This is a genomic window from Oscillatoria salina IIICB1, from assembly GCF_020144665.1.
Lineage (GTDB): Bacteria > Cyanobacteriota > Cyanobacteriia > Cyanobacteriales > SIO1D9 > IIICB1.
Genome location: NZ_JAAHBQ010000029.1, coordinates 1 through 57,671 on the forward strand (window position 1 = coordinate 1; position 57,671 = coordinate 57,671).

A 57,671-nucleotide genomic window follows, 5' to 3' on the forward strand; every position below is an offset into this window, starting at 1 on the left:
TACTACCTCTAACTAAAGCCCTGGAAGTCATTTTATCAGTCCCTGATGATTGGGCTGACGAGGAATTAATCCTTCAAGGTGCAGGACAACTGCAATCGGCTTTAGACCGCCAAGAGGTGTATAAACGTCCCCTGATTAAAGATAAGTCAATTCCCTTTGAAAAACGTCAAGCTCAAGAATTACAAGCAATTCAGGGCTTTATGACCACCTGCGTAAAAGAATTATTTGGAGAAATGTGCAAGCGCGATCGCGCCCTCCTCCAAGAAAATCGCAACCGCATCAAATCCGGTGCAGAATTCGCCTACCGCCTCCTCGCCCTCGAAGAGAAAAATGATTCTAATTCAGAATCAACCGAATCCCAATAGGGGCAATGCCCCCGTGCTTGCTCCGTATCAATTTTCAAAACAACAAATCTCAACTTAAGGAATAAAACCATGACCATTCTCGAAACCATCAAGCCTAACTTTACTACCGCCTTTCCTCGTCTTGCTTCTGGTAAATACGTCCACTTCCTGATGCTGCGCCATAGTCAATCCTTCCCCGTCTTTCAAACCGATGGGATTCTTAACACTGCCCGCACCAAAGCCGGACTCAAAGAAGACGAAAAAAGTAAGGCAATGATTAGTCGCTTGGTAATGTTCAAACGTAAACAAACCACCCCAGAACGCTTAATTGGACGGGAAATTTTGCGTTCCCTTAACCTCACCAGTGCCGACGAAAACGCCGATAATTATTGCGAGTATAACGGGGACAAATCCTGTAAGCAATGCCCCGATTGTATTATCTACGGCTTCGCCATTGGGGATAGTGGTTCAGAACGTTCAAAAGTGTATTCCGACTCCGCTTTTTCCCTCAGTGCTTACGAACAATCCCACCGGAGTTTCACCTTTAATGCACCCTTTGAAGGGGGAACTATGAGCGAAAAAGGAGATATGCGAAGTGCGATTAACGAACAAGATCACATCTTACCTGAAGTCACTTTTCCCACTGTCGAAACCCTCCGCGACCCCACCTATGAAGGCTTCCTTTATGTGTTAGGAAATCTTCTGCGGACTCGTCGCTATGGCGCACAGGAATCCCGTACCGGAACGATGAAAAATTACCTGTTGGGAATCGTCCTCTGCGATGGCGAAATCTTTAGTAACCTCTATTTCACTCAAGCCCTTTATGATGCTCTAGATGGGGATTTAGCTCAACCAATTCATGAGTTAAAACAAGTTGCAACTCAAGCTGTTCAAGACCTATTAAACAAAGAACCAGTGCGAAAAACTCAAGCTATTTTTGAAACAGAATTAGATACCCTTCTTAACGAAGTGAGTGACATTTACCAAGACGATACCCAACTCACCGAAACCCTGTCCACCCTCTATCAACAAACCCAAGCCTACGCCGAGGAATATGGCGCGTATGCTGGTAAGAAAAAGAGAGGAAAAGGCAAAAAATAAGTTCGTAGTGAGGGCTTTAGCTCTTACACCTAGAAATGGGGCTAAAGCCCCTACTACAAAATGAAAACCGTAACCCGACATGACCTTATACGCCTGTTCTTTAACCCTACACGACAACGTTTTTTACGCAACCCGTGAAATGGGTATCTTGTATGAAACCGAGAAATATCTACACAACTGGGCGATTAGTTACGCCTTTTTTAAAGGAAGCTATATTCCCCATCCCTATCGTTTAAAAGGAGATACCGCCCAAAAACCCGATTATTTAGACCCAAACCGAGAACAAAACTTACTGCATCTTAATCACGCTGGACTTTATATCTTTCCGGCAAAACCCCTGTCTTGGTCATACCAAGTCAATACCTTTAAAGCAGCCCAGACTACTTACTATGGCAAATCCAAACAGTTTGGAGATAAAGGAGCAGACCGTAATTACCCAATTAACTACGGTCGCGCTAAAGAGTTAGCCGTTGGGAGTCATTATCAAACTTTTCTCATCGCTCCCGATTATCTAGAAACTCCTTTTCCGCGCTGGATTCGCTTAGGGAAGTGGGCAGCGAAAGTTAAAGTTAATCTGCAAGCCATCCCTCCAGCAGCTATTCAAAGAAAGTCAGGGAAATATGTCTGCGATCATCCCCTCAATCCCCTTGATTTACCGTTAGAGCAGGATTTAGAACTTTATAACCGGATTGTGATGCCTCCTGTTAGTTTAGTGAGTCAAGCGCAGCTACAGGGCGAATATTGGGAGTTAAGCGGGAATGAGTGGAACTCCTTGAGGCAACAACTTCCTAACCTACCTAGAACCCTTAGTTTACCCGTCGGAGTCTCCTATGGTGCGAAAACTTTTACATCAGCATCCTAAATGCTATACCTTACAATCTGTAGTGGTGGAACTTGGAGCAGCCCAACCAGGAAAGCCCCCCGCGACATTAGGACGGGCAATTCATGCTCAAGTTTTGGAATGGCTGAGTCTGGGGAATCCGGAAGTAGCAGAGGCGGTTCATACAGCGCAGATGCCTCCTCTGAGTTTATCTGGCTTGCTGGGTAATCGTCGTCGCCGAGGGACACAGCCAGGAGATAAGTTTTCGATTCGCATTAGCTTACTCAATGGGAATTTGTTAGAACCTCTTTTAACAGGCATTCAAGCAGCAGAGCATCAGCCTGTTGTGTTAGGGAAGTTCCCTTTTAAAATCCGTAACTACTTTGCTTTCCCTGGTACTCATCGTTTAGCAGGTTCAACAGATTATTCAAGTTTGGCTCAGAGTCCGCCATTATCTGATCTTCAGTTAAATTTTCTCTCTCCCACTAGCTTTAAACAAAAGCAAGATATTCAGCCTTTTCCGTTACCTGAATTAGTCTTTGGTAGTTTGCAAAGACGCTGGAACAGCTTTGCCCCCGAAGACCTAAAATTTCCTTCTTTTGAGTGGCAGGGTTTAGTATCTGCCTATGACTTAAAAACTCAGGCTTTGCGCTTAGAAGGCGGCGCAGAAATCGGCACACAGGGTTGGGTTCGCTATCGTTTTCGCAATCCCCAACAAGCACAAATTGCTTCGAGTTTGGCTTATTTTGCTTTCTTTTCTGGGGTGGGTCGGAAAACAACTATGGGTATGGGACAAACGCAACTGAAAATTCGCGAGTAGCTAACGATTATGAACGAACAAAACTATATTCCCCTAGCGTATTTGAATGCCTGGGAATACTGCCCCCGTCGTTTTTACTGGGAGTATGTCTTGGGGGAAATGACCGATAACGAACACATTATTCGAGGTCGCCATTTACACCGCAATATTAATGAAGAGGGGAAAACTTGGGAGGGAAATACCCTCATCCACCGTCAGCAATGGGTTTGGAGCGATCGCCTGGGGATTAAGGGCATTATTGATGCAGTGGAGGAAGAAAATGGGCAACTCATTCCTATTGAGTATAAAAAAGGACGAATGGCACAACACCTCAACGATCATTTTCAGCTTTGTGCTGCTGCCTTGTGCTTAGAAGAAAAGACAGGACGAGATATTCCCTACGGTGAAATATTTTACTACGGCAATCGTCGTCGTCAACGAGTGGAATTTACCCCAGAGTTACGGGGAAAAACCGAGAGCGCGATCGCGATCGCCCACACTACCGCCACCAATTCTACCATACCACCCCCCATTGATAATCCCAAGAAATGCCGAGATTGCAGTCTCAAAGAAATTTGTTTACCCAAAGAGATTAAAAAATTACGCACCCTTAAATAATGGAGCAAAAATCATGTCCGCCGTCTACATTACCCAACCTGATGCCACATTAACCAAAGCCCAAGAAGCCTTTAAAGTTGCTTTAAAGCAAGAAGATGGCTCTTGGAAAAAACATAACGTTCCCGCCCAAACCATTGAGCAAATTGTCCTCATGGGGCATCCTAGTATTACTGGAGAGGCTCTTTGCTATGCCCTCGAACTCGGTATCCCCGTCCATTACCTCTCCATTTTTGGCAAACACTTAGGGGCTGCCCTGCCAAGTTATTCCCGTAATGGTCAACTGCGATTAGCCCAATACGCCACCCATATCAATACCGAAAAACGATTAGCCCTAGTCAAAGCGATCGTTACTCACAAAATTCATAACCAGTATCAAATTTTGTACCGCCACGATCAAAAAGATAATCCCCTCAAACAACATAAAAAGTTAGTTGGTCAACAAACCACCCTTAATGCAGTACGAGGGGTCGAAGGACTCGCAGCCAAGGACTACTTTGCCTGTTGGCGTAATTTATTTAAAGATACTTGGTCATTTAACGGCAGAAATCGCCAGCCTCCCACTGACCCTATCAATTCTTTACTCAGTTTTGCTTATGGACTGTTGCGTGTCCAAGTCACCAGTGCTGTTCATGTCGCTGGGTTAGACCCCTATATTGGCTATCTCCATGAAACCACCAGAGGACAACCTGCGATTGTTCTCGACTTAATGGAGGAGTTTCGCCCTTTGGTGGCAGATAATCTGGTGCTATCAGTCATTAGTCGCAAACAGATTAAACCCGATGACTTTAGTGAAAGTTTGGGGGCTTATCGCCTCTCGGATAAAGGACGCAAAACCTTTCTCGAAGCCTTTGAGCAGAAAATCACCTCCGAGTTGAAACATCCTGTCTTTGGCTACCGTTGTACCTACCGCCGTGCAATTGAACTCCAAGCCCGTTTGCTGGCTCGGCATTTACAAGAAGATGTCCCCTATCAACCTTTGACTGTACGATGAATAAACTGTTCTATCTCATTATCTACGATTTACCGGCTACAAAAGCTGGCAATAAGCGGCGCAAACGACTTTATGACCTTCTATCAGGTTTTGGTCACTGGGCACAGTATAGTGTTTTCGAGTGTTTTTTGACCGCGATGCAGTTTGCCAAGTTACAACAACGTTTAGAGACGCTGGTGAAACCCTCTGAGGATTCAGTTAAAATCTATATCCTTGATGCTAGTTCAGTGAAACGAACTATTACCTATGGGGCGGAGTTACCCAGCCAGGAACAGACAATTATTTTATAGGAGTATGGCGCGGGAAAACCCCGTTCTTCAGGACACTGGATGTACCTTGCGCCTTAAGTTCCACTCAGATAAAAAAGTGTTATGATTGAGTCAGAATTTCGTTCTTGACCAACCGAAGCGGGGGCAAAATCCCTAGGAAGTTCGTCAAAAATCCCAGAACCTTGAAAAATCAATAGTTTAGGGTTTTTGTTTTAGTAAGAGTGTCAGTTGCTAATGTATTTGAGGAGTCAATTTTGAAGAAAAATTTGACATCCGTCAAAAGTAGGCAACAATATCTCTGCTAGACTAGGTTTCAGATGGCGCGGTTTCCTATTAATGAATCCCGGCTACGGGATTGAAACAAATAAAATCCTCTTTCAAAAGTAGAGTCGCCGAAGTTTCCTATTAATGAATCCCGGCTACGGGATTGAAACTCTTAATATGTTTAGATTCATGAAAAATTTCCCACGTTTCCTATTAATGAATCCCGGCTACGGGATTGAAACCTCCAGAGTCCAAGCAGAGAGTAATAAAAGTATGGGTTTCCTATTAATGAATCCCGGCTACGGGATTGAAACATCAAAAACATGGTCGATATTATCGACGGCAAAAGGTTTCCTATTAATGAATCCCGGCTACGGGATTGAAACTTCAGTCTACCAATGACTCTATAAGCTAAGGGAAAGTTTCCTATTAATGAATCCCGGCTACGGGATTGAAACAATCATAAGCTAAGAATAGAACGAACGATAAACTGAAGGTTTCCTATTAATGAATCCCGGCTACGGGATTGAAACATTCAGGCGATCGCGCAACCACAAGATGAAACGAGTTGTTTCCTATTAATGAATCCCGGCTACGGGATTGAAACATTTTACACGGTTATACTGACGATAACCCATGCCATGTTTCCTATTAATGAATCCCGGCTACGGGATTGAAACCATTTGATTTCTTTGCGCGTAAATTTGGAATTGATTGTTTCCTATTAATGAATCCCGGCTACGGGATTGAAACAAACCATGAAAAGCAAAAAAGTTACACGCGATCGCCTGTTTCCTATTAATGAATCCCGGCTACGGGATTGAAACTTCGTACTGTTCCATCAAGGTCAAGAAATAAAATTGTTTCCTATTAATGAATCCCGGCTACGGGATTGAAACATGCAAAGCGATCGCTCAGATCGAGATATGGCAACTGTTTCCTATTAATGAATCCCGGCTACGGGATTGAAACTCGTTGATCACGTCGTTTAGTTTATTGTAAAAGTTTCCTATTAATGAATCCCGGCTACGGGATTGAAACACGCTACTGGTTCTTTGTAATTAATTAATTTGAGGTGTTTCCTATTAATGAATCCCGGCTACGGGATTGAAACATCTTTCGACGGTATCAATTTCGGCGGGAATTTGCGTTTCCTATTAATGAATCCCGGCTACGGGATTGAAACCAGCAACTAAAATGGCTAAAGTTTCTGGTGATTCGTTTCCTATTAATGAATCCCGGCTACGGGATTGAAACCCATAATCGTCAGCATTTAAATGATCACGGAAGATTTGTTTCCTATTAATGAATCCCGGCTACGGGATTGAAACTCACAGCAAATATGCCGAGAAGCTTGAATACTGGATGTTTCCTATTAATGAATCCCGGCTACGGGATTGAAACTTGCTTCTAATCCTGCAACTTTTAGGGAAGCTTTTGTTTCCTATTAATGAATCCCGGCTACGGGATTGAAACCTTTAATAGGCGCAAAAACAGGATCGAAAATATTTAGTTTCCTATTAATGAATCCCGGCTACGGGATTGAAACAATTATCAACACCTTTTCTTAATTGATCGAATACTTGTTTCCTATTAATGAATCCCGGCTACGGGATTGAAACATGAAACTTATGCTTACGGATGGTCAAAAAAAGGAGAGTTTCCTATTAATGAATCCCGGCTACGGGATTGAAACATATTCTTTAAAAGTTAAACAACACTATCTAAGTTTAGTTTCCTATTAATGAATCCCGGCTACGGGATTGAAACTACAAAAAAATTAAATCCTGGTATCCTGACGCAGAGTTTCCTATTAATGAATCCCGGCTACGGGATTGAAACAAGCCTTCATCGACTGAAGCGATCGCCCTTCTTTGTTTCCTATTAATGAATCCCGGCTACGGGATTGAAACATATTTATTGACAGTTTCTTCTAATTCCTCAGAAGTGTTTCCTATTAATGAATCCCGGCTACGGGATTGAAACAGAAAAACGGCTAGACGCAACTAGCCGACCTACAAGCAAAGTTTCCTATTAATGAATCCCGGCTACGGGATTGAAACGGGCAGGCAGTTTGGCTTGGATTTCGGGAGCTAATTCGACGTTTCCTATTAATGAATCCCGGCTACGGGATTGAAACATTTGTTCGGTTGCCGTGATTATGCCAAAGTCGCGAGTTTCCTATTAATGAATCCCGGCTACGGGATTGAAACCTAAAATCTCCATCGCTGTTGGTGCTCCTTCTTGTTTCCTATTAATGAATCCCGGCTACGGGATTGAAACTCCAAACCTTCAAAATCACTATTTACCCGTGCTGTTGTTTCCTATTAATGAATCCCGGCTACGGGATTGAAACAATTCACGACTTCCTATAATGGCGATCGTCATTGTTTCCTATTAATGAATCCCGGCTACGGGATTGAAACCAATGATATTGCTGACTGGAAATACAGGACGGAAGGTTTCCTATTAATGAATCCCGGCTACGGGATTGAAACCAGCAGTTAAATCTATTTCCTGGGGTTTCTCAGGTTGTTTCCTATTAATGAATCCCGGCTACGGGATTGAAACGAATTATTTGAGATCGACGAAGCGCAGTTCCTACGTTTCCTATTAATGAATCCCGGCTACGGGATTGAAACTTTATCTTTGTTGCTTAATATTTGTTTGGCTACAGCTGTTTCCTATTAATGAATCCCGGCTACGGGATTGAAACATATTTCGGCTAAACCGCGTTGCGAACTTTTCTAATAGTTTCCTATTAATGAATCCCGGCTACGGGATTGAAACAAGAGACAATCGAAGTCGAAGCAATTAACCCTGAAGTTTCCTATTAATGAATCCCGGCTACGGGATTGAAACTTATTCCCCCACTTCTTAGGGATGGGAGAATGATAGTTTCCTATTAATGAATCCCGGCTACGGGATTGAAACCCGAATCATAGCACCCAATTAAGGGGTGCATTGTCCAAGTTTCCTATTAATGAATCCCGGCTACGGGATTGAAACTTATAAAGTCTTTCAATCTCACTAAGAATCAAATTGTTTCCTATTAATGAATCCCGGCTACGGGATTGAAACTTTTCTGCGGTCTCATCAATTTGGGTTTTGGCAGAGTTTCCTATTAATGAATCCCGGCTACGGGATTGAAACTCTCATTCGCTTTTTGTAAGGAAATTATTCCCGAAGTTTCCTATTAATGAATCCCGGCTACGGGATTGAAACCAACATTAGATCGCTTTCCTAATCAAAATACCGATTGTTTCCTATTAATGAATCCCGGCTACGGGATTGAAACTTACGCACAGAAGATGTAAGTTCCACATCAAGTTGTTTCCTATTAATGAATCCCGGCTACGGGATTGAAACACTAAAATCGGTTGTGGATTAGCAGGATATTCGGAGTTGTTTCCTATTAATGAATCCCGGCTACGGGATTGAAACACAAATCGCGATCCATTTCTGAGAATAGTCGCTGTTGTTTCCTATTAATGAATCCCGGCTACGGGATTGAAACCCTCAGATTACTTTGCACTTTTTCCCTGCTTATGAGTTTGAAGGGGTTTCCTATTAATGAATCCCGGCTACGGGATTGAAACTCCAAGGAAGTTTGTATGCCTTCGACCCTGGCGAGTTTCCTATTAATGAATCCCGGCTACGGGATTGAAACTAGTTGATAATGGTATTGGAGTTGATGTTACTTTATGTTTCCTATTAATGAATCCCGGCTACGGGATTGAAACTTAAGGAAACTATTAATCAAATCAAATCAAGATTAAGTTTCCTATTAATGAATCCCGGCTACGGGATTGAAACGAAAATCCATCAACGAACAACTCGATAAACCTTGATGTTTCCTATTAATGAATCCCGGCTACGGGATTGAAACTAAATATTTATGAACATGGAGAAAAGGTATTAGTAGTGTTTCCTATTAATGAATCCCGGCTACGGGATTGAAACAAATCCATTCATCCGGTTGAGGAGAACTAATTTTGTGTTTCCTATTAATGAATCCCGGCTACGGGATTGAAACAGCTATGTTCAGAGCTTTGAATGTAGTTATGAACGGTTTCCTATTAATGAATCCCGGCTACGGGATTGAAACCTCCAGGCATCTCTATCTCTCGGTGGAACGAATGAGTTTCCTATTAATGAATCCCGGCTACGGGATTGAAACGAATCTAAATCTGTAATTTCAGTATAGGCGATCGGTGTTTCCTATTAATGAATCCCGGCTACGGGATTGAAACCCAGGATCGAAATAATCTTGAACGTAAGTTGAAGTGTTTCCTATTAATGAATCCCGGCTACGGGATTGAAACTTGACCTTTTCTTGTTTTACGCCATTTATCCCAAAGAGTTTCCTATTAATGAATCCCGGCTACGGGATTGAAACTCAATAACAATAGATGACTGTTCCATTAATGGATGTTTCCTATTAATGAATCCCGGCTACGGGATTGAAACATATTTTTGCAGAGATAGCAAAAAATATTGCTAACAGTTTCCTATTAATGAATCCCGGCTACGGGATTGAAACCAAACTTTCATCCGGTTACGTTTGATACAATGGCAGTTTCCTATTAATGAATCCCGGCTACGGGATTGAAACAAAAAATTGGCGCGTTTGCTACTTACGGATTAAAAGTTTCCTATTAATGAATCCCGGCTACGGGATTGAAACACAGACAAGTGTTTAGCCGAAAGATGTGCAATTCTAAGTTTCCTATTAATGAATCCCGGCTACGGGATTGAAACCAAAACCTTTATCAGATTGTGTAAAAGTTGGGGTTTCCTATTAATGAATCCCGGCTACGGGATTGAAACTAGCAATATTTTTTTTGGGGTCAAAACCTTCAATGTTTCCTATTAATGAATCCCGGCTACGGGATTGAAACACTTCAATTGGGTTAACTTCACCTCTTACCTATTTGTTTCCTATTAATGAATCCCGGCTACGGGATTGAAACCTGTAGGATTGGCTAAAATTGCATTAAGATGGTAAAAGTTTCCTATTAATGAATCCCGGCTACGGGATTGAAACAAATTCAACAATTTTAATGAGTATTAGTTACATTTGTTTCCTATTAATGAATCCCGGCTACGGGATTGAAACTGTATTGAATTGCGGCGGTTTGCGCCTCTGAAATGAGTGTTTACTATTAATGAATCCCGGCTACGGGATTGAAACATAGAATACATTGATAAAGAACCATAAAGAGGAGTTTCCTATTAATGAATCCCGGCTACGGGATTGAAACCCTTCTCTAATTACACAATCTGGCGTAGTTCCAATGTTTCCTATTAATGAATCCCGGCTACGGGATTGAAACCAGATACCGTGCATTATTATCTAGTAGATATGGGTTTCCTATTAATGAATCCCGGCTACGGGATTGAAACGACCAGCCAAAGCCAAAAATTTTCCTCAGTCGCCACTTGTTTCCTATTAATGAATCCCGGCTACGGGATTGAAACTTATAATAAATATCTTGAGGAAACCGAAAAGGAAATGACTGGTTTCCTATTAATGAATCCCGGCTACGGGATTGAAACAAAGTGCTAGGCTTGCCAGATCGCAAAGTTAAGGCAGTTTCCTATTAATGAATCCCGGCTACGGGATTGAAACTTCCATTAGTTTCACATTGCCTACAATCGGTAATTGGTTTCCTATTAATGAATCCCGGCTACGGGATTGAAACATAAATTGTCTTGTATTCTTAGCCAAATATGATTGGTTTCCTATTAATGAATCCCGGCTACGGGATTGAAACATGAAAGCCTCGCTTATATTGATGTTGGACGCAAGCGTTTCCTATTAATGAATCCCGGCTACGGGATTGAAACAATTTAAGTCCCTCACTGGTGGGGATAAGTTACGGTTTCCTATTAATGAATCCCGGCTACGGGATTGAAACAACCGATTCTAGCCGATGGAGACAAAATTGTCTAGTTTCCTATTAATGAATCCCGGCTACGGGATTGAAACACAGGAAATCTGCAAAAACTGTCGAGTGAAAAGTTAGGTTTCCTATTAATGAATCCCGGCTACGGGATTGAAACGAATATTTTTTGACCTCAGACCAACCTAAAACTGAGGTTTCCTATTAATGAATCCCGGCTACGGGATTGAAACATTTATTGTGTAAACAATCTCAGACCAAGCAAAAAGTTTCCTATTAATGAATCCCGGCTACGGGATTGAAACTTAATTTATATTAATTTATTTGATTGTTTGGCGATCGCTGTTTCCTATTAATGAATCCCGGCTACGGGATTGAAACGACAAGCCCTCCAATGGATTATCACCACTTTTATACGTTTCCTATTAATGAATCCCGGCTACGGGATTGAAACTTTCCGGAAATATCGACTTCCTCAACAAAAACTTCTCCGGTTTCCTATTAATGAATCCCGGCTACGGGATTGAAACAATCTTAATCGGCACAGTATGCAGTAATTCCTTTGGTTGTTTCCTATTAATGAATCCCGGCTACGGGATTGAAACGATTGAATGATTGTGATTGTGAAATAAATAATGTAGAAGTTTCCTATTAATGAATCCCGGCTACGGGATTGAAACATGCAAACACTCGCGATCGCTACAAAAATCATTCGTTTCCTATTAATGAATCCCGGCTACGGGATTGAAACCTAAGACCGGGGTTAGTCGTGATTACCTCAACTTAGGGTTTGCTGAAAAAGTAACCTGAAAAATTAGCTCGATATAAGGATAAGATTTTTCTGAAAAACTAACGTTTCACATAAGCTCTAATCATCAAAAAGACCAAAATGAAGGCGAATTTGCAAAAAGGAGAAAAAATCCACAAAAAAAGCCAGTAAACCTGCCTAAGCAGGGTGGAAAGATTGATAACTAAAAAGCTAATTGCAATGGCTGTTTCTGAAATTTCTCGCTCGTTTTGCCATGATTCGAGCTAGACCATATCTTCTTTTTCCTTGACCAAATTTACCCTCAATCTCGTTACGAATTCTTTCGTCTAATTGGGCTTGCTTTTTAGTTTCTTTACTCACATTTTTCGGTGGTCTTCCCAGAGGCGGACCACTCAGCCTAATTCCTCTCTCTTTACACCAAGCTCGATTTTGACGAGTCCGATAAATTTTGTCCACATGAACCGATTCTGGATAATAACCTGTCAACTCTTTATAGTGTTCGATTTGAGGGAAGTAAATCGACTGATTCATTGAAGTTATCCCAGCTTAAACGGTCTAAAAAGACATAGCTCTCAAAACAGCTAACCGCCAGTTTTGCCCCAAATTCAACAGGGTTTCCGGCTTTTCTTCTTACGATGGGGCGAATGTGCGGTTGAGTTAGACTGACAATTCTCTGGTCAATTCTTGAGGTTTCGTTTGACCACATCCATTGTTGTTGACGGTAGATTTCGGCACAGGACTAAGAGGTTTTTATATTTCTTCTGACTTAGATTGGTTAAGGAAACTCCAGCGTTGACTAACTTTTCAATTGACGATAAATTTCTGTTTAGATACTGGAGTTGTTTCTCAATAGTAACTCGTCTTTCACTGCGCGTGGGGCGACGTTTACGGGCGACTTTTAAGTAATCTTTTCGGGCTTTTTTTCGATAGGTTCTCGGTTTTTTGCCCAGGCGATTTCTTCCACTTTGCCACAAACGGTCTAAGATTTTTTTGCTTTGTTGTCTGGCTTCATTTAATAAGCCTAAATCATTGGGATACCTGATGTCAGCCGGAGTGCAAGTGGCATCGGCTAAAAGTTATCCGAGGTTTTTCGTTTCAATGACTTCCTCTTCTTCTTTTTTTTTTGTGATTGCTCTTCGATTTCCTGGCTTTCCCTTGCCTTTTTTACCATTTTTTCATTGACTTGATTTACCAAGTCAATTCCAATTCTAGTACGAAAATGAACGAACATTGATGGTTCAAAGGGGGCTTGATTACTATAGGCTGGCATTCCGAGAAAATATTGTAGATAAGGGTTTTTCCGAATTTGTTCTACGGTTTCTCTGTCACTCGTTACTAGTTTTTCTTTAATAATTAATGCCCCTAATGCCATGCGAAATGGTTTGGCTGGTGCGCCCATATTTTGAGAAAAGTTTTTCTCATATTCGGCTTCAAATTCTGACCAAGGAATTAGGTCTGCCATGATTATCCAACGATTATCAGGGGATAGTTGTCCCGACAGAGGAAATTCAAACTTTTCTGGGGTAATTGAAGATGGCTCGGCTTGACGATACATTTGTTCTAATGGGTCAAGTGCAAGGGGTTGTTACCAATTTTAGCGGTTTTGGGCTTCTAGGGGTTGAGTTTTTGAGAAATTGGCTTTGGCTCTCATCCTCTTGGTATCAGTGTTTGACAGTTCTTCAGCAAACCCTATATAGCTCACTTAAAAGAACCCAAAAGGAAGGAGCGACGACATAGTAGTTTTTGGGTAGGACTTTATGGGGATATGTGGTTAAGTGCTTGGGAATTTTGTCAAGATTTTGTTCAGGTTATTATTGACGCTAATCCCCACAAAAGAGGTAATTATCTAAGAGGTTTTCTCGCTATGTCGAAAATTGAATCTTCTTTTTAATGTCCTTTTTTGCCGCTAATTACCATTAAGAAAGTTGCACAAATATCAAAGTAACTTTTCCCTTTGCTGTTGAGTAGAAAATCAATCAAGCAACCAACGCTCCTTACCCACTCCCCCAAATAGTGATTATCATTCTCAACGCCAAAATGGATCTAAAAAAGAGCGCTCCTTGTTGATTATTTTCTCAACTTAAATGAGCAAACTCTCTACCTGTCTTGGTTTCAACCCGCTTGTCACCCCGTAAGGTGGTAAACCTTGTCTACGTCGCTCGGCGTTGGTAAGCTCTAAGAGTTCGCGATCGTATTGACTTTGAGCTAGGATTAGTTCTTCTGTAAGTGGTGGTGATGAGATTGAAGATGTCTCTCGGTGGAAGACTGTAGCAGAGACGGGTAGAGAAATTAAAGTGGTAGTTAGTGCGATCGCGGTTAGTTTCGGTTTGGCTAATTTGACTCGTAGCATTTTCTGTCTCTCAACTAATTTGGGTCTTTATGTCAGTCTTTTGCTTCGCAAGTCAAGATTTATGCGATCGCACTCAAAGTTTTGACAATAGTTTACAAAAAGCGGCGATCGCATCGGTCGAACAAACAGCGATCGCCTGTCTGATACATTATTTTAAGAATGCTTGTTGACAAGAGGTTGACTAGGTAAAACATTAACTCCCAAATTGCACAATAAACACCTCATGTCTAGCGATATTTACGAATATTTAAAACCTTTAACAATTCGCGCTGAATTTTCTGATAAAGAGGGATTTTCGGAGCATTAATTTTCGCATGAACTTCAGCACCGGGACGCAATTCTTCCCCCGGATTTTCCATTTTAGCTCGCACGCGCAAAACACGCTTTTGTCCAGATTGATCGGCAATCATTTCTTGGTCAATTTTCTCAACTTCAGTTATAATTGGTTCCAGTCCTGGCTCTTTAAATCTTACAGTTACTTTCGCCCCCATTTGAATAATATCTGAGTCGGCTTGGGGTGCATTAATAACTACTTGCAAAGTTTCAATATCGGCAATATCCATTACTACCTCATTTTCTTGCATCTTCCGACCTTTATTTTTCACTAATTCTTCATTTGAGCTAATTACTATTCCCGCTTGATTAGCCCGAAGAATTTTATTTTCATTTCTTTTTGTTTCTAATTTATTTAAATTGATTGTCAAAGTATCAACAACTTTCTGAAGATGTATTACTTCCTCTTGGGTAGCAGATAATTGATTTCGTGCAGTTTCCGCAGCCGCTTGTTTTTCTCCTAACTCATCTGTTAAAGTAGCTAATTTTTCTTGCTGAGTTTTCTCGAAAGTTTCAATTTCGGCTTTTTTCGCCGATATTTGTGCTTCTAACTCCTCAACTTCTGCTAATTTGCGTTCGATTTCACCACGAAAACTTTCTTGTTTATCGAGTAAATCATGAAAATGTTTTTTACTTAAATGATGTCCCGCTTCATTAGAAGCATCTTCATAATTGCTAATATCTTCGCCAACTACTTCTACGCGCTTTTCCAGAGATTCTACTTCACTTCTTATTCCCGCGATTTTCTTATCAATTGCGGCGATTTCTTGTGCTAATTTTTTTACTTCTGGAGGTGGATTTACGGAACTAAATGTTTCTACTTCATCTTGAATACTTGTCAAACGATTTCTCACACTTTCTACAGCTAATTCCGCTTGTTCAACTTGGTTTTCCCGAATAGGAATTTGTTCTTTAGCATTTTCTAAGGCTGAGTGTTTTTCTTGTAATTGAACTTGTTTTTCGTCAATTTCTTTGTCTAAATCAGGAGTAGAAACTAAAGCGAGAATATCTCCCGTTTTGACAATTTCTCCAGGTTCAATTTGAAATTCAGTAATACTCCCTGGTACTTTCATATATATTAATTGACGAGAGTTACGAGTTGGTTCTAATGTTCCCGAACTTCTGACGGAATTAGATACAGGTATTTGACTGATAACTCCTAAACTAATTAAGATTCCTCCTGCGATTAAGATACCTCGATAAGGAAATGATTTTTTCTCAGTGACAATTGCCGTTTCTGGTGGTTTATCAGTAGCTTTTACTGCTGAATTGCTTCCCGGTTTAACTAATTTTAAGGGTGAGGAATTGCTAGGGTTAGCTGCTTGAGTTTTGGGTGTAAGGTTAGTAGTCATTAGGGTAGATATCCTGGTGTAATTAAACTTGATTAAATAAAGGTTATGTTAGCGACGAGGGAAAAAGTAATAAATCAGCCAAATTGCTAAAATTACTAAAGCTGTATAAGGAATATTAACTAATGTCCAGTCGGTAATTCGCCAGAAAAGGAAGCCAAACACCATCCAAATGTAAGCTAAACTAAAAGGAGCATAAATTGCTAAAATTAGTTTATTTTGATTGGTTTCCTTAAGAGGTTTTCCTTGCAATAAGTTACTGTAAAAACCAAAAGCGCGACGACGTAAATTGTTGATTCCAGTTACCGCAACTGCGAGATAGTAACTATCAAATTTAGCTAAAGGATTGAGATTTAAAGCTACAGTAAATAAAGCGGCTGTCATCAAGACTAAACTACCAATATGTAGCCAACTTCCTTTGCTAGAATAAAACCAGCACCAAAAGGCGATCGCTGCGAGCGCAATTTGGACGATAATTCCGGCTCCGATGACTAAAATGCGCTTGTGTCTTGATAAACTGTAGGAATCTGTAGTATTTGTATAAGCGGCGGGTACTAACATCATAAATAAGAGTCCCATTTCTGGAACAATGCCACCAAAATGCTTTAAAGTAAAGGCATGACCAAACTCATGTAGGGTGATAACTAATGCCATGAGTAAGACAAATGCAAAGAAAAAACTACTGGTTCCATAGGTTTGAATTAGTTTAACAATCTCGAAAGTAATTTCCGGACGATAGTGGATAGCAAAAACTGTGGAAATAGCGAGGAAAGTCACGAAAATTAAGGTGAAAGATTTTGACCACAACCAACGCAATTTGTCAATATTTTGGCTTAAGAAATTATCGGGATTAAAGAGTTTGACTTTGAAAAAAAGTAGTTGGAGAGGATTGAATTTGTTTCGGGGGGGTTTTGCAGGCTGAGTACCAACTAACATTCCCGTCGCTGCAAGCATTTGCAACAATAGTTTAAGTTGGTCGCGATCGATACAGAATTCCTCAGCGATCGCCTGAATCGATCCTTGTTGAAGTCGAGAGATGACGTTTTTTTCGCGATCGCTAACTTGCATAAAGGTAAAATCTTCTTGGTTGCGTAAAATCCAATAACCGTCAGGATTAGCAATCCATTCCACAGTAGATTTTAGCTGATATTTAGATGATGGCGGCTTTTGGTCATCTAAAGTTAAAACTCCTAATTTAATCAGCTTTTCGAGCAGTTCTAAGGTAAAATTCGAGTTAGTATCGGGAAACTTGCGTTGCACCGCCACTTGAATTTGATTAAGAGTATATTGACCGCTAAAGTGTTGCAAAGCATAGCCTTCTGTCTCAGAAAAGGTAAACTGTTCTAGAGAGGCGATCGCGCGGAGAACAACTTCTCCTGAGTTAGGAATTCGTCCCAGTCGCCAATAGATGCGAAGATCCGGACAAATCCAACTGTGGTAGTTTGTGGTTGAGTGGTCGTTTTCAAGGAACATAGATGATGCAACCTGTATCTATTTGGGTTTCAGATTTGAGCGAGGCTTTTTCGGCAACTGGGCGTGATTTGTGAGCAAATTTGGGATTTAGAGACACAAATATTTTTTTCCCTTTTAATAGTTAGTTAACGTCCTACAATGGCTAAAGGTGGTTTAGCTAATTGTTCGATAGTTAGCGATCGCACTAAAGCTTCAATTTTGTTATCACCACCAATCTCAAAAAACAAATGAATCCACTCAGAAGCAGTTAAAGAAAGCTCTTCCAACCAAGGAGAGGGGTTAACCTGACCCCATCCTACGATCGTACCCAGATTAGTCAGAGTTTGACTAGCCATAATTGGGTTAGGATTAAGTCGTACCTCAAGGCGAATACAGGATTGGAGAATCAGTTTTAGAGGTTGGTCAACAGTTGCCACCTCAGAAGAATTATTGCTTGAGTTAAGTTCCCAATAGTAGTTCAAATTGAGGACATAATCATTAGGAAACTGCCAACCCATAGAGAGTAATTCCGCTTCGGTAAAATCGTATTCTTGCCAAACTTCTTCAAATTGCATTTTGTTTAAGGGATTTAGGCTTTGCTATGAGTTAAAAAACCAGGAGTATCTTTTTGATTAATCGGCGATTGTCTTTACCAATATTGTTAATACACTTCATTTATTTAGCTGTGCGATCGCTTCATTAACTGTACCTCGAAAAACATTTCCTTTGTTGTACTCATGTTTTCCTTGAGCAATATTAGCGGCAATTTCAGCGCGACGGCGATATTTAATTCTTCGTTGTATAATTCCAACCAGGGCGGTTTGTTCCTCTAGAGACAAGGTTTCGACCTCATCTAAAATACTGTCAAAAGTTGAAGTTTGCATGATGGTTAATTAGGTAGGAAAGCGATGATAGCTATCTTTTTATTTCAGTAGAGGGGGATGGTATTTTTCTAAATGATCCAATTCATATTCCCAGACAAACGGATTATTGTAGATATAATCACGAATCTCCGCTAAAGACTTTTGATTACGGATGATATGTTCATAATAATTGCGTTGCCAAAATCGTTTCAGAAAAGGTTGCCATTGTCGTTCATAAACACCATGACGATACTTAGTCGTAGTCAAAGACTTGAACCGATGCACCACATCCCCCAAATTCAACCCATCCCACGTCGGGGCAATCCCCCCGCGATCGCCCCGATTCGATGCCGGCGTAGGGGCAATCCCCCCGTGGTTGCCCCGATTCGATTGATTACCCCGAACCGTAGGGGCAATCCCCCCGTGGTTGCCCCGATTCGATTGATTGCCCAAATTGGCGATCGCCTCATCACCCCGATTCAATTGATTGCCCCAATTCGATGCCGGGGTAGGCACGGGGGCGCTACCCCTACAGGCGTGGTTTCCCGTTAAAATAATAATCCCGTGAATGTGGTCGGGCATAACCACAAACGCATCAAGCTCAACCCCTGGATAATGTTCAGGAATTTCATTCCATACAGTTTGTACCATTTCACCCGCTTCACTAGGGTAAAAAGTAGGGGCAATCCCCCCGCGATTGCCCCGATTCGATGCCGGGGTAGGGGCAATCCCCCCGCGATCGCCCCGATTCGATGCCGGGGTATTCTCAATTTTCCCCAATAATGGCAATCGTTGATTCACGCAAATAGTGACAAAGTATGCACCTGGTTGGGAATAATCGTATCCTTTTAAACGGATGGAACGGCGTTTGTGGAGATGGGGATCGTAATTCATAGCATTAGTTATGGCATTAGTTTAATCAATCATTGTCTCAATCGGGGGAAGGCGATCGCCTTCCCCTAGAAACCTAGCGCGTCATCTACCTAGAAATTAATGTAATTTCGTGGATTGCGGTTATCTGTTTTCCAACGAAATGGATAGACACGAGTCTCAAAATGTAAGTGAGGACCAGTTGAATATCCAGTGCTACCTACATTTCCAATTTTCTGACCACCAGAGACGGTCTGACCCTTATGAACATCAATACTAGAAAGGTGAGCGTAAATAGTTTGAAAATCATTTCCATGATTGATTCGCACAAAATTTCCCCATCCGTTAGGGTGATACCCAACTTCAACAACCTTACCTGGTTTTGCCGCTTTGACTGGTGTTCCTTTCGGTGCGCCAATATCAATTCCATAGTGAAACTTACCCCAACGAGGACCATATTCACTGGTAACTCGATAGCCTGGAAGTGGGTGTTGCCATGCACTGTTACCTCCATCATCATTGTCATCATTGTCTTTAATCGAAATAGTACCAGCAACTTGCCAACCACTGNACTTGGTGGCACTACATCCAGGAATGCTGATTTTCTTCGTGTCATCGTTGCTGGGTCAATATCCCAGATATGGGTGGCTCCATCCTGTAGATTTCGCCAGAGAATATCAGAAACATTGTCTCCATTAAAACTATTGACTGGTTTGGGAGGACTTTGCGGTGCTTTGGAACTTATAACTTGATCGGGATTATTGTAGAACTTCTCAAACATCTCCTTGAGGAAGTTCAACCAAGAAGGACTCTCTAAAGTGCCAAAAACCTTCAAGAAATTATTCAGCGAGGCTTGTTTAACTTGATCGGGACTTGGTTGAGGTTCAGGTTGAGGATTAGGATCGTTCCTTGGTATATAAACCACTTGACCTACAGGCAATTCTGGTGCTTCTGCACTGGTAAAAGGTGTTGTTCCGGCTGGGTCTTTAGTGATTTCCGTCCAACGATCGCCATCACCTAATTCCCGTTGAGCAATTCCCCAAAGACTATCCCCAGCTTTCATTTCATAACGGTAACGAACCGCACGTTCCATCGGAGTAACTTTTCCTTCGCCACTCCAAGTAGTCGGAACAACTTGCAACTCAGGGTTATATTCCTCTGGTTTAGTCGCCTTAGCCAGAAGCACTGCCGCTACCATATTTAGTAATCCCAATCCAGTTTCGAGATCCGCATTAGCTGTTTTCAAATCGGTCGCAGTCGATTTGAGAAGGTCAATCACTTGACGATAACTTAACTCAGGATTTGCCGCCCAAACTTGCGAGACAGCCCCCGTTACTTTCGCCGTCGCAACAGAAGTACCATCCATCGCACCGACACCATCTCCCACAGTGGACATCACCGGATTCTCTAATGTGCCACCATCGGCAACAATATCTAAGCCATTGCCATAACTTGAATAGGCAGCGCGGTCAAACCCTTTCCAAGCAGAAGTTTCACCATCAATTTGTTCAGCAGCACCAACGGTAATAATGTTATCAAACTGTTGGGAAGCTTGACCTAAAGCAGACATCACTCCACCATCATTACCCGCAGCCGTCACAACTAAAACATTATTTTGGCGAGCATATTCTAAAGCAGCCATTTCTAAAGGTGTAAACTCATAACGAGTAGTAACACTACCATCAGGATTAATTTGCGTTAAATCCAAACTTAAATTAATCACCGCATTCGGCTGTCCCGAATCTCTGGCTGCATCCACAAATTCCACCAAAGATTCTGCCCATTTCCCAGAACCTATTGCTCGTCCCACCCAAAGAGGTGCATCATCATTAATACCGTCGATACCAATGCCATTATCTTGTTCCGCAGCAATAATTCCTAGGACGTGAGTACCATGTTCGTTACCTTCACCTGGTTCTAGTAAAGGATTATCATCACCATCAACTCGGTCTTTTCCTAAAACAATCCGACTGTAGTCAAGATCCGGATTATTACCACTAAAACCAGTATCAATCACACCAACCAAAGGCTGCTGTTCTCGTGCAAACTCAAAACGTACAGGAGGACGAGTCGGAGTTGACTTAACAGTAGGTTGAGTGACTGGCGGTTTAGAGATAGGATTTTGAGCAGGTTCCTCTGTTACTGGTGGCGTAGTTATAGCTTCTTTGCTAACCACGGTTTCATCCTCCACAACCGAAGAAGCGACTTCTTCAACAACTACCTCACCATTGTTGATCTCAGTAATTTCCTCAGTTGTATGAAGTTCGTTTAATGGTTCAGAATTTACCTCAGTAATTTCCTCAACAGGTTCACTTACTGGTGGAGAATCGTGAACATTAATTGATTCTTCAAAAATTACAGGTTCATCCTCTGCAATTGGTTGTTCAACCACAGCTTCAGAGACTACAACAGGTTCAGTCTCTTCAGTTGTCTCACTTTCCTCAGCTACAGGTTCAACAACCTCAGTTTCCGTTTCGCTGACAGTTTCTTCAGCTACAACTTCGGGAGTTTCACTTTCCTCAGCTACAGGTTCAACAACCTCGCTTTCCGTCTCGCTAACCGTTTCAGAGACTACCGCGTCCGGGGTTTCAGTTTCTTCTGTAGGTGTTTCAACTACTTCAGTTTCCGTCTCGCTGACCGTTTCAGAGACTACTGCATCCGGAGTTTCAATTTCCTCAGCTACAGGTTCAACAACCTCAGTTTCCGTTTCGCTGACCGTTTCAGAGACTACTGCATCCGGAGTTTCGCTTTCTTCTGTAGGTGTTTCAACTACTTCAGTTTCTGTCTCGCTGACCGTTTCAGAGACTACAACTTCGGGAGTTTCAGTTTCTTCTGTAGGTGTTTCAACTACTTCAGTTTCCGTTTCGCTGACCGTTTCAGAGACTACCGCATCCGGAGTTTCGCTTTCCTCAGCTACAGGTTCAACGACCTCAGTTTCCGTTTCGCTGACCGTTTCAGAGACTACCGCATCCGGAGTTTCAGTTTCCTCAGCTACAGGTTCAACGACCTCAGTTTCCGTTTCAGAGACTACCGCATCCGGAGTTTCAATTTCTTCTGTAGGTGTTTCAACTACTTCAGTTTCCGTCTCAGTTACCGTTTCAGAGACTACCGCATCTGGGGTTTCAGTTTCTTCAGCTATAGGTTCAACAACCTCAGTTTCCGTTTCACTGACCGTTTCAGATGTAGGTGTTTCAACGACTTCAGTTTCCGTTTCGCTGACCGTTTCAGAGACTACCGCATCCGGAGTTTCAGTTTCTTCAGCTACAGGTTCAACGACTTCAGTTTCCGTTTCACTGACCGTTTTTTCGACTACAACTTCGGGAGTTTCACTTTCCTCAGCTATAGGTTCAACAACCTCAGTTTCCGTTTCACTGACCGTTTTTTCGACTACAACTTCGGGAGTTTCACTTTCCTCAGCTATAGGTTCAACAACCTCAGTTTCCGTTTCACTGACCGTTTCAGATGTAGGTGTTTCAACGACTTCAGTTTCCGTTTCGCTGACCGTTTCAGAGACTACCGCATCCGGAGTTTCAGTTTCTTCAGCTACAGGTTCAACGACTTCAGTTTCCGTTTCACTGACCGTTTTTTCGACTACAACTTCGGGAGTTTCACTTTCCTCAGCTATAGGTTCAACAACCTCAGTTTCCGTTTCACTGACCGTTTTTTCGACTACAACTTCGGGAGTTTCGCTTTCCTCAGCTACAGGTTCTTCAGTTACCTCATCAGTAGTTTCGGTTTCTTCAGCTACAGGTTCAACGACCTCAGTTTCCGTCTCAGTTACCGTTTCAGAGACTACTGCTTCGGGAGTTTCAGTTTCTTCAGCTACAGGTTCGACAACCTCAGTTTCCGTTTCGCTGACCGTTTCTTCAACTATAACTTCGGGAGTTTCAATTTCTTCTGTAGGTGTTTCAACTACTTCAGTTTCCGTTTCGCTGACCGTTTCAGAGACTACAACTTCGGGAGTTTCGCTTTCTTCAGCTACAGGTTCAACAACCTCAGTTTCCGTTTCGCTGACCGTTTCGGAGACTACCTCATCAGTGGTTTGAGTTTCTTCTGTCGGTGGTTCAACGACCTCAGTTTCCGTCTCAGTTACAGTTTCAGATGTAGGTGTTTCAACTACTTCAGTTTCCGTTTCGCTGACCGTTTCTTCAGCTACCTCATCAGGAGTTTGAGTTTCTTCAGCTACAGGTTCGACAACCTCGGTTTCTGTCTCAGTTACCGTTTCAGATGTAGGTGTTTCAACAACCTCGGTTTCTGTCTCAGTTACCGTTTCTTCAGTTACCTCATCAGTGGTTTCAGTGTCTTCTGTAGGTGGTTCAACAACCTCGGTTTCCGTTTCAGTTACAGGTTCTTCAATTACAGGTGGTTCTGGGGTTACAGGTTCAGAAACGACTTCATCGATAATTGGTTCTGGTTCTGGAGTGAGATATGCGTCAGTATAAGCAAGTAAAGCTTGACCTAAATCAGAATTACGCCATTCTCGTCCTGGATCAATAACTTCATCTAAGTGTACTGCTTTGGCTACAGCACCGCGTACTTGGAAGATAACGTCATTATAGTCTCGGTCGGTCCAGTGGTCTACCCGGAAGTCTTCTAGGACGAAGGTATTACCGTCACCAGTTACGTCTGCGATTTGTTCGATGTGGAAGCCGTCTAAGGGGTTAGCTGCGGATAAACTAAATAAAGGACGTTTGTTATAGTCGGTTGCACCATCGAAGACTTCTTGTACTGTCCCGTTAGGAACTAACATGACACCAAATTTGTCTCCGGGACGCATTTGGAAGGTTTTGACTCCTTGATATTCTCCTTGGTTCCAATCTTGTTCACCAAGTTGACCGGAAAATCTTGCTGCTTCGCTGAGGTCAGAAATAACGACGTGACCTGCTTCGGAGTCGGAAAGTGCGCGATTAGCTGCTTCGTGGATGAATTCAGAGGAACCTGGTGTAAATTCTTCCATTCCTTCCAGGTTAAAGATGGCTAATTCTCCTTCGTAACCACCACCGTCAAAGAGGAAATCGATTCCGACTAAACCTGTTTCTCCGACGGTGAAGACTCCATTTTCAAATAAGGAATTGGTGTCTGCTACTGCATCGGTGGATTCTATATGGTTATCTATTATTGAGGTGTTTTCTTCAGTTTGACTGGTTTGGGAGTTGTCGGTGGTAGACTCGGTGAGTGAATCTTCGCTGGTATTGTCTACGGGTGTTTCAACGATTTCGCTATCTTCAGGTTCGCTAATTTCGGAATTGTCAGTAGTAGACTCGACGAATGAATCTTCGCTGGTATTGTCTACGGGTGTTTCAACGATTTCGCTATCTTCAGGTTCGCTAATTTCGGAATTATCGGTGGTAGACTCGGTGAGTGAATCTTCTGTGGTATTGTCTACGGGTGTTTCAACGATTTCGCTAACTTCTGACTCTGAGGTTGCAACTACTTCCGTGTCTTCAGATTCACCAATTTCTGACTCTTGCGTAACCTCTGAGACTATATCCTCGTTCTCTACTATGTTATCTAACTCGCTTGGTTCTGAGTTGGCATTATCTTCAGTAACATCTAACCCCAGATTTTCTGTCTGTGCTGTTTCGTCAGTTACTAAATCTTCTGCGTCTGTGGAAGTTTCACTGGTAGCTTGGGAAACTTCGTCGTCTCCAGTTAACTCTGCTACTTCTTCAAGTTCGCTAGTAATTTCTGTCTGAGAAATAGGATCGTCTATTTCTGTTGTTTCTTCGCTATCAGGAATTTCTGATGATTCGGTGATAAAGGGAATTTCTTCGATTTCGCTATCGAACTCGCTGCTATTTAAGTTAGTGTCAACTATACTGTCATCTGCTTCATCGCTGACTATTTCTGAATCGATTGTATCTTCTCCATCCCAGTTGTCTGTTTCAGAAATGTCTATTTCGTCAATGTCTATTTCTGGGACAGATAAGGCTACGGGGTCTGGTGTATCATCTGTACCGTCTAAGATTCCTGAAGGTGTCAGGATTGGTTCGAGGATAAAGGTTTCTATTTGCTGTTTTGGGTGAGTTTTTGGGGATTGAAAACCTTTTGCACGAGTACGTTTTGAGGATTTTTTCTGCAAGAAAGAAAAGATAGACATGGTTTTTGACAAGTAGTAGTGTTAGATGCAGTAAACAAGATAGCTAAGAAAGAGTAGTTTCTAGTTTATTTTGTAGCTAGGTTGCTCTCTGGGAAATAGTTTCGCTGGTTAAGTCTCGTTTTTATACTTGAAGAGACTTGGGCGACAACTTTTGGTAATTTGCACAATTAAGCGCTATTTTGAGGCGCTTTGCTGGAATTAATTTAGTTTGATGTTATCCCGATTGACTTAAAAATTAGGCTTGGATTGGTAATTAATGACTTTGGAGTTAGCCAAGATAATAATTGGCAAGGTTTTCGGAAATAATGTAGTAGTTTCATCAATACACCCTGCTTGGTAAGTAAGCTGAATTTTGCAGTATTTAAATAAGCCTGCATCTTCTTTATTCCTTTTCGATAGTAAATTTATTTGACGAATATTACCTCAGTGAAGCTACGGAATTATCGACGGAAAAGTTATAACTTTTTCTTGAATTTATCCAGGCTAATTCCAATGAATTCATGAAAATTTTTCCTACTTTCAAGTAAGTCTAAATAAGTCAATTATTTTGGGGTAAACGAATCTGTAAACACGCTACGTCTCAAAAATTTGTAGCCTGTTTTATTGATTGGTGAAAGCAATTTTTGCTTTCGATTGGGAAGAAAGATGAGCGATTCTCAACTGTCTCCTTACTCTCTTCTCTTGGTGTTGACTGCTTTTTTTAGGCGTGAGTACACATTTCTTAACAAAATACAAAGTGAGCTAGAATAAAAGAAAGGGGCGATCGCGCGATCGCCCCCACAAAACAATGTTAAAATTAACCAAGTCTTAAATTAACCTGGTAACAGCTACGATTTTAGAACAAATGTACTAATACTCGCTCCTTTTATTCAGTTTCTTGATTACTACGACGCTGACGTTGCCATAACAGCATTGCACCTATAGCACCAAAACCAATCATAGCCAAATTATAACCAGATTCGGGAACAGAACGAGCATCTGCAATGTAATCCCCTCCTAGTGAATTATCTCCAGGATTAAACGAATCGTCGAGAAGATTACCTACATCCCCAAATACCTCTTCCACACAAGGAAACGAAAATCCCAGACGAAAACTTGCAGCATTTGTAGGTACTACACCTTCTCCAGTTAAGAGAACTACTGCACTAACCGTAGTACCCATAATTATACCTTTTGTCGCCAACAAAGCCAGGTTTTTCCCAATTGATTGAATCATCGTTATTTACTCCTTAGTTTTGGTGTTGAAAATGGTAAATAAAAATACAACGCCCAGACTACTAAAACCACTAAAGTTATTAACGTAGCCGTTAAATTGTCGCGCAATATCTTACTTAACCAGATTAATAAATTACTAAAAACCCAGATAGTATACAATAAACTCGCTGGTGCGTAAGCTAATAAAATAGTTTGGTCATCAGCTTTTTCATTAATTGGGCGATTCTTGAATAAATCTATATATAATTGAAACGAACGTTTCCGTAAATTATTAATTCCTGTTAGCGCTACTGCGAGATAATAACCATCAAATTTGTTGAGAGGATTCAAATTCATTACTACTGTTAATAAAGCAGCTATCATCAACAAATAACTACCCGTATTCCACCAACTATTTGGGGGAAATAAGTTCCATAATCCCCAAGCAATTGCACCTACAGAAAGTTGACAAATAACTCCTGCTGCTACAACTAACGCTCTTTGTCTTCGCCTCACTAAACAGTAAGCATCGGTAGTATTAGTATAAGCCCCCGGTAGTAAACAAATAAATAATAATCCGATTTCGGGAACGATGCCACCGTAATGCTTTAAAGTAAAAGCATGAGCCAATTCGTGCAAGGATACTACTACCATTAATAACATTGCTAAAGGTAAAAGTAAAATGATTCCTTGCTTCTCCCACAATTGTTGTCCTGTCTCGATTATCCGGGGTAATTGAGCTAAACTAATTATTAAGGTTAGTGTGAGAATTTGCAGCAAGAAATAAAAAAATGAGGTTGTAAAAATAAATCTGACTTTAGCTAGATGTTTGTTTAACCATTGGTCAGGATTGAATAAAGGAATTTGAAAAGATAACAACTGCAAAATGTGGAATTTTTTCCGGGGTGGTTTCGGCGGTTGTGTACCTTCTATCATTCCGGTAACTGTTAGCAATTTAAGCAGGTTTTGTAATTCCTCTGCTTCGATTTTAGTTAGTTCGATAATTTCGGCTAGTGGCTGTTTCCCAAATAAGGAAATAATCAATTTATCTCGATGTTCTACTTGCAGAAAAGTGACATTTTCGGGGTTGCGTAATAACCAATAGCCATCGGGATGTTGTATCCAGTGTACGATGGATTTTAGGATTGGAAAATGAAGTGCTGGTTGGGATTCAGATTCATCTACCAGTTGTGCTAGATTTTCTGTATCTGATGTAACATAATTCTCGGATTTATTGAGTTGTTTGTGCTTTTCGGGAGAGTTAGATAAGACTCCTAAAGTAAACAACTTTTCGATTAATTCTACGACGAGGTTTGGCGCGATCGCGTCATCGTTGAGGAAGTTACATAAATGTTGTACTTGTGCTACACTATACTGACCAGTAAAGTGTTTGAGTGCGTAACCTTCCAGACGACTAAATTCATACGCAACTTTACCACTTCGAGAGCGTAAAGTAACTGGTTTACTACGACGAAGACTATCTAATTTCCAATCTTTAGTTAAATCAGGACAAATCCAGTCCTGACAATTATTAGCATCAAACTTTTGTTGCTGCATTGCCCTGGTAAAAATTATTTAGTTGGGAAAAAAGTAGGGAGCAAATTTTAGTTGTAGTCAGGCAGAAAATTTGCTTGGGTGCTGTTTGTCGAAAACTAATAGAATTAACCTAGCACGTTTTCCGGAAATTTACTAGGAGGTTAATTTAAAGATTTGATGAAGTTAACCTGTAAATGTGGCGCTTTTTGTAAAGGTTTAGTGAAGTTAACTGATAAGCAATAATTTTTGTTGATTTTGGAGAGCAATAATAATCAACCTACTTAGGGGTAGATTGTTAATTGAGTTTTGTAAACAATTGTAAAAATATCGAGCAGCTTGCATAAAAGTCGAGCCGTTTTGACGAGAAGTAATTGTAGGGGCAGATTCGGTTATTTTAAAAACAAATGTTTGGAAATAAGGCAGGAATTGCTTGTGCGTGCAAGTCAAATTACTAGCAAAGGAAGATGATTTTCAACTTGCATAAAAATTGAGTCATTTTAACGAAGTTGTAGGGGCAAATTTAACTTAGTCGAAAATGTATCGAGATGAGGTAGAACTTGCTTGTGTGTTTACCTATGGGTGCGATCGCGTTCCAATTATAATTAAATCTTATCAAATTGATAAGCAAATTTAATCAAAATTGGCACAAAAACACCCCTAAAAAACCGAGAACTAGATAGAAGGACAAACTTCACAAAACCAGGAGAAGTGCAAATGAAGTGGTGGCAATTAGGGAGAAAAAAGCGTTCTCAAGCCAAAAAAACAAGAAAATCAAAGAAACTTGCAGCGAGACGACAAACCTTCATCCTCGAACAAATGATTACTCCTAGCTTGTTTTGGGATGGTGGCGATAATGATTTTGAGTTACCTTTCTTAGACATTCTCTCATCGAAACAACCCGAACTTGACTTATCCAAGTTGTTAGATATGACGCTTCCAGACGGTGATACGGTTGGAGAGGTCATTAAAATGAGTAGTAATTTGGAGAATTCTCCTTATTGTCCAGCAGATGGTTCTAATTTACCTTCTTTTAGTCACTTAGACGATGCGCCAATAGCCACTCAACCACCAACGAACATTTCTGACTTTCAACCTGTAGATTATCCTGTCGTTATTACTCCTGTCGATCCCCCTGCTACCAACTTTACCACCATAGCGATGCAGGGAGATCGCACATTTGTTGGGACAATTGAACCGAAAGCTTCTGTGGATGAAGAATTTTCTCAGCAATTAAGAGAATTTGTTGACGCAGCCAGATCTTCAGGACAAAAAAATGCCGTAGTTCACCTTAACTTAAATTTAACCGAAATCGGCGATGAGGGTGAAGTAATCCCTCGTTCTCTATTAACTCCAGCAGAAAGAGAAGCTTTAGCATACGCCCAAGATAACCAAATTATTGTCGTCGTTGCGGCAGGAGATAATCCAGAAACCATCTCTAGTTTAGGGCAAATGTCGAGAGAATACGACAATATTATTACCGTCGGTGCAGCGACCAAAATTTCACCAGAAACCTATCAAATTGCTGACTATTCAGGAAGAGGTGAAGAATTAGATATTTTAGCCGAAGGTATTTGCGAAGATGACGAAACCACGGCTGTAGCTGCTTCTTGGCTAAGTGGTGCAATCTCAAAAGTTTGGGCGACTAATCCTGAACTTAATTATACCCAAGTTATTGATTTAATTAAAGCAACTGCCACCAATTTAGCAACCCTTGATGTCGGGTTATTAAATGTTACCGCCGCCGTTGAAAAAGCGAAATTAACTACACCGGAACCTTATTTACCAAAAATCAGTTTAGTCGCCGAGTCAAACCGTACTCAAACTATTGTTCTTTCCCCCGAAAAACCGAATTTAACTCTTAACCTTAGCGAAATATTTATTGCTAGCAAAGGACAACCTTTGCAATATGAACTTATTACAGGGGATAGTTCTTCTTTAGCACTTCAGTTAGAAGACAATTTACTTCAACTTAACGCCTTACCGAAAAATGGTACTACGGCGGTTGCTATTCGCGCCAGTGACGAAGCTGGAAACTCACTTCTCTACAGCTTTGATGTTATCACAAATAATCTTTCTCAAGAAAAGTTAGCAGAACTTGAGCAAATTCTCAGTCAGTTAAAAGACGTTTTTATCGGCGACGATTTAGAAGCTATTTTTGCTCATCCCTCTGTTACTGAAGCAATAACTTTCTTCTCAGAATTAATAGCAGCAGATGAAACAATTGTCAAAATTTTAACTAATCCGGAATCTTTAGCTGAATTAGGATTAAGTGACACAGGTGTAGAAGTTTTACAAGACTTATTAAACCGTCCCGAAATTGGCGAGTTATTTGGCTTACCTGTCTCAATTAATGAAGCTTTAAATAACAACGACCAAGGTTTATGGGAACAAGCTCTAATTAACGCCCAAGAAGCTTATTCCTTACTAGCAGAAAACTTTAAAATGCCTTCAGTAGGCTTGTTAGATTTTGCTGGAGAACATGGCGAAAATGTCGCTCAAACCTTAGCATCAATTAATCCTCAACTCAACTATGAAACCTATACAATTAATGAAAGTAACTGGGCGGAAGAATTAACAAAATATGTAAATAACTTACAAGCAACCGGAGAAAAACAAGGAATAGTTAACTTAAGTTTTGACTTAACTCAAATAGATGACGAAGGAAAAACTACCACTCGCTACGAATTGACTCCAGCCGAACAAGAAGCAATTAAATATGCTCAAAAACATAATGTGTTGTTAGTTGTAGCCGCCGGAAATACTGGCGATATTATGTCGGCTTTAGGCAAAGCAGCCATCGATTATGATAATATTATCACCGTTGGTGCTGTTAATAAATGGGAAGAAGTTGCCGATTATTCAGCACAAGGAGAAGGATTAACTTTAGTAGCACCAGGAGGTCAATTTGCCAACGATCCTGATGCTTTTGTCGGGACATCTCGTGCTGCTGCTTATGTGACAGGTGCAGCTTCTTTAATTTGGGCTGTAAATCCCGATTTAAACTATCAACAAGTCAAAGAATTATTAGTAACTACAGCGAAAGATTTAGGTGCAGAAGGTTGGGATAATGAAACTGGTTCCGGGTTATTAGATGTAACTGAAGCAGTGTTAATGGCGTATTTAGTAACCCCAGAAGAACTAACAGCAACGGATGTTCCAGAGATAACTAATTTTAGTGGTACAGGACGAGTAATACCACTAGAAAGAGCAGCTTCACCAGCAACAGAAGCGGTTATTTCTACACTTAATGATACCCAAAGCAATTTATTCGCGCAATGGCAACTTTTAAACAATTTAGGTAATCCAGATTTAGATTTAGCAGAACTAGATTTAATAGTTGAACAGCAAATTACTGAAGGGTTAGAAAAATATCAGCAAGTTAGTACCGAAGCAGCTATTACCAAAGCTGAATGGGAACAATTAACAGAAGCTTTAATTTTAGCTAATAATCACGATAAAATCGAACGAGGGCGACTACAAGCTTTGTTAGCCCGTCAACAAGAATTAAGCGAATTGTTAGAACAGTTACAGCAACAGAAGACTGAGTTAAGCCAAGTTAACGAAGAGCAAATAGCTAGTTTAGAAAATGCGATCGCGCAAACTGAATTAGAGATTGTCGCTGCACAAAAGAAACTGATCTATCAACTGGTCGATCCAAAGACTTTATTTACCGATTATACCACTATTCAGGAAGAGGCGATCGCTCAATCAAAACTAGCGGAAACTTATCGTGGGAAAGCTACTAATTTAGCAGCTAAAAAGACTGAGCATTTAAATAATATTCAAACACAGCAAAATAAGCGACGCAAGCATCTAAACTTAGCCCAGCATTATCAAAATTTACTTCCTCGTCACCATTTCGGTTTTAAACGACCTAATCCTTATTTGTCGCTAAAAAATCATCATCAACGTTTAGCCCAGGTAGCAGGAAAAACTATCGAAAATTTACAGTATGAAGTCCAAATATTTAATCAAAACCAAGCTATTTTAGAACAATTAGCTACTCAACTAGAACAACAAGCAAATCGATTAAACAATTACGCTGATTTTCTTGACACTGAAAAAGAGCGGATTACGGAAAGTAAAGGAACTAATGAAGATGCCAGCGAACTGCTAGAATTTATTCAAGAACAAATAGTACAACAAGAAGAAATTGCCAAGCAATATTGGCGACAAGCGGAAGTAGCAGAAAAGCGACGTAAACAAAATCAAGACCTTGCTATTTGGCATAATTCTCAAGTTATACAAAAACACCTCAACCCTCTATATAATCCACACTTTAATAAATTATTCAAATCGGGTAAACAGGCTCAAGAGTATTATTACACTAGACATCCCGAACATATTGGTTTACGCAACCAAGCACAGCAACAAGCAAATTCAGCAGCACAAGAACGGGCAAAATTAGAAAGTTTTGCTAAACAAGCACAACAGCAAGCTGATGCACTGAAGCAGCAAGCAAAAGCTTTAGAAAAAAGGATTGGTAATTGGTCGGAAATCAAGCAAGCAATTAAATATGAAATTGTCGCCAACCAGCTACAACTACAAGCAGAAAAAGACTTATTAGCTTTACAAACTCCTCTTCAAGAACAACAGTTAGCACAGTTAAATTTACAAATTGAACAAGTAGAAAATGAACTGAATAAACTGCAAACTGAGTCATTACCTAACCAAGAAGAGAAAGCTGCGACTACGGAAGCACGTTTAAATCAGATTGAGGAGCAACTGAAAGCTATAGAAGAAGCTCGTTTAACTGCTAAGAAAAATCTCCAAAGCTTTTTAGAAATTGATGGTTTTCTTCTGCCAAACCAAGAACGTCGTGCTAGTTTCCAGAAACAAGTAGACGATTTAACTGAAGAGAAAATCAAACTTGAAGAATTGATTTTACAGTTATCCAACCAATTGATAACTAATCCTCAAGAAAAAGTAGCAGCGCAGTTAGAAAAGCTACAGCAATATTTGGCGGAAATTGAGCGAGATTTGTCCTGGGCGCAGCTTAAATTAGAACATTTAAACTTATCAGCACCGGATTCTCCTCAACGTTTAAAGATAGATTCGCTAATTGAAGATTTGTCAGCTTATTTAAACGTTGATTCAAATAGTCTACCTCTGCAACAGTATCTTGACTTTCTCCAAGAGGTAAAAAGCCGTAATGCCGATTTATTGACGGGTTTTGACGATCTAGAAAGTCGCTTTGCTACTGCTGAAAACGAAATAGTTGAAGCGGAAGAAACTTTATCTAATTTAAAGAAAGAATATCAGCGATTGGGTTTAGACAAAGCGGAGTTAGATAGGAACATTGAGACTCAAGAAAATCTCATTGAAGAGAAACATTTACAAATAGAAGAAATTAGCGAAATCGTCAACGAACTGCAAAATAAAGTTGATACTTTAACCAGTGAACTTGAGATAGCTAAAGAGGAACCCTTCGAGCATCTTACTAATTCAAAAGATGATTTTTCTTTATTAAATCAAGGTGAAAATAACTGGTATTATGGTTATTATCGCGATGGGCGTTTTGTACCGTTTACTAAAAAATCTAAAAATAGTTGGTTTGGGCGAGAAAAGACACATAGAATAGAGAAAGGAGGAGGTCATCCAAGTACCAATTCTAATGCAGTATCTCGATGGATTAGTGACAGAGAAGGAACGATTAATATTCAAGGAAATTTAGCTAAAGCCGATGTGGGAGGGGGAGATGGAATTGTTGGGAAAATTATTGTTGATGGACAAGTTGTTTGGAAACAGCGAATTGAGCCTAAAGATAGTGTTGGAGTTGACTACAATCTTAATTTTAAGGTTAAACCTGGCTCGAATGTAGATTTGGTAATTGGTCGTTATAGAAGTATTTTTTATGACGCTACAAAATTTACAGCAGATATTAAATTCGATAAGGTTGCGACTCTCGAAGAACGCCTTGAAGCTGAAACGAACCAACTTAATGATTCACAAACAGAACTGAATTTTCATCTGGAAAATGAATTAAAGAATTTATCTGAGTCTCTCGAACAACTGAAAGAACAAACTAATCAAATAGAAGATTCTCTCTCAGATAAATACCGCGAAATTGAACTTGTGGAGGAGTATCTCCAGCAAGTTTATAATGAAATCGATCGCTTAGAAAGTCGCTTAGATGTTCTTAATCAAACCAAAGTTTTAGAAGCAAATTATCAAAATCAATCTGAGGAATGGGAAAACGCGATCGCGTCCCAAATCTCAGCTACGGAAGCTTTATTAGCCACACGACAAGCAGGAACAAGCGATCGCGCTCAACTCCTCTCCCTAGAATCGCAGCTTAACGAACTGGAAAATAACCTCGCATCCAGCCAACAAGAACAACAACAATTCGAGCAAGAGATAGCCGACACTCAGGAAGCTTTAGAATTCCTTGAGTCAGTACAACTAGATAACCAAAAAATAAAGTTACAGAGTTTAATCGAGCAAGATAAAGACTTAAGAAATAACGAAGCTTATTACTATAGTCTTGCACAGCAGAAGCTACAACAAATTTGGTATTGGAATGGTCGTACTTATGCTTATAATCCCAACGCAGCTAAGGCTTATCGCGCTCATTTGCAAAGGGCATCTTTATTAGCTGACCAACGCAACAAACTTTCGCAACAACGTCAGGAAACTAAGAGTAAAATTGCCGAATTAGAAGAGCAATTAACGGCACTGAAAGCTCAACTTGCTGCACAAAACAACTCTTTAGAAAATACCACTCAAAAGGTGGAAGAATTAACTGCGGAAAAAACTGTGCTTGAAAACGCGATCGCGCCCATCGCAGCACGTCTCAAACCCCTACAAGATGAGGAAAACGCCCAAAGACAAGCCTTTCAGGACGCGATCGCCGAAAGTGAAAATGCTAACAATCAGCTAGCAGAAACTACCGCTAATCAAACTGTTGCTTTAGAACAATTAATTAGTTTCGGTGTACTAGCTTCCGAATCAGACTTGGACTTCTTTCCCACCCAAGTTGAACCCCAAGTTCGAGAGTTCATCGAGCAACTACAAAAACGCAGTCAAGAATTAACTAACCAAGCCGAACAATTCAATCAATTAATTAATAATTGGCAAGCAGAATTAGCGCTTACCACAGATGATTCAAGTCGTCAAGCTTTAACCGAATCAATTGAGCAAACAGTCGCCCAAAGAGATACTTTATTAACTCGTAAACAGGAAAACGATACTAACCTGAAAAACTTAACACAACGACTAGAAAGAGCGCTGGAAGTCTTGAAAGTTTTGCGTCAAAAACAAGAAGCAGAAATTCGCCAAGAAATCCTAACTAACGACGAACGCTTAATAGCTTTAGAGCGTTTATTACAAACTGAAAATCTCGCAGATGAAGCAATTGATAGCGACAGTATCTTGGGATATGCTCAACTTAACGATACTGTACGTCAAGATTTAGTAGAGGGAGTAGCGACTTGGACGCAGCAGTTATTAAATGGGAATCAACAAACAAAAGAATTAGGCGAAAATCAACAGAATTTATCTCAATCTGTCGATGACTTAATTGCCTATATCGAAGCTAACTTTGCCGACGCTCACGGTGAATATAATTCGACTCATGCTAACTTACGCGATGCTATTACTACCTACGGAGTTGTTGCACCTCGTCACGATGAAATTCTCCAAGGAAAAAATACCCTTGAGCAAGAGATTGAAAAAATCAAACATTGGCTAGAACAAGATGCAAAATTGTGGTCAGAAATTGCTCCCATAGCCGAACGTTATGGGATTGAGTCAGAAGAATTAGCAGAATATCAAAAGCACCTTCAGCTTTTAGCAGAAGCCGAGTCAATTCTCAAACCTTTCTTTGAACTCGAACAACAAAAAAAAGCACGATTAAAACTATCTGAAGACTACAAATATTTTGAAAATCCAGATAACGGGAATCGCTACTTCTTTACTAAAGCTAATACCACTTGGCACGCTGCCCAAACTGAAGCCAAAAAGCTAGAAGGAAATCTAGTCACTATTCGTAACGATGCCGAGCAACAATTCTTGCGGGAAAAAGTTGGTAAACGCAGCGTTTGGATAGGATTAACTGATGCTAAAAAAGAAAATGAGTGGCGTTGGGTTAGCGGCGAACCTGTTGACTATACTAACTTCTATCCAGGACAACCTGATAACGCTGGAGGAAAAGAGGATTGGACTGAATTTCACGGACAAGGTTCAGGTAAGTGGAATGATACCCAAAATCGGAATGGTTTATCCCAAAATAACAAGCGTGGTTTAGTTGAAGTTTCTGTTAAAGATTTAGAGGAAAAACAAAAATCAATTATTGCTGAATTGCGTCAGTGGGCTGAGGAAAATAATGCTTTTGAGAAAATACCACAAATTTCTCACCAAATTATTAGTGAGTCCCAGGAGAACCCGCTAGATCGAGAAAAACTGGAAACTCTAAATCAACATCTCGGAGGTTGGTATTACCAACAAGACCAAGCTTTAGCAGACTATTACGAAGAACAAAGAAAAAAATATCAGCAACAAGCTAAAATCTGGAATAGTCACGTTAATGATTTTAATAGCGAGCTTTATTTAAGGTATAATCCAGATGTTTATTATAATGTTGCTATCGGAAAAATTGGGAGTGCGCCAGAACATTACCTAAATCATGGTCTAAGTGAAGGACGTTTTGCTAATCCTGAAGCAGCACATAATCGCGATATTGCCAGAGCTAAAGCTGAGGAAGCTGCTAAACTACGCGATATTGCTTTGCAATTTCCTACTGCAAAAGCTTATCGTCGAGGCTTTTTGAATGACCCATTGAACGAGCATTACTTGTCTTTAATTGCTGAGGATCAAGAACTTGCCAAGAAGTACGAAGAGGAACGAAAGCAATATCAAAGCGAAGCCGACAATTTTTACGCTCGAACAAAAATATTTAATGAACGCGCATATTTAGAAAAGTATCCCGACGTTGCTAAAGCTGTTAGAAAAGGAGGTTTTAAAAGCGGCTTAGAACATTACGTTAAACATGGAATTTTTGAAAAGCGTTTAGCTAATCCAGCCGCCACAGCGAAGTACGAAGAAGCTCAAGCTAAAGCTAAGGAAGCTGCTAAATTACGCGATGCTGCTCTGAAATTTACTCAAGCAAAAAATTACTTGGAAAACCTAGAGATTTCCTTCGACAATGGCACAGCAATCAACGTACTTCAAGAAGAAACCTCCGAAGAACAAACTAAGTATCAAACTCGACTCAATCAACTACAAGGAAATCTAGCCCAGAATGAGGCTCAAAGTGCTGCCGTCCTTGCTCAAGCTAACTGGTATGAAAAACAAGCTGCTTACCATTGGCAACGTAGTCTCAAACTAGGTCCAACTTGGACTGAAGAACGTAAAACTTGGAAACGTGGCAGCTTTGGTAAGAAAAAAGACCATTGGGTAACAATTACCCATATTGACCACCACTGGATTCTTTGGGACACCTATACTAAGTATGCCCAACAGTTGCGATCGCAAGCACTCAAACAAATACGAATAGCTAACAACCAATCTGAACGAATAGAACAACTCGAACCCCTACTAGAAGCCTGGACAGATGCAGACAACGCCGCGAACAACGCCGAACCAGCGATCGATGCTAGTCGCAACTTACTCGAAGTTCTCGAAACCGCACGAGAGCAAATTCCCACAGTTCAAGAACAACTGCAAATTCTCGAAGATTTACTCCCGACACTCCAGGAAGAACTTACCACAGCCAAGCAAGAAACAGCCAATTATCAAGCTCAAATCGCCGCCAATAACCAAGCCTACGACTCCGCATCCCTCCAGTATCGTCAAGCCATTGCCGACATCCTCGCACGTCGCGGAGAACTAAACAATCAGTCCCAACAACTCCAGCATCAACTTGGAGATATCGAACAGTGGGTAGAACAACAAAGCGTCGGTTTAGCCACCGAATTAGCCCAAGTCCAAGCACTTCATACCCAACTGAGCGCCCAAACTCAACAACTAACGAATCAAATCTCCACAGCTACCGGAGACGAATTAGTTAACTTACAAACCAAACTAGCTCAATTACAACAAACTTTACCCCTACTAGAAAACAAAGCCGCCGTACTCACCAGCCAACAAACCGCCTTCACCCAAAAGCGTACCCTCCTAACTGCCCAAAACGAAGTCATCATCGCCGAACAACGGCTTTTGGACGCATATCTTCTCAGTCCCGATACCGACTTCGAGCAACTACAAGAACAATTACAAGCTGCGCGAGAAGCCTTAGCCGAAGCCCAACGTCTTGCAGAACAAGCAGAAGCCAGCAGTCAAGCTTTAAGCGAACCTCTACAAGAATTACAAGGGAACTTAATCGCCCAAAATGACGAACATCTCAAAACCGCCAAAGAACATCAAACCGTCCTCAAAGAGTTACTCGAAGCTACCGAACTTCAGGCTAACTATGCTTTACAAGCCGCCCAACAACAACAACGGGTTAATAACTTAGAATTTCAAATTCTCCAGCGCTTACAAGAAGCCACCAAAGCAGGTTCTCAAGAAGCCAAACACTTACTCCAAGTTGCCCAACATAACAATATTGCCACCGCCGCCGAAATTTATTATCGAGATTATAGCGACCTTGCCAGCGACAAAGGTAGCAGTAGTTCTGGCGGTATCGCAACCGAACAAGATCGAGAATTAGCCGATAGCTATTATCACGAAATGTTGGTACATCGGCAATTCCAACAGCGCGCCCAAGCCCAAGCCAACAAATTTAAGCAAATTCGAGAAACAGCACAAGCGCAGATGAAAGCTTTGCAAAAACAGCAAGATAAAGCGATCGCACTGCTCAACGAAATTAACGAAAAACTTGCTGTCACCGAAGCCGAAAAAGCCACCAAAGAACAAGAATTAGCTCTTGCTCAAGCCCGGTTAGATGGTATCACTCGCATCCGCCAACAAACCGAGCAAACCTTTATTCAACTTGTCAGCATCGAACAACTCAATCTCGCTCAAGCTCAATTAGAACAGCAAATAGCCGCCCAGCGACAAGCAGATATCGAACAAACAGTTCAAGCTCGTCTCGAAAGGGAACAATTAGAACTAGAACGGCAACGTCTAGAAACCCAAGCGAAGTTAGAACAACTGCGCCAACTTCAAGCCGAAGAAGACTTACGCACCACTTTGAATCAAATTCGTACCGATGTTGGTTTCGCTTCCCTCGAAGGTACTGACAACCCCATCGAGTTACAGACTCAAATGGCGACTCTGCTGACACAGTTAGAAGAGTTAGGAGGCGAACAGCTTGAGTTACCAGAAAACCTGCAAGCTTTATTAGCAGAAGTTAAAGGAGATATTCATCTCGCTTTGCAAGGGGAAGAAGCCGAAAATATTCAGGAAAACCTCTTGCGAGCTACAGAAGCATTAGTTGGACAGGTGGCACATTACCAAACGCAAATATTCCAACTAGAGTTAGAAGAACAATGGGATGCTGAGTTATTGCAGTTAGCGGAGGAGGACTTACAACAAGCCAGCCAGCAATTATTAAAGGAGTTAGAAAGGGCGCAAGAATTAGGAAAAGAACGGCAGGTTATTGAACCACGGTATCTAGAGACATTAACGAAAGTAGCTAATGCAAAGCAAGCAGTTGATATTTCCCAAAGTTTAGCCGCCGAGTCTCGGCAGATTTTAGCGCAAATCATCGACCAACGAGTGGCTGAACGCAAGGCGCGGAAAAAGTATTTCTGGAATGAGATGTTGGGGATGGTTTCGATTATTACCAGTCTCCTCGGCACTATCCTCAGTTTCACTCCCCTAGCACCTCTGGGTTATGGTTTGATGGCGGTTAGCGGTATCATTAGCGGCGTTCAAGCCGTGATGAACGGTGATTGGTTAGGTGGTATTTTCAACGTCGTCATGTCCGTAGTAAGCGGTCTTACGGGCGGTTTAGGCAGTGCTGGTTTAATTAGCAAGGCAATCATGAACACAATACAAGGCATCCAAGCTGCGGTAGGTGGCGTATTTGCCGGGGCGCGTTCTCTGATGTCTGGCGAGAGCATTTTGGGTGCATTACAAATTCTTGGTAGTTTTGCTAGTTTTGTCACCACTGGCTTGAGCAATGTCGTTAACAACCTGACTGGGCAATTACAGCAAGTTATGTACCAAGTTTTTAATAGCTTGCAAAAAGTTCCAGTAATGATTTATAAGGGCGTAAAAGCTATTGAAAGTGGCGATTGGTTTGGCGCAATTAGTAATATTTTCAATACCATTACCACTCTTGGGAAGAATTTCGGAAGTTTCTTTGGCGACACAGTTTCTACAGTTTTCGATTATTTGAGCAAAGCTGGTAACTCTGCTTTAACTATTACTGGTGCGGCAATGGGCGGTACTTTAGAATCTGTTTTGTCTGGGCTTGATGGTTTATTGAATATTTGGCGAGATGATATCAGTGGTTTGGTTGACAATATTTCTGGGAAAGATGAGTGTGTTTGTGTTTCCAAGGATGAAGATGATTTTGAGGAAGAGGAAAGTGAAGCTAACGAGGGCGAAAATGTAGAAGAAGGTGAAAGTTCAGAGCGAATAGATGAGATAGAAAGAGAGAAGTTGCGTAAAGAATTTGAGTCTTCTGAGATGCGAGAGCAATTTGCTTTCTATAAAGATCCAGAAACAGGGTTGACATGGGATCGGAGTTTATTAATTGCTGCAATTGATACATCTAATCAAGAAGGATTAGCACAATCTTCATCTTTCTCTCCAGAGCGGCTGGTTCAGGAAGCAGAATTAAAATATGGACGTAATTCAAAAAGTGGAGGTCTGTGTTTAAATGCGGTTCAAAATATCTTGGAGTCTGTAGGTGTGCATAGTAAACGTGTTCCTCATGCTTATCAATTTCCAGATGCTATAAAAGAAGGCAACTTTCATAACTATTTTAATGAAGTTGATAATTTTACTCCACTTAAAGATATCCCCAATGGAAGTATTATTGTTTTCGATAAAACAAAAAACCGTCTCAGTGGACATATCGAAATAAAAGCGGCAACTCCTAAATATCCCACTCGTTTTATTAGTGATTACCAGCAATTTACACGAACCAAATATGACGGAAATGGACCAGCACATATCTATGTTCCCAAAAAATAACTTGAAACATCTAACAACAAATCAAAAATACCTACTCGGTTCCACCAATATTAAATGAACTTGACAAACTGCTTTCTTTCTGCTAAATATTAGTAGTTTTCAACAAATCAGAGGAGGTAATCATCAAATGGATACCATCAGTAAATATCAACAAATAATCGAGAAAATAATCGGCGACTATGCTCAATTGCGCTATTCCTATAGCGAAGTAGAGAGAAAAACGGTTTTCGACCGAGAACAGAACCATTATTTATTAATGATTTTGGGAGTAGAGGGTCATAAAATGGTTCATGGTTGCATACTTCATCTGGAAATAAAAGGCGATAAAATTTGGATTCATCGCGACGGAACTGAAGATGGTATCGCTAACGAGTTGGTAGCAGCAGGGGTTCCCCAAGACAAAATTGTTTTAGGGTTTTACCACCCAGAAACACGGGAATTAACAGATTTTGCAGTTTGTTAATTTGAGGAGGGTTTTCGGGTCAAGATTTACGATCGCCCCCTTCCACCAAAACCAACCCACCAAAAAAACCATGACAAACACAACAACCATCCCCCAAACCTACACCCAAAGACAAGTAACCCTAGACGACGTACCAGCGATCTATTGATTATTTTTAATTTCCCGATAAATTTCCCTCGCCGTTTTCTCCCCAAACATTTTTTCCTTTAACTCCAAATAATCCACTGATTGCGACATGGTTTCCCTAAAGAAAAATGCAGCTTTAGCAATACCCAGGCGATCGATAATTGCCCGAACACTTTCAGTTCTAACCGATGCCATTTCCGGCACAATTAACTTTTGAACCATCTTTATCCTCCTAAAAAGAACTAAGAACGCTATTAACAAAATCCGTTGGACTTTTAACCATTATAGCGCCCTCATACCTTTTAATTATTTTATCATCGCAAGTAATGAAAAAATCCACACCTAAACTTTCAGCACTCGCCAAATGCAGCGAATCCATTCCCTTAATCCCTATATTAGCTTCTATTTCCTCCGCTCTTACCAGCAACTTTTCATTCAAACTTTGGAAAGACTTAGCCTCCTGTAAAACACTTTCAACAAAAACCCGTCGTTCATTATATGGGTTGTTATTAGTTTCTGCTACTAAAGCCTCCGATGAGATAACTTCCACTACTCGATTTTCAATTAGCAAAAATATCAGCGTCATTGACACCGATTCTAAGTAGATTCTTGCCTGAGACTGGTCGTCAAATATTCTATTTAATGCGCTAGTATCTAAATAGAGTTTCATCGTTTAACTTGTCATCTAATACTTCAAAAACAACTAACTGTCATTATTAACCCTAGTAAATGGCTTTCTTCCAACCCAAAGGCACGTTTACCTCTAAAATAGGTAAAGGCTTTAATTCTTCTTGCCGAACTTCTACTACTAATATTTCTCTTTCAGATAACTGCACTGAAAGTGTCGTCCTCTCCTTTAGTAATTTGAGAAAATACTCAACAGAAAAAGATTGAATATTGAAAATATTCAAGACTCGATTAGCATCACTCATTGTTCAGGTTACTAAACTCAATTTTATTTTTATTATAGTAGTTATTGTAGAGATCGAGACAGATTTAATAAACTCAAAAGTAATAAGTTAGCTTAATGCCCTTAATCGTAATTTTTTTTCTAAATACAACTGTAACCGAATCAAAAATATGCTATCATTAAATAAAATAGTTTTAGTTAATATCCAAAACAATCTGACCCCAAATGAAAGCTTGCCAAATATCAATAGTCGCGAGCGATCGCGTAAATCTATCTAATAACTGACGCGAATTTACTCACCTTACTCACTAAATAACTATGAACTACAATTGCCGACTTGCAACTCCTGCTGACAGCCCAAAACTTGTTCCTTTTTGGCAAAACTTTGCTCAAGAAAGAGCGGCTGTTGACCCTTCAATAATTGTCAAACCTAACTTCAACTTTGAAAAATACATCCAAAATTAACTTGACAAATCGCTTTCTTTTTGCTATTTAGTCGAACAGCAAAACAACGAGCAAAAGACAATAAATTGTTCCATAATGCCAGCTAGAGATGCTTACCATACCAACTTAATTAACGCTCTGGTAAAAGATAACTGGAGCATAACCGACGACCCTTACTTTATTAAGTGGGGGACTAGAGATATGTATATTGATTTGGGTGCTTCTTTACTTCTGGCAGCAGAAAAAGAAGAGGTGAAAATAGCAGTAGAACTAAAAAGTTTTGCAGGTGCTTCCCCAATGAACGACTTAGAAAATGCTGTTGGTCAGTATATCGTTTACCATGATGTACTCGAAAAAACGAACCCAGACAGAATTCTCTACTTAGCAGTAGATGAAGAAGCTTATGCTGGAATATTCAGCGAACCCATCGGCAAACTCATGCTAGAAAATCAGCGCTTAAATTTAGTAGCTTTCCACAAATTAGAGGAGGTAATTATTGAATGGATACCATCAGTAAATATCAACAAATAATCGAGAAAATAATCGGCGACTATGCTCAATTGCGCTATTCCTATAGCGAAGTAGAGAGAAAAACGGTTTTCGACCGAGAACAAAACCATTATTTATTAATGATTTTGGGAGTAGAGGGTCATAAAATGGTTCATGGTTGCATACTTCATCTGGAAATAAAAGGCGATAAAATTTGGATTCATCGCGACGGAACTGAAGATGGTATCGCTAACGAGTTAGTAGCAGCAGGGGTTCCCCAAGACAAAATTGTTTTAGGGTTTTATACCCCCGAAAAACGCAAGATAACAGATTTTGCAGTTTGTTAATTTGAGGAGGGTTTTCGGGTCAAGATTTACGATCGCCCCCTTCCCCCAAAACCAACCAACCAAAAAAAACCGTGACAAACACAATAACCATCCCCCAAACCTACACCCAAAGACAAGTAACCCTATTAATGTACCCACTAATTCCCCTGTGGAAAGCCCTCGTCCACAGTCGCGAGCGATCGCGTAAATCTATTTAATAACTTACTCACCTTACTCACCAAACAACGATGAACTACACTTGCCGACTTGCAACTCCTGCTGACAGCCCAAAACTTGTCCCTTTTTGGCAAAACTTTGCTCAAGAAAGAGCGGCTGTTGACCCTTCAATGATTGTCAAACCTAACTTCAACTTTGAAAAATATATCCAAAATCAACTTGACAAACCGCTTTCTTTTTGCTACCTACTCGAACAGCAAAACAACGAGCAAAAAACAATTGTTGGTTGCTTATTTATTTACTTTTACGATGAAGCACCACCACCGGATCTTCCCAGCGAATTAGTTACCGAACACGAACAAGAAAATCTTTTTCTTCCCCGTCGCGTAGCTTCAGTTTTAGGAATGTACGTCCACCCAGAACATCGCCATCCTGAAGCAATTAAACTGCTTACTAATGCTGGAATAGGGAAAGCTGAAGAGATGAAAGTTAACGACATTGACTTGCTTATTGGTGCAGACCAAACAGGTATTCAAGCATTATTACAACGGGCTGGTTTTACTAAAGCTGCTGTTCAGTATACCAAACATTATTCACTACCCGATGATGCTGATTTACCCAGCTTACATCCTCCCCATCCAGAAATCGATTTTCCTGAAGTTCCTACTCCTAATGCTATTCCTTTACATGACCCTCAAACTCATGCTTTAGTTCGCAACCCTCAAGGGGAACCTGTCTTTCTTTTTCCCTTAAAAGATGACCAAGGAGAACTAATAAAACTATCTAATGAATTACCCATTTATTCTACTCCTGTACGTGACCCTCAAACTCAAGATTTTGTTTTCGATAAAAATGGCGAATTAGTTGTTTGTCCTGTCCTGCGCGACGAAAATAATCAAGTAGTAGAATATCAAGGTATTCCACAATTTCATCCTCCTGCTTATCAAAAGGTTTCGGGAAAAATAACTCTCAAACAAGATAGTGACGGAAATTATGTTTTCTCTGATATTGAGTTAAATTCAGACGGGAAAATTCTCCGAAGTCCCGACGGACAGCCAATTTTTAAGTCACCTCTATTTTGAATTAGAATAGTCAGCTTAAGTTGATTGACACTGGAGTTTTTCTAACATGGGTGAATAAGCTAATAACAACAATAAATAGTAGAAATATTTGGCTTAATCTTTGTCTCTAATTATGCTTGAAACGAGTCAAGTTCAAGCAATATGTCTAATTTTGTAAATTTCTCTTGACTAGGAGACAAAGATTAGTCAAAATTGCTGAAAACTAGCTCGATTCTAGTTCAATGGCTGCAAAAGAACAATTACCCAGTGTTGAAGAGTTGAAGCATTCAGTAGCTTCAATCAATTTCCTGGCTGACTATTTATTCGGCGAGGTAGATTCTCCAATTAAACAACAATTCAAAGCCAATGCTTTAGCCCAACAACATCCAGAAACCACAGCCATAGTAAAATTAGCTACAGATTTAATTGCCCAGTCTGATCCCTTACCACCGGAGGAATTACTTACCGTCACCCAATTAGCAACCAAATTGAGTGACATCTTGAGTAAGAAAATTAGTGCAAAACAAGTCAACTCAGCATTAGTTGAATTAGGTTTCCAGGAAACTCACCCCAATCAATCTCGCTCTTGGCAACTTACAGAAGCTGGAACCGAGTATGGTTTAGTCTTAGCGACAACCAGCAAAACTAACTCTTGGAGTGGAACACGAGTCAAGTGGTTTGAGAAAGTTATCTCACCCCTCACAGAATACTTTTCTGACCATACAGATGTACCAAGTTCAGCTACTAATGGTCGTAATTCCAGAAAACCCATCGGTGGCGCACCTCAACTCTTATCTTAAGACGATTGAGCAAATATTTGACTGCTCCCCTCCCTCCGCGTTGCTAAAGGGAGGGGATTCTTAAGCCATCCAAAAATAGACTCTTAAAGGCGTAGTCAAAGCGCCCCTACTGACTCCTTTGAGAGAAAATTTCAAAGTCGCCGCTACTTTTGTAAATCTCCATCTCTTTAGAGCCCAGAGAAGTTAAACAAGATAACAATACCGGCGATCGCCGGTTCGGTCTAGATGTATTGACACTATTAGGGGTCGAGGTGGATGTTATAGCAGAGAACGAATTAGTTAGGACATCCTCATTTTCGGAAAACCTTGCTAGCATAGGCTCTCATCACTGTTTACTGTTCACTGTTTACTGTTTACTGCTATACCATCACACCCCTCCCATCCGAAACCGAGCGTGAGCGGTGAGATCCTTTCCTGGCTCAGATTGGTAAATAAATGTTAATTTTAAGCAAGTTTTGCCAAAAAATAGTTTTCTAGTTCAGAAAGATCGATAGCAGCGTCTAACAAGCTACCCAAATGCGATCGCAGTTTTGTTATTCGCACCGAAAAAGTGATAGGGCGATCGCCCTTATGATACAACCGAAACAACAGGATCTAACTAGGTACTTACTGTGAATGTAGATCGTTATCAACTTTATGTTTTACTGTCGGGCTTTGCTAACACTGAAGTACGCCAGCAAATTTGCGCACAGTTGCCATCTCTGCAAGGACAGAGAGAAAACTTAGAACAGAATTGGGAGCAAATTACCCAATTAGCTAGAGAGATTGCTAGTTCGTCAGATCGAGTTAATCTGCAAACAGAAGCCGACGTACTACGGGATACTTGCAAACATCCCTTCAGTGGAGCCGCACAAACAATTAACGCAGATATCTCCCCAGATAGTTTCGATTGTAGCATTATTGCCCAAGAAACTGACATTAAAAAAGTTTATTGGTGGTTTTGGCGATTCTATCCAGAAATTTTAGCTACCACACAACGAGATTTTTTACTAACTCCCGCTCACCCAATTTTACCAGATTGTCCGGAACCGAGTTATCGAAGTACAATTGCTGCTTTATTAGGTGCAATGTATCCTCCTGGTAAAGACTTAAATCAACCAGAACACCCTTATTTACTCATCTTTACTTTTTCCCCAGTCCAGGAAATTATCAAAGCCTCACGTAAATTTCTTGACTTTTGGTCTGGCTCATATTTACTCCACTATTTAAGTGCCAAACTTTGTTGGTATATTGCTTGTAAATACAGTCCCGATGCAGTTATCACTCCTTCTTTATGGAGTCAAGAAATTATTGATGCTTTGATGGTCAAAGAATTTGACAATGATAATTCTACCATTTTTCGCGATACTTTTCAACAGTATTCACGCGATAATTGCGACCCAGTTAAGCGTTTTCAGGAACAGAAATCTACCAGTTTAGTTACCGCCGGATTTCCTAATGTTATCACCGCTTTAGTTCCCGGTAAACAAGCAGCAATTGACTTAGGAAAAAAACTAAAATGCCAATTAAAAAAAGAATGGTCAAATATCGCCACTAAAGTCCGCGAAGATATTAAAGCGAAAGTACAAGATGCTGTCGAAAATAATGGCGATTTGTGGGAAACAATTTTAGAAGAATTTCCTCATGCCCATCCTAGCCCTTATGTTGAAGAATTACAAAAATTGCACCAGGGAGGGTGTTGGGAATGGAATCAACTTTGGGATGCTCAAATAAAGAATACCTGGCAATGTTATTGGAGTGCAATCCCCCTAGGAAACCCCGAAATTGACTTAAGTATATCTCTTACCGACAACCCAGATAACTATCAAGAATGGAAAGAAAATCAAAACCAAATTGCCCTTCCACGCTTCAATCAAACTATCCCCACAGTGGTAGAAGAAACTGCTTATTCCCTAGTTAATATTGGCACCTGGTGGGGAAGCCTTCAAGCCAGATTAGGACAAAGCATTCAAGCAGTAAAAAATACTCGTACTTGGAAGATTCCCGCAGCCCCAGGAGAACGTTCAACTATCTCCGGTCAATTTAGTGCCGTTCACCCTAGTTTACATTACCATGAAACATTCAAAGAAGGTGGAGGATTACCAGAAAGTTCCATGCGCTTATTTTGGCAAGTAATGGCAATTGTATATCCAGGTTTATTCAATGGTTCAGAAAAGCTAAATGCGCTTGAATTAACTAAACGAATGGCTTGGGAATACGGCGGTGTAGCCGAGTCGTTAGGGATAGATTTAACAGGAGAAGAAAATGATCCAGTGCCTAGCGAAGAGGAAGATTTAGAACAGGAAAATAATCGAAAAAATAGTTCTGAAATAGACTACGAAAAATTAATTCGCTTCCCTAATCTTAGCTCAATTGCTGCCGCCAAATTTGCTTACGAACATCCAGGAATAGTGCGCCAGTATTGGACAAATCTCAATCGATTAATGAACTCTAAGCAACCTAATTCGCAAGAAAAAATATTTGATCCGCAGTTACGAAGAAAGTTTCGCTCAAAAACGCGACGAGACTTTCAAGTACCTAAAACTGACCGAGAAATTCCCGGATATAACGGAGTGATGTTTTCTAGTAAATGGTTAGCAGACGATCTGAGTTTAAACCAAAGTGAATCTAACAACAATTTACAAAAGCTACGTGAAATAGTCAATCAAGCACATAAAGACTGTGGTTTCAACAACGGTTCTCCGGCTGATTGGTGGGTAATTGTTCTCGCAGATGGAGACAGTATGGGTAAATATGTTTCTGGTTCAAAAATGGAAAAATATTCTGAGTATCTTGTTCTCGATGCTATTGAGAACACAACTAAAAATTCAGCTAATTTTGAGGAACTTCTCAATACGAAAAAACGTATGGGACCTGCAACTCATGTGGGACTAAATCGCGCGCTTTTAGACTTTTCTAATCGTCTTGTGCCTTATCTTACAGAAAAACGTTTTTGTGGTAGGGTAGTTTATAGTGGTGGCGATGATGTAATGGCAGTTTTGCCATTAGCAGATTTACCTGAATTTCTCTTATCTTTACGTGCGGCTTGGTGTGGTGGAAAAGACCCACAAAATGAGTTTACCAGTAAAGGTGGTTATTGGCATCCAAACTCTCAATTAGAAGGTTTACCTTCCCGTCCTCATTTTACAATGGGTGAAGGTGCAACTATGAGTATGGGAATTGTAATTGCTCACAAAAGTGTTCCTTTACCAACTGTCTTAGAAAATCTCTGGGAAGCGGAAAAAGAACGAGCGAAAAAATTAGCAGGTAAAGATGGTTTGTGCTTCCGAGTTATTTATGGTGGTGGTAATACTTTAGAAGCTTTGATGAAAGGAGATTTACTCGATTCTTGGTGGAATTTTTTGCAAAATTACTCACAAGTGGATTTTAGTCCTTTGTTGTATCGACTTGCTGAAGAATTACCTCGTCACGCAGCAATAACCGAGTCAGATTGTTTGTTATCTAGAGCAACCGAAGTTATTCTTTCTCGACGGGAGCAAACTTTGTCTGATACAACTAAAGAGGCTTTACTTGACTGGGTTAATTGTTGGGAAGCGTGGGCTTATCAAACTCAACACAAACTGGGAAAAGATGCACTGGGTACTCAAGAAAAGGATTTGGCTTATTTGTTACGATTTAGTGCTTTCTGGGTCGATAAAATGATGCAGTTTCACGAATGGTCTTCTGAGTAAAGAAATATTTGAAGTTGATGCTTGTTGTTGATTTGATTGGGAAATAATGATGCTACATTGGTATGCAATTGAACCGTTGGATGTTTTACTTTTTCGGGAAGCGAAACCTTTTTCACCTGGGGAAGGTTCGTGGGCTAAAGGACAGTTTCCTCCGCTTCCGACGACAGTGTTTCAAGCTTTGAGGTCGGCTTTACCTAAATGTACGACAAAAGAAGAACGTCTTCAGAGAGATTTATCGTTTATGGGTCCATTTCTCCTGGATACCGATCACATACTTTGGCTACCAACTCCGCAAGATTTGTTAGCAGTCCAAAAGAAGTCTGCAAGTGACGATAATGCACAAGATGACTTGAATGAAACAACTTCAGAATGGGAGAGAACTTTACGTTTGCAACCTGCTAATCCTCAGCAGGAAGAGTGGAGACATCTTTGTTTCGATAGCGAAGAGTTACCACCAATGGTTGCTCCTATTGAACAATTAAAAGAAAATGAATTTATTTATCGTCCTTTTAGTTGGATAACTGCTTGTGCTTTGAGGAAATATCTCCAAGGTAAAAATCCAAATAATCCAAAGGATTTTCATGCTGACCCTTGGGATGTACAAATATTACCGCATATTCACATGGAAGAAAATACTCGACAAGTGAAGGATGCAGATGGATATTTTACTGAAGTTGCAATTCGTTTGCGTCCTGGGTGGAAACTGGTAGCGGGGATAAGTGCAAAATTAGAGACCACAGTGGTGCGTTTAGGTGGAGAAGGACATCGCGCGATCGCGTCTCCTGTTACTTTACCAGATTGGGAACTACTCGCACCTCACACTCAACCTCAAGGCAATTTCGCTTATCTGCTAACTCCTGGGTTAGCTGAAGTAGATGATGCAGTTTACGGTATTTATCCTCATTACTGGAAAGATAAATTAGCTGGATGCGTGGGAACTCGTCCTTTATTTTGGGGTGGAGTATCGACTATTTATCGTAAAAACCAACAGACACCACAATTCTCTTTACTTCCGCAACGAGCATTTGTTGCACCTGGTACAGTTTATCTGTTCAACAAATTGCCAGAACAGACAAATTTATTACCACAAAAAGTCACCAACTGGCAAACAACTTTCACTCAACTTAACTACGGAACCTTACTTTGGGGACAAAGAAAATGAAAACAAATCTAGCTTATTTGTATCTCCTTTCTCCTTTACATACTGGAGGAACTACTCAAGAAGGAAACTTAGTCGGTATTGCGCGAGAAGTTCATACTGATTTACCTTATTTACCTTCTAGCACAATTCGTGGTCGTTTGCGAGCCGCAACTCCGAAAGATATTCGGAATGAGTTATGGGGTAACACAATTGATAATGTTACTAACGGTGAAGATGATAACCTTAAACAAGGTAGTTTATGGGTAGGTGATGCAGCTATTCTTTGGTTTCCTGTTCCTTCTTTAAGTCATGGTGTAGTTTGGATTACTTCACCCTTATTACTACAACGTTGGGCGCGTTTTGTGAACCAAAATATAGCTATTCCCGAAATAGTTTTTTTTAGTGGCGGAAATCGAGCTAATCTTTATTTACGAGATACCATCTTTAAGAAAGATAAGTTAAAAGAATGGAAATCCGAAGAGTATTCGTCATTTATTCCTAACGGTTTTCAAGACACAAATGTTATGACTCAATTTTTGGTTTTGTCTAACCATAATTGTCGAGTATTGATTGAATCAAGTCTTTGGCGACAAGTAAAAGTTACCTTAGATTCACATAAATCTGTTAAGGGCGGATTTCGCTATGAAGAAGCAATACCTCCTGAAACATTAATGTATTTTCCTTGGGGAACAACTGTTGCTAACAACAATAATGTAGGGGAGGAAGTTGGTCATTTTCGAGAACTAATCAACGAAACCGATACTTGTCAAATAGGAGGACAAGAAAGCCTTGGTCGTGGAATTGTGCGATTGTGGTTAACTCCTGAAACAAAAAAATAACTAATTGATTGCTACCAGAAAATAGTTGAATTTGGAGAAAAAAATGCCAGAAGAATTGTTCGATCCGCGAGAAATTAGCAAAGAAGTTTATCACAAACTATCAGAAATAAGGAGTAACGAAAATGATAATCATCAGCGACTTAAAGAACAATATAGTCAGTCAGTAGAACTGTATACTTACTTGGCAACTTGGGGAATGTTACGTTTAAAAGCTGAAGAATTTGCTCCCAATCCTGACGGAAAACGAGATGCAATTATTGCTTATTTTCAAGTTCTCACGAAAATAACTGAAATTAAGCCCTTATTAGGGGAAAATAGCTTAGATACCTTAATAGCTATGGAACCTGAAGATTATCTCGGATTTACAGGTTTAGGCTTACAAGTAGCACGCGAGTTTGCATTTTGGGCGTTAGCTGTTTATGCCGATGTAAAAGCTGAAGCAGAATCAGCAAATTAATTAATATTGTTTACCCTGAGTAAGAAAATGCCACCATCTCCTTGGTTAAATCCTGAAGATTCACCTACACCAGATAGAACAGCGAGTTTTATTGAATATTTGCGTTGGATGCGTTCTCCAAATGTTGCAGATAAAGATAGTACCAAACTCGAAATTTTGCAGAATGCACAAAATAATGCTAACTATCACCAACGTTTAACATTATTGTGCGATCGCGTGCGTAGCTTTGCGGGACAGCAAGGAACAATCCTAGAACTAACTTGTCCCTGGCGGATTCGCGTCGGCGGACATACTGGACCAGAAAACATCCTACTTCCGGCTTTTGATGCCCTAGGTATGCCTTACCTCCCTAGTTCTAGTTTACGCGGTGTAGCTCGTTCCAAAGCAATCCGAGAAGTCGGAGAAGAGAATATTGCACCTTATTTCGGCGATCTTAATGCTACCAATCCTGCTCATCGCGCGGGGAAAGTCATCTTCTTTGATGCTTATCCCTTACCAGATACTCAGAGTCAAGGGGCAATTCGTAATCGTAATCAAAATCAGAACGGTGGACTAGCATTAGATATGGCAAATAATATTTGGAGTTGGCAAGAATCTCAGCTTCAATACAGCCCCAACCCTAATTTATTCTTTTCCCTCAAACAAGCCAAATTTGTGATTGGTTTGCGTCCGATGGCTGGTTGCGACGAAGCCACTTTTCAACAAGTGGTTGAGTGGTTAAGAAACGGACTGACTGAAAGTGGTTTAGGTTCGCAACTCAATACTGGTTACGGAAGATTAGTTTTATCTTCTTCCCCGAATACACCTTCAACAAATAATCTCCCTGGAGAATTCTTCCGCGTCGAATTTGAACTTGAGGGTCAGTTTATTCACGGTATCCAAGAATTTACCCAATGGGAATGGGAAGAGAGAGAAGGACAATGGGTACATCGGGGTAAACCCCAAGCCGAGATTCGTCCAGTTGCATTTAAGTCCATGTTACGTTATTGGTTTCGCGCTTTGGCACGAGGAGTTTTGCCTACTGATTCTGTTAAAAATTGGGAAGCCAACATTTTCGGTGGAATTAATCCACAACGACTGGGATGGTTGCGCTGTCATGTCTTACCTGGGAAAAACAACGAACCAAATCTACAAACGGGTATCCTCGTTTTAGCAAATCCACCAGAAATTCCTGAGAACAAAAAAAATGAAGTAAAAAAATTGTGCAAAAATTTGACTTGGATAATGTTTCACCTTGGCGGAATTGGACAAGGTGCGCGAAGACCTTGCTATCAGAGGAATAATCCTCCTTTTTGGCGGGGTTCAAGTCTGACTTGCATTCTTGACGACAATTGTAGCCAGGAAGAAGAAGAGTTCTGGGAAATACCCGAAAATATTGGCGAGTTTCGTAAATTATTTCGTCGTCGTTTACAAAGTTTTTATCGCTCATTAGCACAGTTGTCTCAAGTTGAGATAAACTCCCAACAACCATTATCTGTAAATACTGAAGCAGATTGGACTGAAGCAATAGATGCTAATTGTCGTATCGTTATTTGTCAGGGTCAAAAAAGGAACAATAAGGTTTGTGCATTGGCGGTTTTGCATAGTCAGGAGTTAAAGAAAAACGGAGATTATGACCCAGATTTATGTGGTGGGGTAAATCCTCCTACTCCCTCCCCAGTTTGGATTACTCACTTAGAAGAAGTTGATTTTCAGGTTGTTACTGTTTTTGGAGTTAATAACCCTCCCCAGCAAAACTTTCTACAACATTTAAGAAATCAAGCTGCACAGTATGTTACAGTCTGGAAATTTCCACAGCCAAGATAATAATCTCAAACCAAGCTATTTTTAGTTCAAATAGCAGTTTCACCGTGGCTACATTTGCTTAACACACATTAAATCAACAGAGGAAAATTAAATGACTATTCTCCTTACTAACATGGGAACTTCCGACCTCGCTGTCAAAATTGACGGTCATTATCTTCCCATTGGTTTTGACCGCAATGAACCGAATATGGCGGAAGCAGAAGCCGAAATTCAAGGTAAAGTTGAAGCTGAAAAATGGCGAAATCGCTTTGGGATTATTAAAGACAAACTTGGTTCAGAATTAGGAATTAGCGATACTAAAAACTTCCGCGAATTAAGTCGAGTAATCTTAGAAAAATATCAACAAGAACCCGAAATTTGGCACAAACGTTTACGTCCCGGACGTATTCTCGGTATCATTGAAACAGCCAAGAAAAGATTTGGTATTCATACTGCTTATATCTTTGTTACCAATCAACCTGAATTTGTTGTTAATTTCCAGGGAGAGAAAGAACCAAATCCCGGATATCCTACTGATTCAATTCATTTATTCCACATTCTCAAGCTTTGGTTTGAACGTGAGTTTGGTCAAGATTACTTGCAGTTTAAACCTGTATATCTTGAAGATGTTTCGGCAATTGATTTAGATGGATTGCTAAATAAATATTACAACTTCTTTCTAAAGCTTGACAAAAACGAACAAATCCTCATTAGTATTAAAGGAGGAACGCCACAAATGCAAACCGCACTGCGAGTGCAAGCGGTTTCTTCTGAAGTTTCTAATCAAGTTTATTTAGAACCAAAACTGTCGATTCTCAAGCTTTTAGCTGGAGAAGCTTCCGAGTGTCATGTTTTCTCTTATTGGCGCTATCAACGTATTCAAAAATATCAAACGGTTAAGCAATTATTACAGCGTTGGGATTTTGATGGAGCGCGAGTAATTTTGGAGCAATGGTTATCAACTTTAAAAGAGTTAGAAAAAGCGGGTATTGAGGAAGTTCAAGCTAATGAAAGTTCCTTGGAATTGCTGGTGAAAGCGTTGAGAATGGCAGTAGGATATCTTAATTTAGATGCAGAGGAAGCAAATAAACAAGCGGATCAAGCTTTAGGAGAGTTAGCAACAATACCGCAAGATTATCAGCACAACGGATATGCTCGTTTGCTCAATTTATATACGCAATGTTGTTTGTTTTGGGATTTAGATCGGATTGCGGATTTTCTCTCTCGGATGGGTTCTTTTTACGAGGAGACGTTACACGAGTTAATCCGTCAGTTGGATGGCGAAAAATATTTCGATCGTATTGAGTATCCTGATGATTGGTATTTGAATGAAAATACTATAGATGAGTTTCTGGCTAATAGCGATTTAGTTAATAATTTTGATAGGTTGGAGTCGAAGATTAATAAAAAATATTACCCAAAATGGCAGCGAGAAAGAGAAATGCCTAAAAAATATTACAAGCTTCCGGGTCGTTTTAGTAAATTAAATTTTGTTCAAGCTTTGGTAGAAACTAAAAAAGGCGATCTAGCAGCTTTTAATGAAATGACTTCCGCAATGGAAAAACTCGATTATTGGGCTGCAAAGCGCAATCAATTAATTCATGGTGCAAAAGGCGTTTCTAAACAAAGAATGAAAGAAGTTCTTGCAGAAGATAAGCGACTTCGGCAAGAAAGAAAAATGAAAAATAAGGATATCAGTAAAAATGTGGTTCGGGCTTGTAAACCGGAAGAAATTTTAACTAAAATGACTATTATTAGTCGTAGTGTTTTACAGTTGACAAAGGTGTCTTTACCGGATTCGGTGATGTATTCTAATCCTGATTATCTTGATTCAGCAAACGAACCTTATTACATTTATTCGGATATTCGTAAGTGGGTGGAAGAAACTCTCGATCGCGATTTGTGAAGATGAGTGACGGGAAAAGCGCGATCGCCACTTTTCACGCGATCGCGCTTTACTCTTATTGGGGACAACGATGCTCGTTACCGTTTCGATCTTCGCAAACTGAGGTAGCAGTTGTGCTTGTGGCTATGATTTGCGGTGCAAAACCTAGCACGAGGATGAGGGCGATCGCGATCGTGGTAATCTTTTTCATGGTTGCTTTTCTCCGGGTACGAACCAAAAACACTCCCAGAAGCAAGTTTTGTTAGCTAGTCAATGCCGCGATAATCACCTAATTACGCTCTCTTTTGTCCCTTCATTAACCACTCTAAAACCCATCTTTCTCAGCGACAATAGTTTTCATGCGAATGACGAAAAATTAATTTTTCATCTCAAATTTACTTCCCGAAAACAGAAAATTGCCCCCGATCTTTTTCCTAAAAAAACTAGACAAAACTATTTTGATGAGTTATTATAAATGTGGTGGAAAAACCAAGTAATCCCAAGAATATTTGTGGCAAGTTGCTTGGAGACACCACCATGAAAAAGCTAATCAACCTTGCAGTAGTAGCGTTAATCGCTTTCGCACCAATACTCATCCCTCATCAGGCTACTGGATACTTGTCGGGATTTCTGGCAATGGCGGTAAGATTAGGCGATGATTGCGCGATGCAACGTTTAGAGAAAAAGCTAGAGCAAAAATAGCTCGGAAAGTAACTCGGTTTCCCAAAGAACCGGGTTTTTTAATCTCAAAAATGAAGTTAGAAAACCAACCCCCTCGTTTCTAGACTCTGTCTAGAAATGCTCCTGGGAGGCTCCGCCTCCATAACAAAGATCGCGAGGTAGAATGTCAAAAATAAGGTAGAGACGCAGCGAACCACATCTCTACCTAGATAGCCGTACTCAGAGCGAGCGAAGCTACTTTTTACTTGCAGTTGTTTCCATTAATTCAACTTCCTTTGGAAGTTAGAAAACCGATAACTGCTCTCGGTTTCTAGATATTAGAATAGCCAATCTAGTTACTAGAAAGACAGGTCAAAATGACCTTGACTCACACCCAAATATCAACTAGCCCGTGTCGCTGTCTAATTACTCACAAATTTTCTTCCAGAGAGGAACAGGAATTTCCTCATAATGTTCCAAAAGAAAATCCATCATTGCTAAATGACGCAAATCATTCGTAGTCGGACGACGATAATAACGACCCCGCTTAAACCAACCTCTAACTGTCGAATAAGAACGTTGACAAATTTCTGCCATTTGCTCGTAAGTTACATTCCATTTCAGATAAAATTGCTGTGGTGTCATTCCTAATTGACAATGGCTGTAAAGTGAAATTAAATGCAATTCCCTTGCTTGTAAACTACGAGGTTTATTCATCCTCAAACTTCTCCAAATCAGTTTCCCAAGCTGTATCAACAACACACCAACGGGCTGAAGGTGAATCAGGGTCTAGAAGTAGTAAATAACACCATTTCCAATTACCAGATTCCGGTGCGTAGCCGTAATAACGACCGATAACAACTCCCCAATCAGTTAACTCTGGTTCATCGATTGGTAGCCAACTAACCACCGAACCAAAAGGGAAACGAGGGGTAGTTGCATCGAGAAAAAATGCCGGGGAATCGACGGGAATGGGTAACATTCGACTGCGGACTAAAGAATCGGCAATTACGGCAGATTCACCTTGGCGAATTCCATGCAAATAAGTAGAAATAACCTCAAAATTAAGATTATTTATTAGTTGCTTAATTAACAACGCCGCCAGATTTTCTAATTCCTCTGAAATCAAATTACTCTCGTTTATTTGAGCAAGTTTTTCCAGTAACTCAAGCACCGCAAAATCTTTCAGTGCTTTTTGATAACCGGGTGGTTCTAAGCGCAAAAAATCTCTTTGGTAGTTGACCATTTTTTGTCTCCTTTACTAACTATTAATGAGAGTCAATATTTATGACCACAACTGTTCGATTTGTGGTATAATGCCAGTAAAAACGTTTCGACATTGAAGCTGAAGAACTCCAAAGATTTTTACCTTTTTTTCGATAGCGATGAGTCCTTAAACTGCGGTAGCTAGCACCCTCTTGAC

Annotated in this window: 39 protein-coding genes, 2 pseudogenes and 1 CRISPR repeat array (1 of these 42 running past the window's edge); of the genes and pseudogenes, 23 read left to right on the forward strand and 18 right to left on the reverse strand. The window is 40.4% G+C overall.

Going from position 1 to position 57,671, the window contains the following annotated elements; translation table 11 throughout:
- The 7 genes from cas10d to cas2 form a co-directional block, all read left to right on the forward strand.
- Positions 1–365, forward strand: a 365-nt coding sequence (gene cas10d / locus G3T18_RS10385; protein ID WP_224410485.1) for a type I-D CRISPR-associated protein Cas10d/Csc3, incomplete at its 5' end; no start/stop codon positions are given.
- Between the two features lie 69 nt (positions 366–434).
- Positions 435–1,445 (forward strand): type I-D CRISPR-associated protein Cas7/Csc2, encoded by a 1,011-nt coding sequence (gene cas7d, locus G3T18_RS10390; protein WP_224410486.1) that lies wholly within the window; start codon positions 435–437, stop codon positions 1,443–1,445.
- Positions 1,446–1,524: 79 nt separating this feature from the next.
- The gene (gene cas5d, locus G3T18_RS10395) at positions 1,525–2,307 is read left to right on the forward strand and encodes a type I-D CRISPR-associated protein Cas5/Csc1 (RefSeq protein WP_224410487.1); all 783 of its coding nucleotides are present in this window, start codon (positions 1,525–1,527) and stop codon (positions 2,305–2,307) included.
- Entirely contained in the window at positions 2,276–3,085 is an 810-nt protein-coding gene (gene cas6, locus G3T18_RS10400) for a CRISPR-associated endoribonuclease Cas6 (RefSeq protein ID WP_224410488.1), read from the forward strand. Before cas5d ends, cas6 begins: the two co-directional genes overlap by 32 nt.
- 9 nt (positions 3,086–3,094) lie before the next feature.
- The gene (gene cas4, locus G3T18_RS10405; RefSeq protein ID WP_224410489.1) at positions 3,095–3,682 is read left to right on the forward strand and encodes a CRISPR-associated protein Cas4; all 588 of its coding nucleotides are present in this window, start codon (positions 3,095–3,097) and stop codon (positions 3,680–3,682) included.
- Between the two features lie 13 nt (positions 3,683–3,695).
- Positions 3,696–4,673, forward strand: a complete 978-nt coding sequence (gene cas1d, locus G3T18_RS10410; RefSeq protein WP_224410490.1) for a type I-D CRISPR-associated endonuclease Cas1d — start codon at positions 3,696–3,698, stop codon at positions 4,671–4,673.
- Positions 4,670–4,963 (forward strand): CRISPR-associated endonuclease Cas2, encoded by a 294-nt coding sequence (gene cas2, locus G3T18_RS10415; protein ID WP_224410491.1) that lies wholly within the window; start codon positions 4,670–4,672, stop codon positions 4,961–4,963. The genes cas1d and cas2 overlap by 4 nt, the downstream gene beginning before the upstream one ends.
- 304 nt (positions 4,964–5,267) lie before the next feature.
- Positions 5,268–11,863: a CRISPR direct-repeat array (repeat unit 37 nt; unit sequence GTTTCCTATTAATGAATCCCGGCTACGGGATTGAAAC).
- Between the two features lie 98 nt (positions 11,864–11,961).
- On the opposite strand, the pseudogene G3T18_RS10420 reads toward cas2, so the two are convergent.
- Together G3T18_RS10420 and G3T18_RS10425 are read right to left on the reverse strand one after the other, a co-directional pair.
- Positions 11,962–13,436 (reverse strand): annotated as a pseudogene (locus tag G3T18_RS10420) (IS5 family transposase).
- A gap of 525 nt (positions 13,437–13,961) precedes the next feature.
- The gene (locus tag G3T18_RS10425; RefSeq protein WP_224410492.1) at positions 13,962–14,231 is read right to left on the reverse strand and encodes a hypothetical protein; all 270 of its coding nucleotides are present in this window, start codon (positions 14,229–14,231) and stop codon (positions 13,962–13,964) included.
- A 29-nt stretch (positions 14,232–14,260) separates the two neighbouring features.
- On the opposite strand from G3T18_RS10425, the gene G3T18_RS10430 reads away from it, so the two are divergent.
- Positions 14,261–14,401, forward strand: a complete 141-nt coding sequence (locus tag G3T18_RS10430) for a hypothetical protein (protein ID WP_224410493.1) — start codon at positions 14,261–14,263, stop codon at positions 14,399–14,401.
- A 57-nt stretch (positions 14,402–14,458) separates the two neighbouring features.
- Here G3T18_RS10430 and G3T18_RS10435 read toward each other — a convergent pair whose 3' ends face one another.
- The 9 genes and pseudogenes from G3T18_RS10435 to G3T18_RS10475 form a co-directional block, all read right to left on the reverse strand.
- Positions 14,459–15,916 (reverse strand): efflux RND transporter periplasmic adaptor subunit, encoded by a 1,458-nt coding sequence (locus tag G3T18_RS10435; RefSeq protein WP_224410494.1) that lies wholly within the window; start codon positions 15,914–15,916, stop codon positions 14,459–14,461.
- A gap of 48 nt (positions 15,917–15,964) precedes the next feature.
- A complete protein-coding gene (locus G3T18_RS10440) occupies positions 15,965–17,386 on the reverse strand; it encodes a site-2 protease family protein (protein ID WP_224410495.1) in 1,422 nt (473 codons plus the stop codon).
- Between the two features lie 125 nt (positions 17,387–17,511).
- The gene (locus tag G3T18_RS10445) at positions 17,512–17,940 is read right to left on the reverse strand and encodes a hypothetical protein (protein ID WP_224410496.1); all 429 of its coding nucleotides are present in this window, start codon (positions 17,938–17,940) and stop codon (positions 17,512–17,514) included.
- 96 nt (positions 17,941–18,036) lie between these two features.
- The gene (locus tag G3T18_RS10450; RefSeq protein WP_224410497.1) at positions 18,037–18,249 is read right to left on the reverse strand and encodes a hypothetical protein; all 213 of its coding nucleotides are present in this window, start codon (positions 18,247–18,249) and stop codon (positions 18,037–18,039) included.
- A 39-nt stretch (positions 18,250–18,288) separates the two neighbouring features.
- Complete coding sequence (locus G3T18_RS10455) at positions 18,289–19,122, reverse strand: transposase (RefSeq protein WP_224410498.1); 834 nt, start codon at positions 19,120–19,122, stop codon at positions 18,289–18,291.
- A gap of 89 nt (positions 19,123–19,211) precedes the next feature.
- A complete protein-coding gene (locus G3T18_RS25880; RefSeq protein WP_397333931.1) occupies positions 19,212–19,700 on the reverse strand; it encodes a M23 family metallopeptidase in 489 nt (162 codons plus the stop codon).
- A 617-nt stretch (positions 19,701–20,317) separates the two neighbouring features.
- Positions 20,318–25,198, reverse strand: a pseudogene (locus G3T18_RS25510) (S8 family serine peptidase); the annotation flags it as partial.
- Between the two features lie 865 nt (positions 25,199–26,063).
- Positions 26,064–26,414, reverse strand: coding sequence for a hypothetical protein (locus G3T18_RS10470; protein WP_224410499.1), 351 nt, complete (start codon positions 26,412–26,414; stop codon positions 26,064–26,066).
- A gap of 2 nt (positions 26,415–26,416) precedes the next feature.
- Positions 26,417–27,949 (reverse strand): site-2 protease family protein, encoded by a 1,533-nt coding sequence (locus G3T18_RS10475; protein ID WP_224410500.1) that lies wholly within the window; start codon positions 27,947–27,949, stop codon positions 26,417–26,419.
- Positions 27,950–28,642: 693 nt separating this feature from the next.
- Here G3T18_RS10475 and G3T18_RS10480 point away from each other — a divergent pair.
- Together G3T18_RS10480 and G3T18_RS10485 are read left to right on the forward strand one after the other, a co-directional pair.
- Positions 28,643–41,014 (forward strand): S8 family serine peptidase, encoded by a 12,372-nt coding sequence (locus G3T18_RS10480; RefSeq protein WP_224410501.1) that lies wholly within the window; start codon positions 28,643–28,645, stop codon positions 41,012–41,014.
- Between the two features lie 127 nt (positions 41,015–41,141).
- A complete protein-coding gene (locus tag G3T18_RS10485; protein WP_224410502.1) occupies positions 41,142–41,477 on the forward strand; it encodes a XisI protein in 336 nt (111 codons plus the stop codon).
- A 141-nt stretch (positions 41,478–41,618) separates the two neighbouring features.
- Here the strand turns inward: G3T18_RS10485 and G3T18_RS10490 are convergent, their stop codons facing one another.
- Genes G3T18_RS10490 through G3T18_RS10500 form a run of 3 tightly spaced genes read right to left on the reverse strand, consistent with a single transcriptional unit; the run spans position 41,619 to position 42,535 of the window.
- On the reverse strand, positions 41,619–41,825 hold the full coding sequence (locus G3T18_RS10490; RefSeq protein WP_224410503.1) for a hypothetical protein: 207 nt from the start codon (positions 41,823–41,825) through the stop codon (positions 41,619–41,621).
- 10 nt (positions 41,826–41,835) lie between these two features.
- Complete coding sequence (locus G3T18_RS10495) at positions 41,836–42,273, reverse strand: type II toxin-antitoxin system VapC family toxin (RefSeq protein ID WP_224410504.1); 438 nt, start codon at positions 42,271–42,273, stop codon at positions 41,836–41,838.
- 52 nt (positions 42,274–42,325) lie between these two features.
- Complete coding sequence (locus tag G3T18_RS10500; protein WP_224410505.1) at positions 42,326–42,535, reverse strand: hypothetical protein; 210 nt, start codon at positions 42,533–42,535, stop codon at positions 42,326–42,328.
- A gap of 296 nt (positions 42,536–42,831) precedes the next feature.
- Between G3T18_RS10500 and G3T18_RS10505 the strand changes: the two genes are divergently transcribed.
- The 12 genes from G3T18_RS10505 to G3T18_RS10555 all read left to right on the forward strand — a co-directional run bounded on the left by G3T18_RS10505 (position 42,832) and on the right by G3T18_RS10555 (position 55,609).
- Complete coding sequence (locus G3T18_RS10505) at positions 42,832–42,978, forward strand: hypothetical protein (RefSeq protein WP_224410506.1); 147 nt, start codon at positions 42,832–42,834, stop codon at positions 42,976–42,978.
- A 75-nt stretch (positions 42,979–43,053) separates the two neighbouring features.
- Positions 43,054–43,488: a XisH family protein gene (locus tag G3T18_RS10510; RefSeq protein WP_224410507.1), complete on the forward strand. Its 435-nt coding sequence runs from the start codon at positions 43,054–43,056 to the stop codon at positions 43,486–43,488.
- Positions 43,458–43,793 carry a XisI protein gene (locus G3T18_RS10515; RefSeq protein ID WP_224410508.1) on the forward strand — a complete coding sequence of 112 codons (336 nt, stop codon included), beginning with the start codon at positions 43,458–43,460 and terminating at the stop codon, positions 43,791–43,793. Before G3T18_RS10510 ends, G3T18_RS10515 begins: the two co-directional genes overlap by 31 nt.
- A 71-nt stretch (positions 43,794–43,864) precedes the next feature.
- Positions 43,865–43,990: a hypothetical protein gene (locus G3T18_RS25515; RefSeq protein ID WP_263480343.1), complete on the forward strand. Its 126-nt coding sequence runs from the start codon at positions 43,865–43,867 to the stop codon at positions 43,988–43,990.
- A 30-nt stretch (positions 43,991–44,020) separates the two neighbouring features.
- A complete protein-coding gene (locus G3T18_RS10520; RefSeq protein ID WP_224410509.1) occupies positions 44,021–45,031 on the forward strand; it encodes a GNAT family N-acetyltransferase in 1,011 nt (336 codons plus the stop codon).
- 221 nt (positions 45,032–45,252) lie between these two features.
- Positions 45,253–45,810 (forward strand): hypothetical protein, encoded by a 558-nt coding sequence (locus G3T18_RS10525; RefSeq protein WP_224410510.1) that lies wholly within the window; start codon positions 45,253–45,255, stop codon positions 45,808–45,810.
- Between the two features lie 611 nt (positions 45,811–46,421).
- Complete coding sequence (gene cas10 / locus G3T18_RS10530; RefSeq protein ID WP_224410511.1) at positions 46,422–49,481, forward strand: type III-B CRISPR-associated protein Cas10/Cmr2; 3,060 nt, start codon at positions 46,422–46,424, stop codon at positions 49,479–49,481.
- A gap of 46 nt (positions 49,482–49,527) precedes the next feature.
- On the forward strand, positions 49,528–50,643 hold the full coding sequence (locus tag G3T18_RS10535; protein ID WP_224410512.1) for a type III-B CRISPR module-associated Cmr3 family protein: 1,116 nt from the start codon (positions 49,528–49,530) through the stop codon (positions 50,641–50,643).
- A complete protein-coding gene (cmr4, locus tag G3T18_RS10540; RefSeq protein ID WP_224410513.1) occupies positions 50,640–51,461 on the forward strand; it encodes a type III-B CRISPR module RAMP protein Cmr4 in 822 nt (273 codons plus the stop codon). The genes G3T18_RS10535 and cmr4 overlap by 4 nt, the downstream gene beginning before the upstream one ends.
- Before the next feature lie 43 nt (positions 51,462–51,504).
- Complete coding sequence (locus G3T18_RS10545) at positions 51,505–51,918, forward strand: hypothetical protein (RefSeq protein ID WP_224410514.1); 414 nt, start codon at positions 51,505–51,507, stop codon at positions 51,916–51,918.
- A 27-nt stretch (positions 51,919–51,945) separates the two neighbouring features.
- Positions 51,946–53,724: an RAMP superfamily CRISPR-associated protein gene (locus G3T18_RS10550; protein WP_224410515.1), complete on the forward strand. Its 1,779-nt coding sequence runs from the start codon at positions 51,946–51,948 to the stop codon at positions 53,722–53,724.
- Positions 53,725–53,815: 91 nt separating this feature from the next.
- Positions 53,816–55,609, forward strand: a complete 1,794-nt coding sequence (locus tag G3T18_RS10555; RefSeq protein WP_224410516.1) for a hypothetical protein — start codon at positions 53,816–53,818, stop codon at positions 55,607–55,609.
- Positions 55,610–55,664: 55 nt separating this feature from the next.
- On the opposite strand, the gene G3T18_RS25520 is transcribed toward G3T18_RS10555, so the two are convergent.
- A complete protein-coding gene (locus tag G3T18_RS25520) occupies positions 55,665–55,799 on the reverse strand; it encodes a hypothetical protein (RefSeq protein WP_263480344.1) in 135 nt (44 codons plus the stop codon).
- Between the two features lie 326 nt (positions 55,800–56,125).
- Here G3T18_RS25520 and G3T18_RS10560 point away from each other — a divergent pair, with 326 nt between their 5' ends.
- Positions 56,126–56,290, forward strand: coding sequence for a hypothetical protein (locus tag G3T18_RS10560; RefSeq protein ID WP_224410517.1), 165 nt, complete (start codon positions 56,126–56,128; stop codon positions 56,288–56,290).
- 384 nt (positions 56,291–56,674) lie between these two features.
- Here G3T18_RS10560 and G3T18_RS10565 read toward each other — a convergent pair whose 3' ends face one another.
- The 3 genes in view from G3T18_RS10565 to G3T18_RS10575 are tightly spaced (at most 22 nt apart) and all read right to left on the reverse strand, a layout consistent with a single transcriptional unit that may run on beyond the window.
- On the reverse strand, positions 56,675–56,965 hold the full coding sequence (locus G3T18_RS10565; protein ID WP_224410518.1) for a helix-turn-helix domain-containing protein: 291 nt from the start codon (positions 56,963–56,965) through the stop codon (positions 56,675–56,677).
- Positions 56,958–57,494 carry a hypothetical protein gene (locus tag G3T18_RS10570; RefSeq protein WP_224410519.1) on the reverse strand — a complete coding sequence of 179 codons (537 nt, stop codon included), beginning with the start codon at positions 57,492–57,494 and terminating at the stop codon, positions 56,958–56,960. Before G3T18_RS10570 ends, G3T18_RS10565 begins: the two co-directional genes overlap by 8 nt.
- Before the next feature lie 22 nt (positions 57,495–57,516).
- Positions 57,517–57,671, reverse strand: the 3' portion of a protein-coding gene (locus G3T18_RS10575; RefSeq protein WP_224410520.1) for a hypothetical protein. The gene runs 115 nt beyond the window's last position; the window shows 155 of its 270 coding nt (coding positions 116–270); its start codon lies beyond the right edge, outside the window — the gene reads right to left on this strand; the stop codon is at positions 57,517–57,519.

Coding starts and splice junctions, on each gene's coding strand:
- cas6 (WP_224410488.1), top strand. CDS start 2,276: ATGGTGCGAAAACTTTTACATCAGCATCCTAAATGCTATACCTTACAA.
- G3T18_RS10560 (WP_224410517.1), top strand. CDS start 56,126: ATGAAAAAGCTAATCAACCTTGCAGTAGTAGCGTTAATCGCTTTCGCA.
- G3T18_RS10545 (WP_224410514.1), top strand. CDS start 51,505: ATGCCAGAAGAATTGTTCGATCCGCGAGAAATTAGCAAAGAAGTTTAT.
- cas5d (WP_224410487.1), top strand. CDS start 1,525: ATGACCTTATACGCCTGTTCTTTAACCCTACACGACAACGTTTTTTAC.
- G3T18_RS10500 (WP_224410505.1), bottom strand. CDS start 42,535: ATGAGTGATGCTAATCGAGTCTTGAATATTTTCAATATTCAATCTTTT.
- G3T18_RS10495 (WP_224410504.1), bottom strand. CDS start 42,273: ATGAAACTCTATTTAGATACTAGCGCATTAAATAGAATATTTGACGAC.
- cas2 (WP_224410491.1), top strand. CDS start 4,670: ATGAATAAACTGTTCTATCTCATTATCTACGATTTACCGGCTACAAAA.
- cas4 (WP_224410489.1), top strand. CDS start 3,095: ATGAACGAACAAAACTATATTCCCCTAGCGTATTTGAATGCCTGGGAA.
- G3T18_RS10455 (WP_224410498.1), bottom strand. CDS start 19,122: ATGAATTACGATCCCCATCTCCACAAACGCCGTTCCATCCGTTTAAAA.
- G3T18_RS25520 (WP_263480344.1), bottom strand. CDS start 55,799: ATGAAAAAGATTACCACGATCGCGATCGCCCTCATCCTCGTGCTAGGT.
- G3T18_RS10535 (WP_224410512.1), top strand. CDS start 49,528: ATGATGCTACATTGGTATGCAATTGAACCGTTGGATGTTTTACTTTTT.
- G3T18_RS10570 (WP_224410519.1), bottom strand. CDS start 57,494: ATGGTCAACTACCAAAGAGATTTTTTGCGCTTAGAACCACCCGGTTAT.
- G3T18_RS10450 (WP_224410497.1), bottom strand. CDS start 18,249: ATGCAAACTTCAACTTTTGACAGTATTTTAGATGAGGTCGAAACCTTG.
- G3T18_RS10475 (WP_224410500.1), bottom strand. CDS start 27,949: ATGCAGCAACAAAAGTTTGATGCTAATAATTGTCAGGACTGGATTTGT.
- G3T18_RS10425 (WP_224410492.1), bottom strand. CDS start 14,231: ATGCTACGAGTCAAATTAGCCAAACCGAAACTAACCGCGATCGCACTA.
- G3T18_RS10440 (WP_224410495.1), bottom strand. CDS start 17,386: ATGTTCCTTGAAAACGACCACTCAACCACAAACTACCACAGTTGGATT.
- G3T18_RS10515 (WP_224410508.1), top strand. CDS start 43,458: ATGGATACCATCAGTAAATATCAACAAATAATCGAGAAAATAATCGGC.
- G3T18_RS10490 (WP_224410503.1), bottom strand. CDS start 41,825: ATGGTTCAAAAGTTAATTGTGCCGGAAATGGCATCGGTTAGAACTGAA.
- G3T18_RS10525 (WP_224410510.1), top strand. CDS start 45,253: ATGGCTGCAAAAGAACAATTACCCAGTGTTGAAGAGTTGAAGCATTCA.
- G3T18_RS10510 (WP_224410507.1), top strand. CDS start 43,054: ATGCCAGCTAGAGATGCTTACCATACCAACTTAATTAACGCTCTGGTA.
- G3T18_RS10445 (WP_224410496.1), bottom strand. CDS start 17,940: ATGCAATTTGAAGAAGTTTGGCAAGAATACGATTTTACCGAAGCGGAA.
- cas1d (WP_224410490.1), top strand. CDS start 3,696: ATGTCCGCCGTCTACATTACCCAACCTGATGCCACATTAACCAAAGCC.
- G3T18_RS10480 (WP_224410501.1), top strand. CDS start 28,643: ATGAAGTGGTGGCAATTAGGGAGAAAAAAGCGTTCTCAAGCCAAAAAA.
- cas7d (WP_224410486.1), top strand. CDS start 435: ATGACCATTCTCGAAACCATCAAGCCTAACTTTACTACCGCCTTTCCT.
- G3T18_RS10520 (WP_224410509.1), top strand. CDS start 44,021: ATGAACTACACTTGCCGACTTGCAACTCCTGCTGACAGCCCAAAACTT.
- G3T18_RS10470 (WP_224410499.1), bottom strand. CDS start 26,414: ATGATTCAATCAATTGGGAAAAACCTGGCTTTGTTGGCGACAAAAGGT.
- G3T18_RS10550 (WP_224410515.1), top strand. CDS start 51,946: ATGCCACCATCTCCTTGGTTAAATCCTGAAGATTCACCTACACCAGAT.
- G3T18_RS10505 (WP_224410506.1), top strand. CDS start 42,832: ATGAACTACAATTGCCGACTTGCAACTCCTGCTGACAGCCCAAAACTT.
- G3T18_RS10565 (WP_224410518.1), bottom strand. CDS start 56,965: ATGAATAAACCTCGTAGTTTACAAGCAAGGGAATTGCATTTAATTTCA.
- cmr4 (WP_224410513.1), top strand. CDS start 50,640: ATGAAAACAAATCTAGCTTATTTGTATCTCCTTTCTCCTTTACATACT.
- G3T18_RS10430 (WP_224410493.1), top strand. CDS start 14,261: ATGTCAGTCTTTTGCTTCGCAAGTCAAGATTTATGCGATCGCACTCAA.
- G3T18_RS10485 (WP_224410502.1), top strand. CDS start 41,142: ATGGATACCATCAGTAAATATCAACAAATAATCGAGAAAATAATCGGC.
- G3T18_RS10555 (WP_224410516.1), top strand. CDS start 53,816: ATGACTATTCTCCTTACTAACATGGGAACTTCCGACCTCGCTGTCAAA.
- G3T18_RS10435 (WP_224410494.1), bottom strand. CDS start 15,916: ATGACTACTAACCTTACACCCAAAACTCAAGCAGCTAACCCTAGCAAT.